The sequence below is a fragment of the Chitinibacter bivalviorum genome, from assembly GCF_013403565.1.
Taxonomy (GTDB): domain Bacteria; phylum Pseudomonadota; class Gammaproteobacteria; order Burkholderiales; family Chitinibacteraceae; genus Chitinibacter; species Chitinibacter bivalviorum.
Window position 1 is genome coordinate 1153432 of the sequence record NZ_CP058627.1, and the last position, 57671, is coordinate 1211102.

Below are 57671 nucleotides of genomic sequence, written 5' to 3' on the forward strand. Positions count from 1 at the left end.
GATGCTGGGCGAAATTCGCGACCAAGAAACCATGACCTATGCCATGCAATATGCGCAAGCAGGCCACCTTTGCATTTCAACCCTCCACGCTAACAATAGTTATCACTCACTCAGCCGGATTGTTAACTTCTATCCGCAAGAAGCCCGTGAATCACTACTGTACGACATGTCGACGTCACTCAAAGCCATTGTGTCACAACGACTCGTCCGCGCAAAAAATGGCAAACTCAAACCCGCTGTCGAAATCATGCTCAACACCAACCGTATTTCGGAGCTGATTCGCACCGGCGAGCTCACCGAAATCAAAGAGGCGATGGAACAAACCCTCGCCGAAGGCTCGCAAACTTTCGAGCAATCGCTCTATCGCATGTATCGGGCAGGTGAAATTGAGTTGGACGAAGCACTACGTAATGCGGACTCGGCCACCAACCTATCTTGGATGGTGAACAATGCACAATCCATTCAAGAACAAGAAGCAGCCCGCAATCGAGTCGTTCAACAAGAAAATGACGATCTCAGCTTCGATATGCCCCTCCACTAAACCCTAAGCCCCTTACACTCAGGCGCGACTATTTTTAGCCGCGCCTTATTATTTGCACGAGAACATCATGAAATTATTTGGTATTCCAAACTGCGACACCGTAAAAAAGGCGCGCACATGGCTTAGTGACAATGGCTTTGAGTACGAATGGCACGACTTCAAAAAACAAGGGCTCAAGGAAAGCCAGACCAAGGAATGGATTACTGCTGTTGGTTGGGAAATTTTGATCAATAAGCAAGGCACAACTTGGCGCAAACTAGACGATGAAACCAAAGCTAGCGTAGTCGATGAAGCCAGCGCAATACAGCTAATGCTGACCCACCACTCGCTGATTAAGCGCCCAGTTCTCATGAGCGGCACTCAAGTTATCGTAGGTTTCAAACCAGAAAACTATCATGCTCAACTATTAAAGTAACACAGGTATATCGCTAAAAATATTTTAAATAAAAGCATTCAAAGCCATACCCATAGCGTATAGCAAATCCAACAAAACAATCGACAAAATAAAAGCCGACTTGAAGTCGGCTTTTATTTTTGCTTAACAAGATCGCTTATTTCAAATGACCTCGAATCAATGACAGCATCTGGCCGAATACACGTGGCGTACCACACAGCACGTCACCAGACTCGAGGAATTTCTCCTCGCCGTTCATATCTGTCACCAAGCCGCCCGCTTCTTGCACGAGCAAAGTACCAGCCGCAATATCAACCAGCTTCAAATCGAACTCAAAGAAACCATCAAAACGACCGCAGGCCACATAAGCCAGATCCAAAGCAGCAGCGCCCGGACGACGTACGCCAGCCGACTTTTGCGCCATATCGCGGAAGATATTGAGATAAGTTTCGAGGTTTTCAAATTTGGTATAAGGGAAACCGGTCCCCACCAACGCATCTGACAATTCGCGCACTTTTGACACACGAATACGACGATCATTCAGGAAAGCGCCAACACCACGCGTCGCAGTGAACAAATCATTGCGATTTGGGTCATACACGACGGCCTGAGTAATCACACCTTTGTGTTCTAGCGCGATTGAAATTGCATACTGAGGAAAACCATGCAAGAAATTGGTTGTGCCATCGAGCGGGTCAATAATCCAAACGTATTCAGAGTTGCCGCGCGCGCCCGACTCCTCTGCTAGAATCGCGTGATTCGGATACGCCTCAAGAATGGTATCGATGATGGCTTGTTCAGCCGCACGGTCGACTTCGGACACAAAATCATTGTGACCTTTCTTTTCAGGGGTAATCAAATCCAGGTTATTGGACGCACGTTGAATAACGGTCGCCGCACGGCGCGCTGCGCGCACCGCGGTGTTTAGCATCGGATGCATGGTTTCTCAATTTGAAAGAACGTAATTAAGGACGTATTCTACCCGCCTCTGGCGTCGGAATAAACCAAGAATGAATAAAGAAATCAATAAAAATTTATATCAAGGCGATGAAACCGCCTGTTTACCGCAAATTCGTGTTGTTTTATCGCACACCAGCCACCCCGGCAATATCGGCTCGACCGCTCGCGCGATGAAAACGATGGGTCTCACTGAGCTTTATCTGATCAACCCAAAAGAATTCCCCTCCGAAGTCGCTACCGCACTCGCATCCAGCGCCGACGATATTTTACAAAATGCCAAAGTCGTGAGCAGCATGGCTGAAGCCTTGGCCGGCACCACCATGCAAGTTGCACTCACCGCTCGTCGCCGCGAGCTATCACAGCCACTGCAAACCCCGCGTCAAATCGCCCCGAGCATCATCCGCAGTGCCCGTGCTGGCCAGGAAATCGCACTGGTATTTGGCGCCGAAACCAGCGGCTTAACGATTGATGAACTTTCGATGTGCAGCGACCGGGTTACGATCCCAACCAATCCACACTATTCCAGCCTGAATCTATCGCAAGCGGTACAGGTACTGACCTACGAGCTGCGCACCAGTTGCTTTGAAGCGGATTGGGTTGATGTGCAACACCTCGAGGAAGAACGAGACCCAGCGACGCACGAAGCGATGGAACGCTTCTTTGAGCACCTCGAAGAAGTAATGCTCAAGATTGGTTTTTTACGCCCTCACGCGCCCAAACGCCTAATGCCGCGCCTGCGCCGACTCTTTATTCGTGCAGAGCTGGAGCGCGAAGAAGTGGATATTTTGCGTGGTATTTTGAAGGCCACCACCGAGTTCGATCGCAAACCTTGATGTTTACATTGAATCAACAAAAAAGAGGGGCCTAGCCCCTCTTTTTTACATACCCCAGCAAAGTATTGCCAGGTAGGCCTCAAACAGCAGCTTTTTCGCCGCCATACTCCTCATAAGCCAACAAAGCCTCTGCGCCCGTCATCATACTGGGGCCGCCACCCATATACACGGCAACCTGAATCATTTCTAAAAATTCAGCCCGTGTCACGCCTAACTTCACACACGCTTGCGCATGAAAACCCAAGCAACCTTGGCAGCGCGCCGCAATCGCAATAGACATGGCCATCAGCTCTTTATTTTTCTTGCTGATCGCTCCCTCCGTGTGCGTTGCCTTGGTCAAAGCGCCGAAGGCCTGTGCAGTATCGGGAATTTCTTTATTAAACTCGCGCAATTTGCCAGTAATTTCCCGCACGAGTTGATGGTATTGTTCGCTCATAATTCACTCCTAAACTCAGACCCCGCATAAACATCAGGGTTCACATACAATATATATAATAATAAATTGTTTGTGCATTTGATCATTGCGCAAAAACAAAGCCGCGCCGAAATTCGACGCGGCTTGGTAAAAAACACCAAGTCTAACTACAGCACCTCAGCCGCATAATCAGCCAGACGTGAACGCTCTCCACGAGTCAAGGTAATGTGCCCAGAATGATCCCACCCTTTAAATCGATCAACCACATACGTTAAGCCTGACGAGCCCTCAGTCAAATAAGGTGTATCGATCTGACTGATATTCCCCAAACACACCACCTTGGTACCGGGGCCCGCGCGCGTAATCAGCGTTTTCATTTGCTTGGACGTTAAGTTCTGCGCCTCGTCGATAATCAGAAATTTATTCAGGAAAGTGCGGCCACGCATAAAGTTGAGCGATTTAACTTTAATCCGACTACGGATCAAATCGCGCGTCGCCGCCCGCCCCCAATCGCCCGCCTCGGCATCAGTTTGGTTGAGCACATCGAGGTTATCCTCTAGCGCCCCCATCCACGGCAGCATTTTTTCTTCTTCAGTCCCCGGTAAGAAACCAATATCCTCTCCCACAGGCACCGTCACCCGGGTCATAATGATCTCTGTATAGATTTTTGATTCCAGCGTTTGCGCTAGGCAGGCCGCCAGCGTCAGCAGCGTTTTGCCGGTACCGGCCTGCCCGAGCAAAGAAACGAAGTCCACATCAGGATTCATCAATAGATTAAGCGCAAAGTTTTGCTCGCGATTGCGCGCCGTAATGCCCCAAATGGCATTTTTGGTGTGGCTATAATCTTTCAGGCTTTCAATTACAGCTGATTTCCCATCAATACTGAGCACTCGCGCCTGCAGCGGTGTATCGCCAGTTTGATACAACATCTGGTTAATATACAACTCGGCCACGTCTGGGCCTTTGATGCGCCAGTAGCTACGGCCACCCTCTTGCCAGCTTTCCAGATCTTTGGAATTACGCTCCCAGAACTTCTGATCAATTTCGCGCATGCCGTTATAAAGCAGATCGGTATCTTCAAGCACTTTGTCATTGAAGTAATCCTCAGCCGCCAAACCCAAAGTGCGCGCTTTAATCCGCATATTGATGTCTTTAGACACCAAAATGACTTCGCGTTTGGGCTGCATCGCTTGCAGGTGATGAACAACGCCTAAAATCTGATTGTCTGCCTTACCCATCGGCAATTGCGACGGCAGCACGCTGGTAATCGCTTCGGTTTGCAAGAACAAGCGCCCTGTCGCCTGCCCTTTACTTGCATCCTCCAGCGAAACGCCATCGTACAAATTATGCTCCATCCCCGCGACTAGCTCCTCCATAAAACGGCTGGCTTGGCGGGCATTGCGTGCAACCTCGGTCATACCCTTTTTATTGGAATCGAGCTCTTCGAGCGTCATCATCGGCACAAATAAATCATGCTCCTGAAAACGATACAAAGAGGTGGGGTCATGCATCAAAACATTAGTATCAAGTACAAATAGCTTGCTGATTTTCTGTGCTTTTTTGGCAGCCATGATGCGTTCCTCCATTCGATTAGACAACAAAAAAGCGGCTTAATTGCCGCTTTGGTTTACTTCAAACTCACAACAAAATTGAGCACTTCTGCCACATGGTTTGGCACTTTCACCCCGCGCCACTCTTTGAGTATCTCGCCAGAAGCGCTGATCACAAAAGTGCTGCGCTCAATACCCCGCACTTGTTTGCCATACATGTTTTTGAGTTTCATCACACCAAACGCTTCACAAGCAACTTCTTCGGGATCGGAAATCAACTCAAAATCCAAGCCCAATTTGGCTTTGAAATTTTCATGACTTTTGATGCTGTCACGTGAAACTCCATACACCGTCGCGCCTGCGGCGATAAATTGAGTGTAATGATCACGAAAATCCGCCGTTTCGGTTGTGCAGCCCGGCGTATTGTCTTTGGGGTAAAAATAAATCACTGCATAAGGAGTGGCCAGTTGAGACAAGTCGAATTGGCCAGCATTGGTGGTTGGAAGTTGAAGTGCCGAACAAATGGCAGAGGACATGAATTCTCCAGAATCTTACAAGGTTGAAGCATTACTTCATTGTCGGCAATTGTGTGCGGCTAATCAAGTTTCATGACGCGCTCGCAACTTGATTTAGCCAAACTGCGCTTTACTAGTACAATACGGGAAAAATATTTACAGGCGTGTGACAGCATGAGTATTAAGTCAGATAAGTGGATTCGCCGTATGGCGCAAGAACACGGCATGATCGAGCCGTTTATTCCTGGGCAGGTCAAAGAAGTCAATGGTGAGCGCATCGTGTCTTACGGCACTTCCAGCTACGGCTACGACATTCGCTGTGCCGATGAATTCAAAGTATTTACCAATCTGAATTCGACCATCGTTGACCCGAAAAACTTCGATGAAAATAGCTTTGTCGATGTTTCTGGCAAAGGCTACTGCATTATCCCACCCAATTCATTCGCACTGGCACGCACGGTGGAATATTTCCGCATTCCTCGTAATGCCCTAACCGTTTGCTTGGGTAAATCAACCTACGCGCGCTGCGGCATTATCGTGAACGTCACTCCGTTTGAGCCTGAATGGGAAGGATATGTGACGCTGGAGTTTTCCAATACCACGCCACTGCCAGCGAAAATCTACGCCAACGAAGGCGTGGCACAGGTATTGTTCTTCGAAGCCGATGTCGATGATGTATGTGAAACCAGCTACCGTGATCGCGGCGGCAAATACCAAGGTCAGCACGGCGTAACACTACCGAAAACCTAAATTGCTGCGAATTTTTGAGCTTAAGCGGACGTCGGAGACAAGCAATGCGCATGTATCCCAAGCGTACGGCACGATTTATTCGTGCCATCTGTAAGCACAGAAAGAGCTTCCAACAGCATTGCGTACTTTTAGGCTTTGTATTCCGCTATTACTCATTCACTTGATACACCATGCGCATCTACTGTTATAATGTGCGCTCTGCGGGCGTCGTATAATGGCAATACCCGTGCTTCCCAAGCACGAGCCGAGGGTTCGATTCCCTTCGCCCGCTCATAAATACAAAGGCCAGAAGTCTGAAGACTTCTGGCCTTTTTTCATGAAAGTGCTGTTTATGGATTCGATTTGCTTATATGCAGCAATGAGAAATTAGTCGCGTCACCATTCACACCACAAGCTAATTTCAAGCAAATAAATCGACTTATAAATTAGTAAAAATGAGCGCTTAACTGATACCCGTGAATACCACTACAACTGCAACCAATGCTACACGCTAGGGTTCGATCCCTTTCTCCGAACTGTAATCCGCTCATTACTGTCATGGTTATCTCAATTTCTCGACTATTTTTTCAAGACCTACCAATGCGCTATCTGCGAGGCAAGATCAAAACCGCACGTCAAAATTCAGTCCAGCTCTCCTCATCCTGCTGATTCAGTAATTTGCCAACCGACTGAGCACCACCTGCAGTCGCAGCACGCGCCACCAATGCCTTAGCACCGTCCACATTTTTGGCTACAGAAGGCTTGGCTATAGTCTGCGTCACCTTTGGCAAGAGAGTTTTTCGCTCATTATGCGCAAGCTTAAACACACTAATTGCATCGCCAAGCGTCTGAGCCTGCTCTTCCAAAGACTCTGCGGCAGCAGAAGCTTCTTCAACCAGAGCGGCATTTTGCTGCGTTACCTCATCCATCTGGATGATGGCCTGATTGACTTGGCCAATACCTGCGCTTTGCTCGCTAGACGCACTGGAGATTTCACTCATGATATCTGTGACCCGCTTAATACTGCTTTCGATTTCCAGCATTGTGCTTCCAGCCTCAGCAACCAGTTTGGCGCCCCCTTCGACCTTGCTGACTGAATCGCTAATGAGTACTTTGATCTCTTTTGCCGCCAATGAGGAGCGTTGGGCAAGATTACGAACTTCTGATGCGACAACTGCAAATCCGCGCCCCTGTTCACCCGCTCTTGCCGCTTCAACTGCGGCATTTAGCGCCAAAATATTGGTCTGAAATGCGATACCGTCAATGACGCTGATAATGTCTACAATTTTGCGCGATGACTCATTAATCATACTCATTGTATCGACTACTTTATTTACTACTACCCCTCCCTTGGTTGCCACCTCTGAGGAGCTATGAGCCAACTGCCTAGCCACAATTGCATTATCTGCATTTTGCTTAACGGTACTAGTAAGCTCTTCCATGCTCGACGCCGTTTCCTCAAGACTAGCAGCCTGAGCCTCAGTCCGACGGGATAAGTCGGAGTTACCTTGTGATATTTCTTTTGCGGCTGTAGTTATCGAGGATCCGCAATATTGAATTTCGCCAACGAGACGCTGCAAATTTTCAACGGTGGAATTCACAGCGAGGCGAGTTTCACCAAAGAGACCTGGATATTCTTGCTTGATGGTTTGAGTCAGATCGCCTTCCGATAATGCCTGAGAAACCCGCATCACATCACGTAAACCGTTATCAGTAACTGAAGACAATTGATTGAGCAGCTCTGATAAACGTCGTGTAAAGCCTTGCTTTTCAGATAGGTCAATTTTGACGCTAAAATCACCACGATCTGCAGCGGCTTCTACAACAAGTTCAATTTCAGATACGATTTTTCTCAACGACTCTACCGTGGCATTGACACCTTCTTTGGTTTGCCCAAATAAACCTGGATAGTTTTTATTTATGGATTGGGTCAAATCTCCAGCAGCCAAAGCATTAGCAACGCGAAGCACATCATTAAAGCCAACATCGCAGGTTTCAACCAGCAAATTGAGATCTTTAATCATGTCTCGGAACAAAAACGCATATTTATCCGCTTGGGCCCGCTTGCTGAAATCTCCTTGAGAGCCCGCTTCCGCCAGCATCTTCACGTCATTACTGATCGTCACCAATGCCGTTTTAACGTCATCAATTGCTGCGGTAATTTTAGCTTTATCCCCGGGCAATCGATCCATATCAGGCTGGAAGTTGCCTTTGGAATATTCGCTAATCACTTCAACTATTTTCATCTTCACAGCAATGTGCGAATTAACCAACGCATTAACATCATTTGCCATCTTGGCAAAGCTGCCCGAGAATTTATTTGAATCCATCTGCACCTTAATCCAGCCTAGTGCATGCTGTTCAGCCATTTTATTTTGCTCATCGGCAAAAGTAGTAATTGCGCCCTGCATCTGCTTCATGGCGGCCATCACACTGGATGTATCTCCAGGCTGCAAATGGATGGTGTTATTCATATTTCCTTTGGCTACAGCTAGGGCGATCGCAGCTGCCTGAGAAGGCTCGCCACCGAGTTGCTTCATCAAGGCGCGAACAATTAGCCATGCGATGAGCAGACCAAGACTGAGCGCTGAAAAACCGATGATTAAAATCAGTTTTTTAGCCGACTCAACCGTAGCTGCCGCCTTAACACCTTCGTTTTCCATTAATTTGGACTGGAAGTCGATCACATCATCGATCGATTTCATATAAGCAAGCTGAGCATCACGCATTGGTCCCAAGAGTAATGTCAAAGCGGCTTCTTTTTGGCCTGATTTGATAAGCACCAAAAAGTCTTCCAGATTTTTGACGTAGTCTTTGCGGGCCTCAGTGACAACTTTGAATTTAGCCCGAGCGTCTTCGTTTTTAATTGTCTGATCTAATTTCTCTAAACTTTCCGAAATACGTTTACGTGCGTCAGCAATGCTATCGATTTCTGAGTTTATTTTATTAATATCAGAGAACAGTAGAATATTTCGCGTAGAACGTGCGACCTGATTAACCTGACTAATGACATTATTGGCATATACCGTTTTTGGGTATCGATCTTTGACCAGCAGATTTACCGACTCATCGAGCGTTGCCATTCTGGAAAAAGCCAGAAAACTAATAATCAACAAAAGGAGCAATATAATTCCAAAGCCAAGCCCCATCTGAGTACGAACTTTTAGAGAACTAAGAAATGACATTTTATTACTCCACCCATGGCAAGCCAGAGAACATTTAATTAATTACAATTCACCGCTCGATAATTTACTTTCCAGCACCTACCTTACGCTCAGTTTGAATTGCAATTCCTATTAAACCCCATAAATTTATTTTCTACCCTTAACGACAGTGGCTTAATTTGCATAGCATTTAATTTAATTACATCTACCATAGCGTGCACGGCCACCCCGCGAGATATAACACAAGAGACAAGAGCATAAACAGCTAGCATTCAGGTACAGGCCGCAAGTCGAAATAAATACATCATCTTTAATCAGCGCGTTTGCGACCTGCTAATTCAAAACGCTCTAATGTATTAAGGCAAATTTGCCAATTTTGTAACCTTTTCACTCACGAATTTATTGATTTTAATCAACTATTTCTGAGATGCCCCGATACTTGCGGGGTATAAATATTTGCAACCCGTCATGTCAAGCCACCTCAAACTTTGAATAACTCTCGTTTGACTCAATCATTCACATTGCTCGTGCGGTTACGCTTAACCTATTTGCAACACATACTCACTTCACATGCTGCGGTGCACAATTATTGATACACGGAAAAAGCATGGAATTCAAGCTGATTAATAGCATCTAATACGAAGTGGCGTAAAAACGATCATGTTAGATCGTAAGTCAATAGCCACATTGGTTCTAAATTGTCAACAAAAAAAGCCCGCTCAAATGAGCGGGCTGTAGAATTACCTATATAGGCGAAGCTATTGCACGCCTGCAATATCATCCGATACCGCAGAAGCAGCACTGCTATTGAGTGAATGCGGGTGCATTACTTCAGGCGCAACACCCTCTTTGCCTGAGTCGCCAACATATTGCTCCACATTTGGCAGATGATGCGCAATACCCTTATGGCAATCAATACACGTCATGCCAGTGCTTAAGCCTTTTTGGTGCGCATTGGCTGAACGACGATTTTGCTCCATATAATCGAAGTATTCGTAATTGTGGCAATTACGGCAGGCCTTCGAATCATTGGCCTTCATCCTGTCCCACTCGTGCTGCGCCAGCTCGATCCGCTTGTCGAGGAACTTCTCACGCGTATTGATCGTGCCGGTCAGCTTGCCCCAGACTTCTTTGGAAGCCTGAATCTTGCGGATCATTTTCGGGCCCCATTCATGCGGCACATGACAATCCGGGCAAGTTGCGCGCACACCGGAACGATTGGTGTAATGCACGGTTTCCTGATACTCGGGAAAGACGTTGTCGCGCATTTCGTGACACGACAGGCAAAATTTCTCGGTATTGGTCATTTCCAGCGCAGTATTAAAGCCGCCCCAGAAAATAATACCGAGGATAAACATCCCGACCAAGCCCCAAAATCCGAGCCTAACCGCTCGGATTTTGTGCCAGCGATTCATAATCCAATTCATACGCTACCCCTTATTTCACCAGGCCATCAGCGGATTTAAAGGTATTGCCAACCAGTGGTTTGGCATCTGTTTGCGGAACATGGCACTGAACACAGAAATAACGACGTGGCGACAGGCCGGCCAGCTCTTTGCCATCACGGGTTTTGAAGTGAGTCACGGAGACGCGGGGTGCACCGGCTTCGGTCGCACGATTCCAGCTATGGCAATCGAGACATTTATTGAATTCCTTGGTAATCAAATAGCCCTTGGTCGTATGCGGAATAATCGGTGGTTGCTGTACCCACTGGCGCTGCTGAGCCGGTTTATCACGTTCATAACGATAGTTTTCCGACGGCACATCACCTTTCACCGCTTCGGTGCCGCGCAATGAGCGCAGTTCTTCGGCGATCACGCCACCACTTAATACGCTCAAGCCCAAGGCCAAAATCAAGCCAAACAAGCAGGCTAACTTTTTCATTTTTTACTCCTCTGAATCCTATTATGCATGCAACCAAAATCAATGGGGTATTGCCAGCAAGATCAATATTTAATTGGCTTTGACAGCAATACCCAACAATCAAACTTTGACTACTTTAACGGCACACTTTTTAAAGTCAGTCTGTTTCGAAATCGGGCAAGTCGCATCCAGCGTGACTTTATTGATCAGACGTCCCTCGTCAAAGAAAGGCACGAAAATCAGCCCCATCGGCGGTTTGTTGCGGCCGCGCGTTTCCAGTCGCGCCGTAATCTCGCCGCGACGCGAAATCACTTTCACGACCATGCCGCGCTGCAGGCCGCGCTGCTTGGCTTCATCGGGGTGCATAAAGACGACGGCTTCGGGAACGGCTTTGTGCAATTCGGGTACGCGATTGGTCATCGTGCCGGTATGCCAGTGTTCCAGTACGCGCCCGGTACACAGCCACAGATTGTATTCCTTGTCCGGGGCTTCGGCGGCAGGCTGGTAAGGCAGCGCAAAGATATTGGCTTTGCCGTCTTTATTGCCGTAGAACTTCAGGCCCTCGCCTTTTTGCACATAAGGATCGTAGCCCTCACGGTAGCGCCATTTGGTTTCCTTGCCGTTCACCACCGGCCAGCGCAAACCGCGCACTTGGTGGTACATATCGTACGGTGCCAGATCGTGGCCATGGCCACGGCCAAATTCGGCATACTCTTCAAACAGGCCTTTTTGCAAATAGAAACCAAAAGCTTTGGCTTCCTGGTTTTCAAAACCTTTTTGCAATTGATCATTTTTGAATTTATTGACCTTGCCATTCGCGTAAAGCACATCAAACAAGGTTTTACCCTTGTATTGCGGCTTTTTGGCGAGTAAATCAGCAGGCCAGACTTCTTCCATTTTGAAACGTTTTGAAAACTCAACGATCTGCCACAAATCCGATTTGGCTTCGCCCGGCGCATTGACCTGCTGACGCCAAACTTGGGTGCGGCGCTCCGCATTACCAAATCCACCTTCTTTTTCCACCCACATCGCGGTTGGCAAAACGAGGTCGGCAGCCAGTGTCGAGACGGTTGGATAAGGGTCAGACACAATGACAAACGTGTCAGGACGACGCCAGCCTGGGTACAGCTCCTGATTGATATTCGGGCCGGCCTGCATATTGTTATTGGCCATTTGCCAATACACCTTGACCTTGCCATCCTTGATCGCTCGCGCCATCGCCACGGCATGCAGACCGATTTTGTCTGGAATGGTGCCGTCGGGCAGTTGCCAGATTTCTTCGGCATGTTTGCGATGCTCAGGATTGGTCACTACCATATCTGCAGGCAAGCGGTGGGCAAACGTACCGACTTCACGCGCCGTACCACAAGCGGATGGCTGGCCAGTCAACGAGAATGGGCTATTGCCGGGCTCTGCGATTTTGCCAACGAGCAAATGCACGTTGTAAATCATATTATTGGCCCATGTGCCACGCGTATGCTGGTTAAAACCCATCGTCCAGAATGACGTTACTTTGATTTTCGGGTCGGCATACAATTCGGCCAAGGCGATGAGTTTTTCTTCGGATACACCGGAAATCTTGCTGACTTTTTCGGCCGTGTATTCGGAAACATATTTGGCAAACTCTTCAAAGCTAATCGCTTTGGCATCATTCGGGTTGGTTTTGGGCTTGCCATCGGCACCGGGGTAGCCATTGGCTTTGGCGTCTTTTTCGAGCGCATGGTTGGGGCGCAAACCATAACCAATATCGCTTTCACCCATTTTGAAATTCACATGCTTTTTAACAAAATCTTTGTTAACGCGCCCCGTGCTGATGATGTGATGACAAATAAAATTCATCATTGCCAAATCAGTTTGCGGGTTAAAAATGACACTCTGATCGGCCAACTCAAATGAGCGATGCTCAAACGTCGATAAGACTGCAACTTTGACTTTCGGGTTAGACAGGCGACGATCAGCGATGCGGCTCCACAAAATCGGGTGCATCTCGGCCATATTTGAGCCCCACAATACAAAAGCGTCAGCCACTTCAATATCGTCATAGCAACCCATAGGCTCATCCATACCAAAGGTACGCATAAAGCCCGTTACTGCAGACGCCATACAGTGACGTGCATTGGGGTCGATGTTGTTGCTGCGAAAGCCGGCCTTCATTAATTTGCTCGCCGCGTAGCCTTCATGGATCGTCCATTGGCCGGAACCAAACATCGCAATCGATGTCGGGCCGGAAGCTTTAAGTGCTTCCTTGTATTTTTTCTCCATGATAGAGAACGCTTCATCCCAGCTAATGGGGGTAAATTCACCATTTTTGTCGTACTGGCCATTTTTCTTGCGCAGCAATGGCTGCGTGAGGCGGTCTTCCCCGTACATGATTTTGGAAAGGAAATAACCTTTGATGCAATTGAGCCCGCGATTAACTTCCGCCTCAGGATCACCTTGCGTCGCGACTACACGACCATTTTGCGTTCCCACTTGTACCGTACAGCCAGTACCGCAGAAGCGGCAAGGTGCTTTATCCCAGCGAATCGCATTATCTACCGCTGTGCTTGCAGGCGTAGGCGCTGTTTTTTTCGGTGCAGCTTCGGCGATTAGTGGGATGCCAATCCCGGCTGCCGCAGCACTCACTGCGGTAGCCTTAATAAAATCACGACGATCAATGCTCATGGGTAATCCTCCTCACCTGCTATACGGATTGGTTTTCTATGGTGTTACTGGTTTTCTGGGAATTGCTATCGGGCTCATCATCACAATATTCATAAGCCAATGTGGTGGAGATGATTCCTTCAAATGACTGAATGAGGGTCAATGCTTCGCTGGTTCGAAATCCCGGCACATCCTCGACGGTCACAATGAGGCGGCCTTCATGTTCCTGATGCAACTCCACACCGGGAACACTTAATAATTGCTTGCGCACATCGGGCATTTTTCCCGGCATGGCGCGTACTACGAGGCTATACATATTCATTAATTAGGCTTCCATTGTTTGAGCTTGCCGCTGCACCATCTTGATCGCAGCGCTCGGACAGGGGGCAACACAAGCCCCACATCCGGTGCAAAGATCACTTTCAATGATCGGCTGCGCCACTCGCCCTAAACTCAGTTGAAAATGAATGGCCTTGGCATCGCACATTTCACCGCACACACGGCAATCGACACCTTGCTGCGCCATACAATCGCTTGCTATTTCAATGTGTTGTGCCCATGCCATTTCGGCAATCAAACTCAGTGCTTTGGGCTGACAAGCGTCGCGGCACTCGCCACAAAAAGTGCACTCCCCACGACTAAAATCGATCTCGGGAAAGCCACCATCACCAGCCACAATAATCTGACTCGGGCAAGCAGACAGGCATTCGCCACAACGCGTACATTGCTCGGTAAATTGCTCAATCGCCCAAGGCGGACGAAATATCGGTGCTGTTTTAACTGCAGGCTTTCGACCAAACAGTAAACTTCGGCGTGACTGATCAACAGGCATAGATGACTCTCTTTTAGGCGAAGACTAGGCCTTCAGCCGTGTTGCGACAATGACTCTGAAGGGGTAGATGCGCTTGAGATACCCACTCCTAGGTATATAGTGGTCACGCAAGGGGCAGGAAAATACGCCTTTTACCTAACCCTAACTGCTGTGTGTTAAAGATAGGTTAATTTTGGAGTTGTTGTGGCATTTCGATTTACATCTCTTGTAAACCTCACCATCGTCGCTCGCCTATCGCTGGCGCTCTTGCTATTAGTATTGCCTGGTGTTTTCAGCTTGGTGTTAAGCGGCTGGACGGCCAATCTGTCAGCTGGCGGCGGCGAAGCGATCAATATGGCGGGCTCATTGCGCAAACAATCTTATTTAATCGCCGCCACGGCGCTTGCCCCGCCCGCCCCGATTCCGGGCTCGCACCCCAATTTAAGTCAGGTTGTCGCCGAGTTTGAGCATCGCCTCTATCACAGCAATATTCAAAACGCACTACCTAGTGATGCGCAAGACCCGATCCGCATACAGTTCAATCAAATCGAAAGCCGCTGGCGCAATGAAATCCGCCCCAGCCTAGAACGCGACGATTCGCTCTATGCCAGCGTGCTGCTGCCATCGATACATCAGTATGTCAGTGAGATTGATGAATTTGTATCAGAGCTAGAAAAGGCTCACGAAACACGTTTGAAACTATTGATTCACATTCAATGGGTCACGCTTGCTATCGTATGTGGGGTATTTATCTGGACGCTTTACTGGGCTTATCGTTATATCTCATACCCCCTCTACAACATGGCAAACGTGGCAGACCAGGTCAAAAAAGGACAATACGCCACGCGCATTAACACCCCCGCCAGTGGTGAAATCGGCACGCTAAAAACTGCCCTTAATCGCATGCTCGACGAGCTTGAAGCTAGCCACAGCCAGCTTGAGTTACGCGTCGCCGAGAAAACGTCCGAATTAGAGCAAAACCAAATTGCCCTGCAATTGCGCTATCGGATTAAAGCCCTGCTAGCCGATCATGAGCCAGATCAGGCGATCTTTGATCAGGTACTCAAGGCCTTAGGGGAATTCATTCCATTAAGCAACGCAGCCGTTTGCCTCACGGACATTAACCCCAAACAACACCACATTCCGATCAAGTCAGCTTTTAAGTTGGCCAACAATCAGCAAGAAGGCATGCGGTTGGGCTGCCTAGAGCAAGATTGCGCCAGTTGTATCGACCATAGCCATCACGACAACAACGCGATCAACAGCGATACGGGCGGCAATGAGATGGTGTTCCGCTTACTTGATAGCGGTATCACCTACGGCATTATGCCGATCACCATTGCCAATGGAGTTCAATTGGCGCCGTGGCAAATCGCGGTACTCGAAGACGTCAGTCGCAATCTGGGCGCAGCATTGGCGGGCTCACGCCGCAAGCAATCATTGCACCGTCTTGCCTTATTTGAAGAGCGCTCGGTCATTGCCCGTGAATTGCATGATTCGCTCGCGCAGGCTTTGTCTTACCTAAAAATCCAAGTCGTACGCCTGCAAAGCCAGATCAACGACAAACCCGACGCAGCACAAGCCACCTTGCAAGAGCTGCGTGAGGGGCTTAATGCTGCGTACCGGCAATTACGAGAATTACTCACCACCTTTCGTCTGCAAATTAACCAAGGTGGGCTCAATGCCGCGCTCATGGCAACCGTCGGGGAATTTACCGAACGCTCGCAACTCGACATCCAGCTTAGTAACCATCTGCTTGGCATCGAATTGGCCGCAGAAGAAGAAATCCACGTTTTACAAATTGTGCGCGAGGCATTGGCCAATGTGCACCACCACGCACAAGCCCAAAGCGCGCAAGTACAGCTGGCGTGGATAGGCAATGAAATAGTCGTGAGTATTAGCGATGACGGCAAAGGACTCAGCCCCAACCCCGATCGGCCGCAGCATTACGGCCTATCAATCATGCGAGATCGGGCGCAAAGCTTAGGTGGCACCATTACCATGCAAAGTCGCGCACCCACAGGCACACAAGTCACCCTGAGGTTTGTCCCAACGACACCTTTCGCCCAAAATGAAAGCACATTGGCGATCGACCCTGTACCAAACACACAAAACCGCCCCACTCAACCCAATCAGGACACCACCTTATGAATACGCCAACTGAAAGCTACCGCATTGTCGTGATTGACGATCACCCCCTCTTTCGCAAAGGGGTCGTGCAACTGCTGGGGCTCAATCCGCAATTTGAAGTCGTCGGCGAAGCTGCGGGGGGCGTTGAGGGCGTAAAAATTGTTGCCGACACCCAGCCTGATCTGGTCATTCTTGATTTGAATATGAAAGACATGGACGGCATCGCCACACTCAAAGAAATCAAGCTACTTGATCTTGATAGCAAAGTGGTGATGCTTACCGTATCTGATGACAGCCGCGACCTCGTCGCCGCAGTCCGCGCCGGCGCTGATGGCTACCTGCTCAAAGACATGGAGCCCGAAGACATCGTAGCGCGTCTTAGCGAAGCACTCGACGGGCAAATGGCCATCCCCGAGCGCCTCGGTCGCGCGTTAGCGGTTGCGCTGCGCGAAGATGACACCAGCGATCGTAATCAACAAATATCGCACCTCACCGAGCGCGAGCAGGAAATCTTGCAATGCCTAGCGCAAGGTCTATCGAATAAACTCATCGGCCGCCAACTGGGTATTGCAGAGGGCACAGTCAAAGTGCATGTCAAAAGCCTGCTGCGCAAACTTAGCTTCCGCTCGCGGCTTGAAGCGGCGGTATGGGCTGTTGAAAATGGTATTAAATATTAAGTACTATTTTGTGGTGAATGCCTGTGATCGGCTGAATCTACAGCCAAGAGCAGCCTCTCGTAGTTGCTTTATTCAGAATCAAAGGAACGAAACTTTATCATTTTAACTTGGTGCTAAATGAACTTAACCATCCGAGATTACATGGCTTTCTTTACTGCTTTTGCTGTAATGTTTATTTATTATTTAACTTGGTATTTATTTAGATACATGAGTTGGCCATGGCATAACTCATACAACATCCCAGGTTTTTTCCTTCTTCTGCTTTCTTGGCCGTGGTCAGGATTTTTGTTTTCTGCTCAAAGCTACTTCGAAGGACTTAATATTTTTGGAAAATATAGTTCACAAATTTTTTTGAATTTACTTACTTCAATTGGGTTTGGGTTAAACGTAGTCATCGTCAAAAAAGTGTTTGTTGGCATAAAGTTAATGCTGAAATGACTTCCGCGTTGGGTAGAGATGCAAATCTCGCTCACAAAAATATAATACACAATGTGCCTAAACCATTTAAATGAGAATCGTTGATTTACTCCTGCAGCCGGCTTGACCCCGCACAACCTAAACCACTTACAGCTCCTTTCGATCGGAGGTTTAAATGGATACACTGCACGCCACAGCACGACAATTAGCCGCCGAAGCAATCAATGACGGGCGGCCACTGGATTGGTTTGAAACGCTCTACGCCAAGGCGCAACGCTATGAGGCGATCGTTCCTTGGGCTGACCTGATACCAAATCCAAATTTAACCGCATTATTCGACGAGCAACGCCATCGATTTACAAACATGAAGAGCGCCTTGAAAGTCGGTTGCGGCCTTGGGGACGATGCGGAATGGTTGGCTCAGCAAGGCCTCGATGTAACTGCTATTGATATCGCCAAAACCGCCATTGCCCAGTGCCTACAGCGCTTTCCTCAATCGCCCGTTCGCTATTGCGTGGCAAATCTATTTGAAGCCCCAACAGACTGGTGCAATGCGTTTGATCTCGTGGTTGAAGCCTATACTTTGCAGGTTTTACCCGCCCAATTACGCCCAGCTGCGCTAAGCCATATTGCGCAATGCGTAGCCAGCAATGGCTATTTACTAATCGTCGCCAGATTGAGAGAGCCCGTCGAAGCAATCGGCGCAATGCCGTGGCCACTCACTCGTGCAGAAATCGATGAAATTAAAGCGTTAGGTTTTACAGAAATCGTGGCTAACGACTTTTTCGACCAAGAAACACCGCCCGTGCGTCGCTTCAGAGGGATTTATCAAAAAATCGACATGCAGCGCATGAGTCCGTAGTGCAACTGACCCCCTCAATTTCAAATATTCGAGCAAAATTGGGCGCGGATTTCGATGGCCACTTGGCCGGCAAACCAACAAATAAAAAGCCCACTTTGCAGTGGGCTTTTATACATACAAGATGTATTTCTATCTAGACCAATACAATGAATGGTCGCATTTAAATACCCCAATTATTTCTTTTCTACTGGTGCTGAAGCGGTCTGCTCCTTCACGATACGAATTTCTTCAATCAGCCATTTTTCATCTTCCGAACCAGGCTCAAGCAAGTCCAGCAGCTTATTCCACCATGTCAACGCCGCTTCGCGATCACCCCGTTGTAGTGCTGCACTGCCAGCCAACATCAAGGCGTCGGGTTCGCTGGCGTTCATTTCCAGCGCTCTGGCCAATAATTGAGTAGGACGGCCAGCAAAGGTATTGTCTTTGACCGCGAGCGAGCCAGCGAAACGGGCAATTTCACCAGAGTCCTTTTGCACCAGCGGCCAAGCCTGCTCATAGGCTTTCACAGCGTCGTCATAACGCGCCAGCGTACGATAGCTACGCGCGAGCATTAGCCAGCCTTGAGTGTTATCGGGTTCAAGCGCCAACTTGGCCTCGAGACTTTTCACCATGCCTTCGATTTTAGCGGCATCCATGACGGCTGCGGGCGCTGCGGCCTGTCGATTCATCGGTTCGAGCGCAGCGGGGTTGCCCAGCTTGAAATACAGTAATCCCGCCATCAAGGGCAGCAACAGTCCGATAGCCACAATGGTGGCGGCACGACTGCGCGGTGCAATCTCGGCAACGGGTTTAGCGAGCCCCACTTCAGCCACTAAACGCGCCTCAGCTTCGGCAATACTGGCCTGATATTCGTTTTGGCTGAGGCGGCCGTTAGCGACATCGCTAGCCAACTCGGCCAAAATACTGTCGTGCAATTCATAACGCGCACGACGTAAATCATCGTTCTGAACGCGCTGCGCACGAAAGAGCGGAAACAACAAAACAAGTAAACTAAGGGCCACCAAGACGGCGCAAATCAGCGCAAAGTTATTCATCTTTTTTATCCTCAAACTCGCGCTGTAATTGTGCCAAGGTTGGCAATGCTGCATCTGGCGGCGTAGAAGAACCAGATACATCAGCATGTATATCGCCACGATCCTTTTTGCGCAAGTTATGCAACAATATACCCACACCAAGCAACATCAACAGCAAAGGCCCTAGCCACAACAATAGAGTCCGCGCATTCCACGGCGGGCGATAAGTCACAAAGTCGCCATAACGATCGGTGAGGTACTGAATAATCTGACGATCAGTTTTCCCGGCACTAATTTGCTCGCGCACCTCGCGACGCAAATCCTCTGCCAATGGCGCACGCGAGCTGGCGAGGCTTTCGTTTTGGCAAACCAGGCAACGCAATTCGGCGGATAAGGCCACTAGGCGCGCTTCGACAGCGACATTACTGGCCGCTGGCGAGGTTTTGGCCTGCGCCACGGGCAGACACATCAACAGCAGCGCAAAAATCGGAGCAAGGTAATTGCGCATCACTTCACCCCCGCCTGATTTCGACGAGCCTGCTGCAAAGCGGGCATGATTTTGTCGGCAAAAACGTCGTCACTCACTGGCCCAGTATGTTTCAAAACAATCGTGCCTTGAGCATCAATCACAAAGGTTTCCGGCACGCCATACACGCCAAAATCGATCCCCACTCGACCATCGCGATCAGCGATCACAACCGTATAAGGGTTGCCGCGCGCCGCCAGCCATTTTTGGCTATCGTCATCGCTATCCTTGTAGGCCATACCGACCAGAGGTACACCTAGCTTACTTTGCCAGCGGTTCAATACCGGATGCTCAACCACACATGCGGAGCACCATGATGCCCAGACATTGAGCACCCACGGTTGCCCCAATAGCGATTTGGCGTGAAATTTTTCCCCACGTTTGCTCGCTTCAAGGCGATCGAGCGTAAACACAGGGGCTGGTTTTCCAATCAAAGGCGATGGAATATCACGCGGATTTAAGCGCAAACCGTAGGACAATAAGCCTGCGAGCGCGACAAAAATAATCAGAGGCAAGTAGCGTTTCATACTGCCACCTCTGCCTGTTTTTGTTGGCGCGACAATCGATAGCGTCGATCACTCAGCGCCAGCGTGCCCCCCAAAGCCATCAAAATACAGCCGTACCAAATCCAGCCCACCAAGGGTTTGTAATGCGCACGAATCACCCACGCACCGGTAAATGGGTTCGCCTCGATTGGCTCGCCCAGCGAGACATACACATCGTAAAACGGCGAATGGTGAATCGCGGCCTCAGTCATCGGCATATTGCTGGAGAAATACTGGCGTTTTTCAGGATGCAAAACACTTACCGCTTGGCCATCTTTGAGCAAACTAAGATTACCTTTAAGCGCAGCAAAATTGCTTGCCCGTTCAGGCGTTATGCCATCAAAGCGTAAGGTATAGCCACCTACTGCCAAGGTATCGCCATGATTCATTTTGACGTCGTCTTCGTGCTCATAGCTCGACACCACGGTCACACCGGCGACAAACACGGCCACACCCAAATGCGCCAGATGCATGCCGGTAAACGAGGCAGGCAAGGCAAACGGCGCACGCCAAAACGCAAGGCCTTTACTCATCACCAAACGCAATCGGCTCAACCAATCGAGCGCCGCAGTCAACGCCACCCAGATCGCAATACCCAAGGCCACGGCCACACCCCAGCGCCAACTGCTGCTCCATAAAAATGGTGCAACTATCCCAAGCGCGATTGCGGCCACCGCTGGCCAGCGTAAAGCAGTCACAATTTCGCTCGGCGCGTGTTGCTTCCAACGTATCGTGCCAGCCATACCCACCATAATCAGCATCGGTAACATCAGCGGTACAAACACCGAGTTAAAGTACGGTGGGCCTACCGATAATTTGCCCAAACCCAGCGCATCAATCAGCAGCGGATATAAAGTCCCCAGCATGACCGTCGCACATGCCACGGTGAATAACACATTATTGGCCAGCAACAATGTTTCGCGCGAACACCAGCCAAACGCGCCACCACCTTCCATCTTGGGCGCGCGCCAGGCGTACAAGGCCAGCGATGAGCCGATCACAATGCACAAGAAAATCAGAATAAACATGCCGCGCGTTGGATCTGTCGCAAACGCATGCACGGAGGTCAGCACGCCAGATCGCACCAGGAATGTGCCGAGCAAAGATAAGGAAAAGGTCGTAATCGCTAACAGTACCGTCCAATGCTTAAACGCATTGCGTTTCTCGGCGACCGCCAGCGAGTGAATCAGGGCCGTACCGGCCAGCCACGGCATAAATGATGCATTTTCAACTGGATCCCAAAACCACCAGCCGCCCCAACCGAGCTCGTAATACGCCCATGCGCTACCGAGCATAATCCCCAAGGTCAGCGACACCCACGCCGCCGCCGTCCACGGCCGACTCCAACGCGCCCACGCGGCATCCAGTCGCCCGGTCAATAACGCGGCAATGGCAAAAGCAAACGCCACCGAAAAGCCGACATAGCCCATATACAGCAGCGGCGGATGAAACACCAAACCTGGATCTTGTAGTAGCGGATTGAGGTCATTGCCATCGGGTGCGGCAGGCAGTAAGCGGGTAAACGGACTGGAGGTCAGTAAAATAAATAAGTGCAAACCCAGCGAAACAAAGCCCAACACGCCCAGCACCAAAGCACGTACAGTCAGTGGCAAACTCCGCCCCAGCACCGCCACCGCAGCGGTCCAACCCGATAGCATCAGCACCCACAGCAACAGCGAGCCTTCATGCCCGCCCCATACGGCGGCAAATTTATATAAATCGGGGAGCAGTCGATTCGATTGCTTGGCGATATAGATCAGCGAAAAGTCATCCTGCAAAAATGCGGTCGCCAACAGGCCAAACGACGCCAGTAGCAACAATAATTGCAGCACCGCGGCAGGCCGAGTAATCCGCATCAAGGCGCTATTTTGCATTTGCCCGCCAGCAATACCGCAAGCTGCCAACACCAGAGCCACCAAGGCGGAGAGAATCAACGTAAATAAACCGAGTTCACCAATCATTACTTACCCTTCTGCAACACCATTTTTACCAGCGCTCGCACTGCACTGGCCTTCGGTGTGAGGCTAAAACCAAAATTACCAACGTCGCAGTGCGCCCAATTTAGGATCGGCACTGCCCAGACTTGCCCAGAGCTATTTGGCCGCAGACTTCTCCGCCGCTCGCTGATGCGCCTTATTCACGGCGTCTTGGGCTTCGGGCGGCATGTAATTTTCATCATGCTTGGCCAGCACTTCGCTGGCGGTAAACACTTGCCCATCCCAACTACCCTGCGCCACGACGCCTTTGCCTTCTTTAAATAAATCCGGCAATAAGCCTTTATATTTCACGGCAATGGTTTTATCGGTGTCGGTCACGGCAAACTGCATCGTCACCCCATCATCCCCGCGCAGCAGCGTATTTTTGGCGACCATGCCACCAATCCGGAAAGCGCGCCCTTGAGGGGCTTCACCGGCCAAAACTTGCGTGGGGCTATAAAAGAAAACCAAATTTTCGCGAAATGCATTAACGACAAAAAAAGCCACCAGCGCTAACGTCATCAGCGCACCACCGACCCAGAGCATACGTTTACGACGAGGGGTCATGATTGGCCGTCCTTCGCTTTCAGTGCTTGCAGCATCTGGGTGCGACACAATTGTTGCAATACGCTTTGTCGCGCACTGCGCAGTAATACCCCCTCAATGCATAGACTCAGAAAGCATACAAAAAAAGAACCCCAGACATATACCCCATAGCCGCCCATTGCAAAAAACTGCGACCAGCTCTGCCAATAAATAGCCCAATCCATCATGACTCCTTCGCCGCTACTTCGGTCAATTCCTGCACCCAACGGGTATTGGCCTCACGCTGCAAGATCAAAACGCGCACGCGTCGCAAGGTCATCGCGATCGCATACATCCACGCCGCCAAACCCATTAACAACATCGCCAACAACATGACACTAGCCATACTGCTGCCTCGGCTACTCACCGAAGCACCTTGGTGCAGCGTATTCCACCAGTAAACCGAAAAATAAATCACGGGCACATTAAACACCCCGACCAGAGACAAAATCGAACCCGCTTGATCGGCGCGATCAGGGTCATCAATGCTGCGCGTGAGGGCAATAAAACCCAAATAAAGAAAAAACAGCAGCAACATCGACGTTAAACGCGCATCCCACACCCACCATGTACCCCACATGGGTTTGCCCCACAGCGAACCAGTGAGCAGTGACATCAGTGCCATCCACGCGCCCGTAGGCGCAAGCGCCTGCGCCATCAGTGCCGAGAGCCGTGTTTTCCACACCAAATGAATCACCGACCAAAATGCCATCACGACATAAATAAACATCGCCATCCAGCTCGTGGGCACGTGCAGATAAATAATCCGATACCCATCGCCTTGCTGTGCATCACTCGGCGCAATGGCAAAACCTATCCATAAACCAGCCAGCGCCAAAACCAGCGCCAATGCGCTAAACCATGGAATAGCTCGCCCTGCGAGCGGGTAAAACGTACTCGGTGCGGAAAAATGAAACCAGTGCCGACTCGATCGGGCACTTGTTGGTGTCTGCATACCTAATATCCCAAATTACTCAATGGCCAAGCGCAAAGCACGCGCTGCCAGCCAAGGCGAACAAAACACGGATGCGCACATCATCGCAGCCAACAATGACAACTCTGCCATTCCTGATTGCCCCGCCGCCACTGCGGCCACCGCACCACTACCAAAAATCAACACGGGCGCAAGCAATGGCAAAACGAGCAAAGCCAGCAACACTTCACCCTGGCGCAAACCCAAAGTGAGCGCAGCACCAACGCCACCCAATGTGGTAATAATCGGCGTACCCAGCAACAAACTGGCGAGCAACATCAGCCATTGCGCACTGGGCAAACCATATTGAATCCCGAGTAGCGGCGCAGCCAAAGCCAGCGGCACACTACTGGCCAACCAGTGCGCGGCAAATTTGCCTGCGACCATGACGCTGACTGGAAACGGGTTTAACAGTAGCTGCTCGAGCGAGCCATCTTGCCAATCGCTTTGAAAAAGTCGCGGCAAAGCCAGCAAATTGGCCAGCAAAGCCGCCACCCACAAAACGCCTGGGCCAATTCGCAATAACCAAGCGGGCTCAGGGCCAATCGCCAAGGGAAATAAAGTCGCAACCAGCACAAAAAACATCAGCCCAACCAGCACATCGCCGCGTTGACGCCAAGCTAGCAATAAATCGCGTACGACGATGCTGCCAAAGAAGCGAATCACACTCACATCGCCTCCAGCAATAAAATACGTGGTGCGGGTATCAGCTCGGGAATCTCTTGATGCGAGGTTAGCAAAGCAATACCCCCACCAGACAAATGTTCCGCCAGCCATTGCCCCAGCTCCGCCTGCGCAGCAATATCGAGTGCGACCAAGGGCTCATCCATAATCCACAATGGTCGCGGCAATGCCAAAAATCGTGCCAAAGCGGCGCGGCGTTTTTGGCCTTGCGATAATTGCCGTACAGGCAAATCAATGCACGCGGCCAAACCAACTTTCAACAAGGCTTGCAGCGCCGCATTTTCCGACAAACCCACCCCTTGCAAACGCGCAAGCGTTAGCAAATTTTCCAGCGGGCTTAGGGTGTCTTTCAAAGCATCGCGGTGCCCCAGGTAATGCAGGTTCGCAGCAAAATCATCGCCCCAATCGGACTGACTTTTCCCCTGCCAAGACACCACGCCGCAGTGAGTGTTGGTCAATCCGGCCAAGGCTTTAAGCAGGGTGGTTTTACCTACACCATTTGGCCCCTGCACATGCAAGCACTCGCCCGCATTTAAGGCAAAAGTCAGCTCAGTAAAGAGTTGTCGCCCTCCCCGCTCCGCGGTCAGGCCCTGCACTTGCAGCATAAAATCCTAGCAATAGATGGTGATTTTGCGGAAATGCAAGTGTACCTTGCTCAGCTTAAATTCAGTTGGGGATTAACGGATACCCCTTCCGAGGTAATCCTATCTACAACAGATGTAAGCATTGATGTTTTTCTCGCATTTCGAAATACGCAAATATAAAGATCGAACAACCATAATCGCGCCATTGCCAAGCTCCGTGATATTGCTCTTTGCCTATCCCTTTTGCCCGTCTATTCGCGCCTGCCAATACATCGGCATATAGACTTTCCCCCAAGAGAGCAACGCCACAATCGCCGACAGCGCCGCAAGCAGATACAAACCACTTTGCCATACAGGAATCATTTCCCCCAATACTCGTGCCAGCGCCACACCATGCATTGCCCAATAGGCAACCCAAGCCACTCCACCAGCCATCAAAGGACGCCCCGAATGCCCCAGCGTCACCCGAGTCACAAAGCCCAGTAACATGGTGCAAAAGAAACCCAGCGTGAGTGCATGCAGAGGGGCAAAACCTAGCGAGGGCAGATCAAACATCTGCAACACATCACCAATGGTAAACAAAGCCAGCGCAATCCCGGCCCAGAAAAACGCCGCATGCAACATGGCAAGCAACTTCACCTGAAACGATCGCAACAACTGCCAGCGCCAGCTGGTATACATCAAACCTGCAGCCAGCAATGCATCCACAGCAAGGGTATTCACTTGAAAGCCTTTTATTACAATACGTACAAGCAATAAGCCCCCCATGGTATACAGCAAACCCATCGGCCGCCACGGGCTATATGGTGCAATGGCATTGCCAGAAAAAAACGGAATCATGCGATGGGAAACCACCAAAAACACCGGCAACAGAAAACCCCAAATACCGATATTAATCGCCCACGCCCAAGCGCCGATTTGTGCGGTAGCGATCCAGTACAATGCGGCGCCCATCCCTACGCTGCCCATGCAAAATGCCAATCCAACCGCAATAGCATGCTGCTTATCCAATACCTTACTGCGACTAATCGCGAGCCACCACAGACTAATGGCCAGCAACCAAGCTAGAAAATGCAATGCGATGCCAAAAATCATTAATCCCGAAAACCACCTTCCTGCCAAGCACGCTACACCGCCGCATGCATAGACCAGCAATACCGGAGCGTACTGCTTCAGAGTTGGACTTTGAACGTTTAACCAGCGCGGACCTGCCGTATAAATAAAGCCCAGCATAAAGAGCGGAAAAAACGCATAAGTCATTACATATCCATGCCAAAACATCGCAGGGATTTCAGCCTGAATATTCAACCAGCCGCGAGCGGCGATTTCGACCCCCCAAAATAAAAAACTAAGCAGCAATAATATTGAACCCGCCAAAAATCCCAGCCGGTGCGGGGCAGAAGTGAGAGTGCGTAAATATACGGCGGGCTGTGCTGACATTTTTAATCCCCAACAGACAATTCATCTACCTATATTATCCAGCCAAACAGCGCCAAAACTTGTGCAAGATCAGCTAAAAACGAGGCTCAGCCCGACCATTAAGAGGTAGGCCGCAGCATCCGCTCACCGTCGAGTCGTCTTTTTGCTTGATTCAGCCTCATTTGATTTCGCTACAGCCAAGCCACAGGCTGATTGATATACTTCTTGATTCTCGGCATTTGCCCTTGTAGAAACATTGACGATACACCCAGGCAGCATGAACTACTCACCGCCCACTTTTGAAATGGCCACTGCATGAACGAAAAAACTCGCCGCCCGACTATGCAGGATGTAGCCGATCTCGTCGGCACGTCCAAAATGACGATTAGTCGTTATTTACGCGCGCCCGAGCTGGTTGCACCCGCAACTGCAATACGCATTGCCAAAGTCATGAGCCAGCTGGGCTATGTACCAAGCCGAGTACCTGAAATGCTGGCCAATGATCGCAGCCGAGCGATTGGCGTTTTGCTACCATCGATGTCCAATCAGGTGTTCTCTGCTGTTGCGCAGGGAATTGAAGAGATTACCGTCCCTGCTGGCTACCATGTGCTGTACGGGCATTATGGCTACGACGCCGAACGCGAAGCACAGCAAGTAGCGCAGTTATTGTCATTTCATATTGATGGCTTGATGCTATCGGAGTCGCAACACACCGAGCGCACGCTAAAAATGCTGGCGGCCGCCGATATTCCCGTCGTAGAAATGATGGATTTACCTGCCTCGCCCATCGATCAAGCGGTCGGACTCGATCACACGGCTGCGGCGGCAGCGATGGTCAATACCATGATCCAACGTGGCAAGCGCCACATCGTGTATCTGGCAGCGCGTTTAGATCAACGCACCCAGATGCGTGAGATCGGGTATCGGCAAGCAATGAATGCTGCGGGGCTAGAGTGCAAAGTCATTCACACCAATGTGTCGTCAACCTTTAGCCTCGGCGGGCAATTGCTTGCGCAAGCTCAGCAACAAATCCCACAACTCGACGGTATTTTCTGCACGAACGATGACATTGCGGCTGGCGCTTTATTGGCTGCCCAAGCGCAAGGGCTGCGCGTTCCCGACGACATCAGCATCGCGGGCGTAAATCACCTCGATATTGGCTTGGCACTGCAGCCACAACTGGCCAGTATTGTGACGCCACGCCATGCCATTGGGCGCTGCGCTGCCGAGCGCTTGATTGCTCGTATCAATGGCGAGCAATTTACCAATCCGGTGCAAGATCTGGGTTTTGAGCTCTTTTTGGGTGGCAGCATTTAAATACACCTTAATAGCCCCTTATACCCTGCAATGTATATCGCTCCAATCCATTCAAATAAATATCCTCATTCACATACCCTGTAAAACAAAACTCAACCCGCCTTGTAAGTAGTATCCCTATTCTGATTTTAATCAAATATGTAGCGAAATCGATTGCCACTACAAAGACGATGCAGGCAAAATGTTACCCATAACATGTTACGCATAACAATTTGTACATTAACGGAGTCGAACTATGAACAAAGCAAAGATCTACGTACTGATGGGGGTGTCGGGCTGCGGCAAATCAGCGCTTGCTACCCAGCTCGCTCACGAACTGAACGCCGCACTACTCGATGGTGATTTTCTACATCCACGTGCCAATATTGCCAAAATGGCATCCGGCCAGCCGCTCAACGACGACGATCGCGCGCCGTGGCTTGCAGCGCTCAATGATGCTGCCTTTGCAATGCAACGTACTAATCCTGTTTCGCTAATCGTTTGCTCTGCGCTCAAAAAGGCTTATCGCGATCGCCTGAGAGCAGGCAACCCAAATTTGGAGTTTTTATTTCTCGATGGTGAGTACGAGCTGATTGCCGAACGCATTCGCCAACGCCAAGGGCACTTTCAAAAAGCAGGCATGTTGGATTCACAATTTGCCACGCTAGAGCGCCCAGCAGCGGATGAAACCGACGTGCATTACATCGACATCGCGCCAGCACTCGCTGAAGTAGTCGGCAGTGCGAAAGCCATTATTTTGACGCAGGAGTAAGGCGATGGAAACGTTCAACCTCATTTTCACGGCAGTTGGCTCGGTCCTGTTGCTCTTATTTCTGGTCATGAAAGCGCGCCTGCACGCCTTCGTCGCACTGATGCTGGTATCAATTGGCGCAGGGATATTCTCGGGCATGCCGGTCGACAAAATTGCCGACACCATGCAAAAAGGTATGGGGGGCACGCTTGGGTTTCTGGCCATTGTGGTGGCGCTAGGCGCGATGTTTGGCAAAATCTTGCATGAAACCGGCGCACTGGATCAAATTGCGGTGAAATTGCTTGAGAAATTTGGCCATAGTCGCGCCAACTACGCATTGGGGATCGCGGGCTTAATCTGTACCTTGCCGCTGTTTTTTGACGTCGCCATTGTCTTACTGATCGGCGTGGTATTTGCAGTTGCCCGCCGCACTGGCGGCAATGTAATTAAGCTGGCTATTCCACTATTTGCTGGCGTCGCCGCTTCGGCTGCTTTTTTACTGCCTGGCCCGACCGCCATGTTGCTGGCTTCGCAAATGAAAGCGGACTTTGGCTGGATGATTGTGCTGGGCTTGGCTGCGGCGATTCCGGGCATGTTGCTGGCAGGGCCGATTTACGGCAACTTCATTAGCAAATACGTGACACTATCGCTGCCCGCCGATGTTAGCGAGCCAACGCTGGGCAAAGGCCAGATGCCCTCTTTTGGCTTTAGCATCAGCTTGGTATTGTTTCCGCTACTCTTAGTAGGCTTAAAAACCATTGTGGCGCGCTTTGTGAGCCCAGAAAGCAGCATTTATCCTTGGTTACAATTAATCGGCCACCCTTTCACGGCAATCTTGCTCGCCTGCTTATTGGCAATCTACGGCCTGGCATTACGTCGCGGCATGAGTAGCGACAAAGTCATGGAAATCTGCAGCACTGCTTTGCAACCAGCGGGGATTATTTTGCTCGTTACCGGTGCGGGTGGCGTATTTAAGCAAGTATTAGTGGATTCGGGCGTTGGCCCTGCGTTGGGCAATGCGCTGATCGGTGCAGGTCTGCCGATCGCACTGGCTTGTTTTGTATTGGCTGCAGCGGTGCGGGTGATTCAAGGCTCAGCCACCGTAGCCTGCCTCACGACCGTTGGCTTGGTATTGCCAGTCATTGAGCTTGCAGGTTATTCAGGGGCGCAATTAGCCGCGCTGTCGATTTGTATCGCTGGCGGCTCTATCGTACTGAGCCATGTGAATGATTCGGGCTTTTGGTTATTCGGGAAATTCACTGGTGCCAATGAAGCGCAAACACTCAAAACCTGGAGCGCCATGGAAACCATCCTCGGCACAACAGGTGCGACAGTGGGAATGATTGCTTTTAGTGTTCTTTAATCGATTCATCGTGCTTAAAGCAAAAAAGCCGCCAATATTTTGGCGGCTTTTTCATTTGCGGCAGCAAGAAATAGAAAAAGCCGTTAGATTTTTAAGTCTAACGGCTTTTAGCATTTGGTGCCCAGGGTCGGACTCGAACCGACACACCTTGCGGCGGGGGATTTTGAGTCCCCTGCGTCTACCATTTCGCCACCTGGGCAGGTAACTGGTTTAGAGGCCGCATTATTCATGAACTTACGCGTCTTGGCAAGCCACTACGCGAACAAATCTGATACCACTTTGAATTTCCTAATATTTTTTCAAACCTAATTATCTGACTACGTACTCAGCTTAAATGGTAAATGACTGGCCATTGCAAGTTGATATTCGTCAGTGGACTGCTCTTCTTGCGCAAAATAACGCGCCACGCTATCGCGCATGCCGTCATGAGCGATCCAATACGCCGACCAGGTCTCTACAGGCTCAAATCCACGCGCGAGTTTGTGCTCCCCCTGTGCGCCGGGCTCAAATCGTTGCAGCCCGTGCGCTATGCCGTATTCAATCCCCTGGTAATAACACAACTCGAAATGTAGGCCTGGGCAGTCAATATCAGCCCCCCAATGACGCCCAAATAGGGTTGTATCATTGCGATAACAAATCGCCGAAGCGACCAACTCCTCCCCCGCTAGCGCGGCAAAGATCACCATTTGCTCGCCCAATTGTGCAGCGATTTGCTGGAAAAACGCCCGAGAAAAAGCGGGATGGTTGCCGTAGCGGCGAAAGGTATTGCTATATTGGCGATAAATGGCCGGCCAATATTGAGATTGAACTTCGTGACCATGCCATGTTTCCAGACGCAATTGCGCATCACTCACATAGCGCCGTTCACGCTTTAGCTTCTTGCGCTTATCGGCGGTAAAGGTCGCCAGATAATCATCGAAATCACGATACTGCCGATTTAACCAATGAAATTGCACCCCTTTACGCAGCAGCAAACCTGCATCCAACAAAACATGTCGCTCGTGCTGCGGCACAAACAGGCATTGCCAAGATGAAACCTCTAGCTCAGTGGCCAATTCAATACAGGAAGCGATAAGTTGAGAACGTAAGTGGGGACTGGCCGATTGAGATAAAACACAGCGCGACCCTGGCGACGGGGTAAAGGGGACCGCGGAGACGAGCTTGGGGTAGTAATTGAGCCCTGCGGCTTGCCAGGCTTGCGCCCATTGCCAATCACGAGAAAAATCGCCAAAGGAATGGTGACGTAAATACAAAGGCAAAAATGCGGCAATGCTATTTTGCGAATCGCGCAGCGCCAGATGCATGGCTTGCCAACCCAGTCGAGCACTGGCTGCGCCCGTACTTTCTGCCAAACCCAAAAATGCCCGACTCAAAAAGGGGTCGCCCGCTACAGCCAATTGCGACCAACTGGCTTGATCCATTTCGTCTGCGCTGCGCAGGATGGAAAGCGAATAATCAGCAAGGGATGACATAAGGCCGCTCATTTTGGATAAGTCGCTACCTTAGCATCGAGGGGCTTTATTTGCTGTTGCGAATTTATTGCCCGCGCAAGGCTTCGCGCAGCTCATCAATGGTCAGACCACTTTGCGCGATCATGGCCTGCAAATCAGTGGCTAATTCGCGTTTTTTCTTTAAGCGCTGAATTTTATCGCCTATCGTAGGCGCGGCTTTGGCAACTTCTGGTTTTGTTTGAGCTGCTTCACGCTCTGCAGCGCTAATAAATAGACTTTCAGGATGAGGTAAGGCGGTGGCCATAGTAGTTTGATTTGCTCCTGGTTGCGACACATTAAGCTTACAACATAAAGATGGCGGCAAAAGCTTACAAAATCAAGCCCGTTTAGCGGAAAAATACATACCCAATGGCAGTATGCAAACAGATGCCTTATGAAAAATTACCTGCAAGCATATACCGTCAAGATCAGCTGTAAGTAATGTGACTAATTGCCTGCATATGAGCGAATTGCCTGCTGCAATTGGCTACGTTGCCACTTCAGCGTAGTCTGCACTGGCGACTGTAGCCAGCCACTTAGGTTTTCACGCCGATAATTGATTTCCTCTGCCCCCAAACCCACCATTTCCAGCACCAAAATGGCCGCATCAAAACACACCATTTCATCAGCTATCGGTGCCCAGGCGAGGTAGTTTTGCCCATCACGCTGCCAGACCCAATAAGCGTCCTCACCTTGATCGGCAATGGCGATTGTACCGGCCGGAAAAGTTTGCAAATGCCCTAGTGCCAACTCGGCCACCGCAAGGTAAAACTGCCACGCCAACTGGCTTGCTTCATCCATATCATCTTGCGGGTCGTATCCTGCGTACATATCCTAGGCTTCCAATTCGAGGTACTATTTCCAAGCCGCAATATTAGCGGCTTTCATCGAATCGCGGAGCAAGGATTAGGCATGGCAATTTGTAGCGTCTTAAAAATGGGTGATGAACGACTATTGCGACAAGCTCAAAAAGTTACTGAATTTGATCAGCCGCAATTACACCAACTGATCACCGATTTATTTGACACCATGGCCGCAACGGGCGGCGTCGGCATTGCCGCACCTCAAATTGGCGTCGATCTACAGGTCGTCGTATTCGGCTTTAGCCACAGCGAGCGTTATCCAGATGCCAAAGCGGTACCGCAAACGATATTGATCAACCCTGTCATTACCGTGCTGGACGATCAGGAAGAGCTAGGCTGGGAAGGTTGTTTATCAGTGCCAGGGCTACGCGGCGAAGTAGCGCGCGCAGCGAAAATCCGCTATCAAGGCTTTGATCAATTTGGCCAAGTCATCGATCGAACTGTGGAAGGGTTTCATGCACGCGTGGTGCAACATGAGTGCGATCATTTATGGGGTATATTGTATCCGCAACGCATACGTGACATGTCACGTTTTGGCTATACCGAAGTAATGTTTCCTAATTTAGCCTCTGCGGATTAAGCCTCACTCGTTTAGAGTAATGTTCCCTCGCCTCAATAGCACCAGGGAACAATTCTGCATCACTGATTTGTTGGCCTTGTTTTCACAGATCAATGCACCGTGATTAAACGAGCAAGCGCCAAGATCATTCAATCCCATCAATCAAACGACGATGTATCGCACTACATAGCTTATTAATACTTAGTTGTAGCGATATACATCCCTTTATTTTGTAAAAAGAATACATCAGTAGTCGGGTATCGCAGACGCCAGCGCAATTCACGCTTCGCACGCTGATTGGCAATTTGGCGCGATTCATTTAAGTAAGACAGCATCACGGGCGAGAGCTGTTGCTGTGCCTGAGCTCGACTAATTCGGCCCACTCGCGGCAGACCCGTAAAGTCGGCTACTTGATCAAACCAGGTACTCATAGCGTGTGGCTCATCATCGACGATGTTATAAGCGCGCTGCGGCAAACCGCGAAACAGCGCCAAGCACACTGCGCGAGCCAAATCATCCGCGTGGATATGATTGCTAACACTGTCTTCCGTGACAATCAGCCCCGGGTCGCCACGCTCGATGCGCGCAGTGGGCAGGCGATCTAGCGCATAAATCCCCGGCGCACGCACAATGCTAATTTGCGTGGCTGACGCTTGTAGAGACTGGCTAATACTCCAATGGCGCAATTGCCTTTCAGCCGAAATCCGCCGCAAAGCGCGTGCGGTCGTCGCGCACTGCGGGCTGGTTTCATCAATCCACACGCCTTGGTGATCTCCATAAATGCCACTAGTACTGATGTAGACGGCGCGACGCGGAGGCTGTGATAAAATTGCGCGATGCTGTTGAGCACCTCTTGGCCTTGAAATGGCAGCAAGTAGTTTTTTAGTTCGTGCATCACCCTGCCCCTCGCCGGGCGGCGCGCTGTGAATGAGGTAATCTGCGATGCCCGCAATCCTCTTCAAACTACCACGCTGATCGAGATCGGCAATAATAGGATGCACCCCCAGGGTAAGCAACTGAATTGCTTTCTCTGCACTGCGTACAGTGGCATACACCGTAAAGCGTTGCGTCAACCAAGGCAAAGCCCGCTGCACAACATCGCCACAACCAATAATTAACAAGCGTTTTTTTCGCACAAGCCGGAAATCCAAAAGAATGAGCAAGCAACTTATCATCGAACCTTCAGGTCAGCAACTGAGTGTCTTTGACGACGAAACCCTGCTGGATGCCGCCATGCGCGAAGGCTTTAACATGCCTTATGGCTGCAAAAACGGCTCATGCGGCGCATGCAAGGGCAAAGTTTTGCAAGGTGAGGTTAGCCATGGCGATCACTCGGAAACCGCGCTGACGCACGCCGAAATGGAAAAAGGCATGGCGCTTTTTTGCTGCGCCAAACCCATCAGCGACAGCGTCAGCATCGAATGCCGCGAAATCGCTGCCACCAAAGACATTCAAATCAAAACGCTGCCCACGCGCATCGAAAAAATCGACAAGGTTTCGCACGATGTCGCGATTTTGACCCTCAAACTGCCGTCGACCGAGAAGCTAGCCTTTTTGGCGGGTCAATATATCGATATTCACACTAAAACCGGCAAAAAACGCAGCTTCTCCATCGCCAATGCCCCACATCAGGAAGGATTTATCGAGCTGCATATTCGTCATGTCCCGGGCGGCGAGTTTTCAGGCTACGTATGGGAAACCATGAAAGAGCGCGAAATATTCCGCTTCACCGGCCCGCTCGGCTCATTTTTCTTGCGCGAAGACAGTGACAAACCGATTATCCTGCTCGCGACAGGCACCGGCTTTGCCCCGATCAAAGGCATTGTCGAGCACGCTCTGAAAAACAATATTCAGCGAGAAATCGTGCTCTATTGGGGATGTCGCTCGCTTGAAGATCTATACCTGCCACACATTCCATCGCAATGGCAGCAACAACACCCCAATATCAGCTTTATACCGGTGCTCTCTGAACCGAAAGTGCAAGATCAATGGCAAGGCCGAACTGGCCTCGTTCATGAAGCGGTAATGGCGGATTTTAGTAGTCTAAAACATTACCAAGTCTACGCCTGCGGCGCCCCCGTGATGGTCGAAGCGGCCTTCAAACACTTTGTAAGCCGCGGACTACCCGAAGAAGAATTCTTTTCAGACGCTTTTTTTAGCAGTAAAGACTTAAAATAAACGACCCAATGCTTGCGCATTTCAAAAAATGGTGTAGAATGCGCATCTCTTAGCCGATGTAGCTCAGTTGGTAGAGCACCTGACTTGTAATCAGGGGGTCGCGAGTTCGATTCCTGCCGTCGGCACCAAGAATATAAGGGTTCCAGCTTTTTAGCTGGAACCCTTTTTTTCGTTCCTACCCCAAAACATCATTTTTTGGTTACATTTTTGGCCACAGTTGCCGCTGCCTAGCGGGTACGTTTCACAATCTCGCCACCATTCGCCTCCTCAGATGCACTTTAATGAGCTTAAGCCTCGGAGGAGTACATCATGCACACTGGTTTTCATCGCGCGGCACTTGAGAGTATTCTTGCCAAGGTATTGTATTTGTTGAGCCGCCTTGCCATACCCCCAATGGTTTTAACACAGGTGGGCCTACCAGAATATGGTCTCTGGTCGATTGCTTTTGTTTTGGTTGGTTATTTGGGTTTATCGGTATCCGGCCTGGCTACGGTGTATGTGCGTGAAATTGCGCGTGCCTACGAGCGACAAGATGCTTTATATGCAAGCGGAATGCTCAGCACAGGCGTTGCTCTAGCGTTATTTTTGGGTGGCGGATTTTGCCTTGGTCTGAGTCTTTGCACGCCTTGGATCTTGAAATCATTTGCCGTCTCACCCGCTTTGTATCAATTAGCCACGCTCCTCATTGGCGTGACGACCTTGGTTTTTCTCGCCGATTTAACACTCGGGGCGTGGGGCTATGTGCTGCACGGCTTAAATCGGGTCAATGAACAGCAGCGAATTTGGGTTGCGAGTTTTATGCTCGAATGGGTCATTATTGCCAGCATGCTGTATCTGGGCTTGGGCATGACCGCGCTGCTTGGTGGGTTTTTATTGCGCTATATCTTCTCAATTTGCTGCGCTTGGTGGCGAGTAAAGAGCATCTGGCCCGAATTGAAGATGCACCCTCGCCATATCAATCAACTATATCTCAAGCCTTTTCTTCACTTTGGCCTCAAAAGCCAACTCAGCGATGGCTTGGCCATGATTTTGCATTCGGCCGACCGTATCTTGGCGGGGATCAGCTTTGGCAGCGCATCGACTGCGATACTCGATTTGGGCAGTAAATTACCTGCGACCGCGATTTCGATTTCATCAGGCATTAGTTTGGTGGTGTTACCCCGCTCAGCCTGCATGAATGAAGCACAGTTGGCCGAGTTTTACCCCAAAGCCTTACGACTATCGGTGTTTTCTTTACTATTCATTATGCCCCTACTGGTCGCTTGCGCTCCAGCGATTAGCTTAGCTTGGCTGGGCCTGCGCCCAGAATCTCACCTAATTGTGCAAACGTTGCTCTGGGTTACACCCGCTTGGCATTTGCATACGCTGACGGGTTGTGCCTCTAGCGCTTTACGCGGTCAAGGTCAGTTAAGGCTTGAGTTTGTTTATCACGGCTTACGTGCTATCGCGCTAGGCTTGGTTTTTTATCTCAGTACCAGCCTTGCCCATTTTATTGCGCTATTTGCGATCGGAAGCGCTTGTTCGGCGCTGTGTTATTTATTCCTAGCCAGCCACCGACTGTCGATGTCATCTGGGCAGATTTTCAAGCAAGCCCTATTCCCACTTGGGCTTTGCTACAGCGCCGCATATTCTCTGGTTTTGTTATGGCCTTGGCACCTCATTAATAATCGCCATATGGCCCTACTGGAGCTACTGCAAATGAGCAGTCTATTCACCCTGCTGCTTGCTGGCTTAAGCTGGTTGATCATCCTAAAACCTCACGAAAAAACTTGGCTCTCCAACCTAGCCGCCAAGCTTTTCAAACACGAGGTGAGCCATGCTTAAATCCATTTTTTGCCTGCTGTTGTGCTGTTGCTGTTTGGGCTGCAGTCATATGCCAGACAATATCCCCAGCAACACTAGCGCGTTCCAGCCAGCCCAGAAATCGGAACAAATCGATTATGCCAGCCCCGAAGCTTTGGCCGAGCTCGAGCGTGGCGGAGACATGGTTTATCGTCTCGCGGAAGGCGATACGCTGCAAATCACGGTGTGGAATCGACCCGAATTATCTGGCAAACAATTGCTCGGCCCGGATGGGCGCTTGACCATACCACTAGCGGGCACCATGAAACTCAATGGTGAAACCCGTGAAACCGCCGCGCAACAAATCGGTACAGCCCTCACCCCGTATATCCGTAAACCCGCCGTTTTTGTTGGCGTTGATCAATATACTGGCAATAGAGTCACGGTACTAGGTCGGGTACAAAACCCAGGCGTGCAACAATTTGACAAGCCCCCCACCCTGCTCGAAGCATTAGCGCGCGCGGGGTCATTACCTGTGATCGACAAGCAAGCGACGCTAACGAGGGTAGCCGTCTTTCGTGGCCGTGACCGCATTATTTGGGTCGATTTGAAAAAGCTACTCAACCGAGGTGAGCTGGCCTACAACATCCGTCTCAAACCTAATGATCTGGTTTATATCCCCGACTCATTTGACACTTTGGTGTATGTATTGGGCGCAGTTCATAAGCCTGGCGCTTATCGCCTTACACCGGATATGTCCTTAATGGATGCGCTGTCGCAGGCGGGCGGACCCAATGACGACGCAGCACCCGAGAAAATCGCCATCTACCGCCCCAGCAAGCAAGCCAATGAAAGTACGCCGCTGCACACTTTGCTCAACCGCGACAGAATGGTGAATTTCGCCCTCGAAGAAGGCGACGTGGTTTTTGTACCCAAAAGTGGTGTAGCCGAAGCGGGTTATGTTATTCGGCAACTGATCCCGGGATTGTCCATACTAACTTTAGGATTGAGCGCGCTCTAAGGAGGCAATATGTACGGCGTCGTCAATAAAACACTGCAGGAAATGGTTTGCGCCAAGTATGGTGAGAGTAGCTGGCAACAAATATTGCATCACATCGGCATGGCAGATGAAATATTTTTATCGAGTGAAGCCTACCCTGACGCGACCACTTACGCCCTCGTTGGAGCAACATCCGCCATTACCGATTTACCAGCCGAGCAGCTGCTAGAGCAATTTGGCCGTTACTGGGTCATGGAAACAGGGCAACGCAGCTACGGCCATTTACTCAAAGCAGGCGGCGACAATTTGCAAGATTTCTTGGTTAACTTGCCCAATTTTCATGCGCGAATATTCCTGATTTACCCCAATCTACAGCCTCCAGAGTTTTTATGTATGCCCGAAGGCAATCATAAAGTAATCGTAAAATATTACTCGCACCGCCCAGGTCTAGCGCCTTTTGTAATTGGCCTACTCAAAGGCGTTGGGGAATTATTTGAAACAACAGTGACGGTGGTGCAAACCCAAGCACGTCAAACACAAAGTGATTTTGATGAGTTTTTGGTGGAATGGGGCTAAGCATGTCCAGCGAGTTATTACAGCTACCGGCAAGCGCTTTCCCTTTTTATTTTCGACTCGACCGCGCCCTAACAATTCATTCTTATGGCGTCACTTTGCCTCGTACCATTCCAAATATTGCTATTGGACAAAATTGGAACGAAGTTCTGAGTCAAGTGCGCCCCAGCACCGCCATCGAACAGGTGTGGAGCACCCCTTCAGAAATACAATCGCGCACCTTGTATGTTTTTCGTGCGCTGAGTAATGGGCTATTATTTCGCGGCCAACTGTTATTTGATGAACTGACCGACACACTGCTATTTCTAGGCTCACCATGGCTCAATGATCCAGCGCAATTACCTAAATTTGGTTTATCACTGAATGATTTTGCCATTCATGATGCGAGTACCGATTTATTGCAGGTTATTCAAGACTTGAAAAACTCCCTGCACGAAAGCCGCGACATTGCCGCTCAATTTCAAAAACAACGCGCCCTACTCCACAACATTTTAAAAACAGCCCCCGACGCAATTATCACGACGGATGCCAACGGCAATATCGAAAGCTTCAATCCTGCGGCGCAAATCATGTTTGGCTGGGAAGAATACGAAGTGCATGGGCAAAATGTTTCGCTGTTAACCGCAGCAGACTATACGGCCGCCCACCAAGCCCACATGGAAACAGCGGCTGAACGCGTTTTTACGCCCAATTTTAATCGTCGACGAGAAGTCATGGCACGGCGACGCAATCTCGAAGAATTTCCGGCTGAAATATCATTAAGTAGTTTACAAGTCAGCACTGAGCTGCATTTCACTGGCATTATTCGTGATATCAGTGAGCGTAAAGCGCAGCAGATTGCCCTCGCCGCGGCACGCGAACGAGAGCTCCAACTGGGGCACGACATTCAACAATCGCTGTTGTTTGGTACGCCATTGAGCCTAAGGGGCCTTGAAATTTCGGCATTTACACAGCCATCGCAGGGCATCGATGGTGATTTTTTCGATTTCTTCACCCTCGGCGATCAATGTTTGGATGTGTTTACTGGTGACGTGATGGGTAAAGGCGTCGTGGCGGCGATGATCGGCGCAGCCTTAAAAAGCCAATATAACCGCACCATGGCTGAGTTATTGGGCGCAAGTCTTGGACAACCGCCCGACACCGATCAAATTATCAATCGTGTCCACACTCGCGTCACACCCGAGTTACAGCGCCTGGAGTCTTTTGTAACCTTGATTTTTGCGCGGGTTGAATTGGCGCTAAATCGCATTCGCTATATCAATGCAGGTCACCCAGAAGGCCTCATCTTTACCAAAGACGGAAATATTCTTTCATTAACTGGCGATTATTTACCCCTTGGCGTTGACGACAAAGAGCAATATTCAGCGATCGATGTCCCGTTTTATCCTGGCGATTTTTTGTTGTTGTTTTCTGATGGAGTCAGCGAAGCGCGTAATGCGCATTTTGAATTACTGGGTGTTGAGCCTGTTATACAGCTAGTACAACAACTCAAAGCGGCACACATCCCACCTGCGATCATTTTGCAACGATTGCGTCAGCTTGTTGACGCGCATGAATCTTCACATCGTCGCTCAGACGATTTCACCGCTATTGGTATTTATCGTCATGACACGACATTACCGAGTAGCCGAGAGTTTATGCGCAAAATGAGTGTATTAAGCCCATTGCGGCACTGGTTGAGGGAGCAAATTAAGCTGAGCGAGCCTCAATTAGCCGCCATCGAATTGGCCGCAGTCGAGGTAGCCACCAATATCATTCGTCACGTGGCCATCACGCTGGCTGACACCCCATTTGTCGTGCATATCATTGAGCATACAGACCAGCTTCTCATTGATTTTTATTATGTTGGGCAAGCTTTTGACCCAACTTTGGTACCCATGCCAGATTTTAGTGGCGGTCGTGAAGGTGGTTTTGGTCTTTACATCATTCGCCAATGCGTTGATGACGTGCACTACAGCACGCCAGCGGAAGACGTTAATCGCATTCGGCTGCATATTAAAAAAGAAAATACCGCAGCAGTGTCAATACCCAACATCTATAAATGAACTATTCATAGCCAACTATCCTAATCAATATGTTCATTGCCATCGTTGAAGACGACCCGATTCAGGCCGAGATGCTGGCGCTAACCTTAACAAGCGGTGGGCACGAATCACGCGTGTTTCATACCAGCCTCGCCTTCTTTGACGAGCTTAAAGGCACCCATTTTGACCTGTTATTGCTGGACTGGAATCTACCTGATTACTCGGGCGGCATGATTATTAAATGGGTGCGTGAAAATATCGGCTGGCAAATCCCCATTATGGTTGCTACCGCCGTCGAAGAAGAGAGCAATGTCGTCGCCGCGCTCAAAGCGGGGGCCGACGATTATTTGATTAAACCCATTAAACCGCTAGAAATTCTGGCTCGAATTGACGTATTGGGGCGGCGCTTTAAATCGATCGCGCCGCAAATACTTCATCTTGGCGATTATGAAATCGACACTAGCCAACGCGCGATTCGAAAAATGGGCAATGAAATTGAATTAACGCAAAAAGAATTTGATCTGGCTCTGTATTTATTTCAGCACCCGGGCAAGCTCTTTTCTCGGATGAATTTACTGGAGAAAATCTGGGGTTTGCAAGTGGAAATTGACACTCGCACCGTGGATACCCACATCAGCCGCCTGCGCCGAAAGCTAGCGCTCGATGGCCAACTCAAATGGCAACTCACCTCGGTGTATGGCTATGGCTATCGCCTTGAAAGTGTTGAGATGGTTACGCCCTAGACCGATTCAATCCATGGCTGCAATGGGGCAAACCAATCATCTGGCAGCGGCTCGCCCACGGGTAATTGCTTGAGTTGCAGCTCAACGGACCGCGCCGCCGTTGCCAGCCCATCAAAACCCAAAGAACCGGCCGCCCCCGCAAGACGATGCAACTCATCCATGACCTCATCCATCATTTGCGCATCATAGTGCCAGCCCGAGACCGAGTTGGCATTGGCACGCAAGATCAGCGCTATACGCTCAGGCAGGCCATGATAAAATTTAACCTTTAAGTCTTGCAGACCAGCAGCGAATGCAGCCTCATCAAACTGCGCCATGGTGCACCTCCCAATATTGCTGCAGTAATTGCGGCAAGAGCATGGGATCAAACGGTTTTTGCGCTACAAAATCGGCACCTGTTGCCATCAAGCTGGCCAATTCATCCTGCGATACTTTTGCAGTGAGCATCACAATACACACATCGGCCCCACCCTTAATTTTGCGCAGTAGCGGAATAAACTCCGGCCCACTCATTTCGGGCATCATCACATCCAACAAAATCATTTGCGGCAGGGTATCTTTAGCTAAATCTTTAATTGCAATGCTTGCCAGTGGATACTCCTTAACTTCAAAAGCCCCCAAGGTACTCAGGCATAGCAAAAGCAAGTGGCGAATATCTGCATCATCTTCAATCACCACTATACGCTGCAATACATTCATCGTGGCACCTCCCATGGCAGTGAAACGGTAAACTCACTACCCCCTCCTGGTGCGGGTTGATATTCAATTGAGCCTGCAAAGGCCTGACACAACTGCCGTGTAATCGCCAAACCCAAACCCGTCCCTCCACGCAGCCTAGAGTCACTCGCATCCGCTTGTGTGAAAGGCTCGAAGAGGCTGGGTACAAAATGCGCCGCTACCCCACAACCTTGATCTCGCACCGCTAGCTGCACCCCAAATGTATTCACTCGCACACTGATCACCACTTCGCTTTGGCGTGGCGAATATTTGCACGCATTTGAGATTAAATTACCCATAATCTGCAGAAAGCGCATTTTATCGGTACACAAAGTACGTGCGGTTTCAAACTGAGCATCCAGTCGCAATTGCACCTCATGCTGGGCGGCATAACCTTGATTGGACTGCAGCACTTCCTCTAGCAATTCATGCAATTTATAGTGGTGCAACTCCAGCTGCAAAGCCCCAGCTGCGGCCTTATTCAAATCGAGTAGCTCATTGACCATATGCAGCAATCGACCCGCATTGCGATCAGCCATTTCAAGCAAAGACATTGCCCGCTGATCGACCCCGGCAAATTGTGGGCTCTGCAGCATTTTCAAAGAACCAATAATCGAGGTTAATGGAGTTCGCAACTCATGACTCAATGTGGCAATAAATTGCTGCTTGAGCCGGTCAACCCGTTCACGCTCGCGAATATCATGCAAAATCAGCAGCCAGAAGCGCTGCCCTCCTTCATAAAAGAAAGTCAGCCCAACTTCCACCGGAATCGGCTCGCCCCGTAGCGGCATAATCGCCACTTGTTGCAACTGACCTTGCTGCAAATCTGTCGGCGCCAGTTGTAATTGAATATTGGGCAAAATCTCGCGCACAGCACGCCCAAGCAGTACATCGCGGTCAGCCAGAATGAGTCGTTCTGCCGCGCAATTAACACCGTGAATTTCGCCCTCATCCGTCGTCACGACAATCGCATCAAAGCTATTTTCACTAATCGCTAAGGATTTATTAAGCAGGGCTGCGTGCTGTTGCTGCAGCTCAATGACTCGAGCTAGATTTTTTAATTTGCTCGCCAAAATGGACGGCTGCGCGGGTTTATGCAAAAAGTCATCGGCGCCCGCATCGAGCGCGGCCAATAGATGCTGTTCACCATCCAGCCCAGAGAGCACCACAACGGGCACCCATTTGACACCCGACATCGCCTTAATTTGCCGCGTTACGGCAAAGCCATCTATCCCAGGCATGAGTAGATCCAGCAAGACCATATCGGGCTGCTGCGCGCTAAACATCGCCAATGCCTGCTCACCATCAGCGGCCATCTGCACTTGATAACCCATATTCCGCACTAAACCCGCCAACATCAGGCGTGTCGTCGCAATATCGTCGACGACCAATACTGTTAATGCTGGCGAGGGAAATGTCTGAAAAGGCATGCAAAGACTCAAATTTACAAGTTGATCACAATTGGCGTGAGGGGCAGTGCTTCAATGTCAGCATAGACCAAGCCTCATCGAGGAGAGACAAAATGATCTCCAAAATCAACACCCCCAATTTGCGTGAATTAGAGCAGCGATTCAGCAACCCCGCACGACGCAGGCTGATGGTTTTACTGGTTAGGGCCAATTTACGCTTAAAACACAGTTTCGAATTTGGTGTGCGACGAACGTGGGATGTTTTGGCGGCCAGCTTGGCCTTGGTTTTGGGCTGGCCACTGTGGCTACTCCTTGCGCTGTGCATCAAGCTGAGTGACGGCGGCCCGATTTTATATTGGCAACAGCGGGTCGGTTATCGCGGCCAGCTATTTGCCTTTCCTAAATTTCGCAGCATGCGTATCGACGCCGATCAATGCAAAAGCAGACTCCTCAATCAGCATGCCGATCAGCGCACCTTTAAATCTAGGAATGATCCACGCATCACCCGAATTGGTCGCTGGCTTCGTCGCTTTAGTCTAGATGAAGTACCGCAACTCTGGTGTGTACTCAAAGGCGAAATGACGCTGGTTGGCCCACGTCCGCCACTCCCGAATGAAGTCAGCCTGTATGGGCTGCATGCCCGACAGCGCCTTGAAATTACGCCGGGGCTAACGTGCATCTGGCAAATCAGCGGCCGCTCTAATATCGCTTTTGATGGGCAGCTGGCACTGGATCTGAAATACATACGCGAGCGCAATATTGCATTGGATCTGCGTATTTTACTGCTCACCTTGCCTGCGGTTTTTCGCGGCCATGGCGCTTACTAATCAGGAGCGGAATCATGCAATCATTATCATCGGTCAGTTATCGTCATTTTGCCCACCCCCTGGCCAGAATAATGGCGGGATTTTTATCTGCCCTATTGTGGCTGCCCGCCCAACTTGGCTTTGGCCGTCAGGCACGCAACACCATGAATCGCATAGCCAGTGCAAGAGAGCACTGGATAGGCCCAGTCTCGGGCGACAATCCAGGTCTGGTATCGAGCTATCGCTTGCATTTACGCATGGCGATGGCGCTGGATGACGAGCAATATTGGGATCAGCATGATGCACAATCGCGGAGTTGGCGCTTTGATTTGGCCTTATTGATGCGCTTTGGCTGGAGCCTGCTGATTGGCCATAAAAAGCCCAACCAGCTCGAAAACCGCTGGCCGCTGCTTGGCTTGTGGCTCGACAATCTGCGTCATGCTGAAATCGAGTCACACATTGCAGGCTGGCGTACTCAAGGTCATCTGCGCCGCATTGCTTTTGTGAATCCGCATTGCGCTAATGTCGCGAGCAAAGACCCTCTCTATCGCGGCGTATTAAATTCAGCCGATTTGCTTTTGCCCGATGGTAGCGGTGTATTACTAGCCAGTCGCTTGCTGGGTACGCCATTACAAGAAAACACCAATGGCACCGATTTATTCCCGATTTTATGTCAGCAATGGCAACAAGCAGGTGCACGCTTGTATTTGCTAGGGGGCAAGGAAGGCGTCGCCGAAGCCGTCGCAAGACACCTACTGCAAAAATACCCCGGGCTGCATATTGCTGGAACGCATCATGGATATAGCTCTACGGCAGATACCCCGCTTTTGATTGAGGACATCAAACAGAGCAATGCTGATGTATTGGTCGTCGCCATGGGCGTACCGCTACAGGATGTTTGGATTGCCCGTCATCAACATGCCACCGGTATTCCTCTGGCCATTGGCGTGGGCGGGTTGTTTGATTTTCTATCCGGCCGGATTCCCCGTGCGCCAGTATGGCTGCGTGAGCTGGGTCTGGAATGGTGCTGGCGACTCCTACAAGAGCCATCCCGGATGTGGCGCCGATATTTAGTGGGTAATTTCAGCTTCCTCGCTCGGGTACTCAAACAAAAATATCAGCGACAGCAAGCTAGCCTGCGCCTCATAACACCCAGCGTTCGTACACCAAATCTACCCGATCAGCGTAAACAGGCCGTCGTGTTAAACGATTACACACTTTGGCAAGGCGATGACCCCATCGGCACTTTATTGGCGCCATTAGTCGGCCACAGTCTACTCGAGCTCAGCATCATCCGCTTAGTCGAGCAAGGGGTGCAGTTAATCCATGTTTTCGCCGATCAAGGCTATTCAGCGATTGTCGCTCAACTCGGCAACGGTGATCGTTGGGGTATTGAGATTCGCTACTATTTGACGGGGCAACACCTACAAACGCGGACTCGACTGGCCGCCCTCCCCCTACCCGAAGACATCTGGCTGCTGGCACCCGGCTGCCTGCCTCATTCAATACTTTCAGAAGCACATCAATGCCAATGGCGCTTAGCAGATGGCTGCTGGTCGGGATGGGCTTACATCAAATCCACACGACTCAAGCTGGCAATGGATAAAGCGGATCTGCCACTACCACTGTACGATCAAATATTTGATGGCTTTAGCCTGCGCAACGCGCATGAACTCAATGTCGCTTTACCTCTCTTACTGAGCAAAGCGCCTCCCTATATCCCCGACTACCAAGAAACCCAAGATCGGGTCTGGCTTGCTTCAGGCGTGATTTGTGAAAAAGGCGTCACTTTAGAAGGTCCAGTCTTAATCGGTCGCAACAGCCTAATCCGCAAAGGCAGTCATATCGGCCCTCATGTCATCATTGGCGAAGGTTGCGTACTTGATCGGCAAGTCGATGTTCACAACAGCATATTAAAGCCCTACAGCTATATCGCATCGCAAATGAGTCTGTCGCATTGTTTGGTGGGCAACCGACAACTGCACTTGGTGCGCGACAACACCATACTGCGCTTTAAAGCGGAAGAATGTCTGATCGACGATATGAATCACCCCGTAAGCAGCCCCAATCTGATGGAGCGGCTACACGCCATACTGGCCTTAAGTTGGCTAGGCTGGCAGCAAAATTCGCTGGATCACGCCCGCTGGCAAAACCTCGCTGACCGTTTACATAAAGTCATTCGCGGCGAATGCCATCTGATTGGCTTACCCAGCTTACCGAGCAAAATGGATAACACCATTGATCGAAAAACGCTGCGTATTGGGGCGCTGCGTTTATCTGAATTACAAGCTGAAATGCTCCCAGCCCAAGGATTAAGTCGTGCCGAACAAGATTGGCTGACCGATTTATACGGTGCAGCCGTGCCGCAATATTTAAGCTGGAGCAAGCTGCGTCATCTCGCACTATCGTTGCAACAAAACAAACATCATTTTGCAATCCGGACATGATTGCCGCCAACAATCAGCTGTAATGAATATAACAACGACGGGGAAAATCCAATGAAAACCCTTTTGTATATTCTGCACAGTGGCCAGCGCTATGGCACAGAAAGAATGGCGCTGGCAACGCTGGCCCAATTGAGCCCCTATGCTGAAACAGTCTTGTTTGCCCCTACGGGGCCAGTGCAACAACTCGCCGCCGAGCAACAAACTACCTGTCTCAGTTTTAACAATAAACGCCAACTCGCCAGTCAGCTGTGGCGCTATTTAGGCCGAAATGAGCTCAGTATTTGCACGACAGGTGTGAGCCAAGCTTTGATCGTGAGTCTACTTTCACTATTGCGTGGCAAATGGCCAGCGCAAATCCATGTCGTGCATGGCGGCACCGATGAAACATTAAGCTACGGGCGTAAACACTGGCTGCAGTGCTTAGGTATTGAGCTGGTGGCCGTTTCTGCATTTGTAAAATCGCGCCTGCTCGCCCACGGCTGCAAGCCACGGCACATCACCACCATTGAGAATTTTCTAATTTCGCACCAAGACCAACGTGCGGCATTTACGCACTCAGGCATTGGCCGTATTTGCATGATGACTCGCATTGACCCCATCAAGCAGGTGGGCGTGGCAATCACAGCGTGGGAAATGCACAGCGCATTACCTGAATTACTTATTTGCGGCACGGGTTGGCAAAGTGAAGAGCTCCAAGCAAAAAGCGCTCATTTGCCGCAAATAAAATGGCTAGGCTTTGTAGAGTATCCGTCTCAAATCCTTTTGGGATGTGACTTATACATACATACCTGCGATAACGAGCCATTTGGCTTGGCTATTTTAGAGGCCATGGATGCAGGAGTACCCGTCCTCGTTCCCGACCAAGGTGGCGCAGCCGCTTTAGTGCAAAACGGGGTAACAGGCTTTCATTACCGAGCCGGGGATAGTGCCGATTTAGCCTGGCAAATCACCCGAATTGCGCAGCTACCCGCGAGCAAGCTCAATCAAATAGTGGCCGCCGCTCACGATCAATTGAAGCAACGATTTTCTGCCTCCGCCCGGATTGCGGATTACGCCCAACTTTGCGGCATTAACGGAGGTGGTCTATGAATACCAACTCCTTAATCAGCGTCGTGGTGATCGGACATAACGAAGGTGCGCGCCTTAGTCGATGTCTGCAGTCCGTCCGCGCCAGCACCTATCAGCCAATTGAATTAATTTATGTCGATTCATTTTCTAGCGACGATAGCATCGCGCGGGCACAAACGATTGCAGACCAGATTTTTTCAGCCCATACCCGTGGCGCGGCGGCGGCGCGCAATACAGGCTTAATGCACGCTCAAGGCCATTGGGTGATGTTTTTGGACGGCGACACCGAGCTGGACCCCGACTTTTTATTGATTGCCTTGCAGCAACTCAAACACCAGTCCACTTTGGCTTGCGTGTGGGGGCATCGCGTTGAGCGAGCACCTGAGCAATCGATCTATGTGCAGGTACTCGATTTGGATTGGCGCTATCGGCCTGGAGAAACCGAGTTTTGCGGTGGTGATGCCTTATTTCGTCGTGCAGCGCTAAGCGAAGTGAATGGTTTTAATCCACTGCTGCTAGCAGGTGAAGAGCCTGAAATGTGTCATCGCTTGCGTCAAAATGGCTGGCGAATATTGCACCTTGATACGCCGATGACCCGGCATGATCTGGCGATCACCCAATTTACTCAATATTGGCAACGCACTAGCCGCGCAGGCTATGCCTATGCAGCCGTCAGCGCCAGCAGTAGAAGCTTTTGGGCCAACGAGGTGAGGCATAACTTAAGGCAAAGCGCCATTTTAATCGCCTTACTGACTCTGCTCGCAGCCGGCGTATTGATGCACGCTTGGCTGGCGCTGGCCGCGGTTAGCTTGCTGGCTGCACTGGCCTTACGCAGCAGTTGGCGCGCACGCTGGCGTAGTGCGCACCTTCCTACATTGCTGATGTATGGGCTACATAGTTGGTTCGCACAAATACCGATTAGCGTCGGTATCTACCGATATTACCGAGATCAATCGGCGCAAAAACCGGCGAGTTTTGGCAACTATAAGGAAGCCAAAAAATGAAAGCGTTACTTTCTTTCTTCTGTACGCCTTGGCTAGGGCTATTACTCGATGGACTTGATCGCTGTCAGCGGGGCTGTGCGTGGTTGGCACTCGCCAGCCGTATTCCTTTATCGAGCAGCAATATCATTCTCGGGCAGGTCGAGCTGCATGGCACGCGGGAAATTCATTTTGGCGAAGGCGCATATATTTATCCGGGGCTCTATCTCGAAACCCAGGAAACGGGGCACATCACCCTCGGCGATCAAGTCGTTATTTCACGCGGCGTGCATTTGGTTTCTCATTGCAAAATAGAAATCGGAGCTGGCTCGATGCTGGGCGAATACAGCAGTGTGCGCGACGCAAATCATCAGCGCGACCCCAAGCTATCTTTACGTCACGCAGGCTTTAGCAAAGCACCGATCATTATCGGCAAAGAAGTCTGGATCGGTCGCGGCGCAATCATTTTGCCGGGCGTACGCATCGGCGATGGCGCCACCATTGCAGCCAATGCCGTCGTCACCCGCGATGTAGCGGCGGGCGCCACCGTAGCAGGCGTGCCCGCCAAACCACTCAAAACCGCCGAAAGGAGTCCATCATGAAAAGCTCGCTGCTGATGGTTGCCTATCAATGCGGCCCAAACATGGGCTCGGTGTCACAAATTGGCTGGGAATGGTATCAACGGATGGCCAAGCGACGCCCGATTACGCTGATTACACATAGCCGCAATCGGGCGGCACTGGAAACAGCAGGCGCACCGCTGCCTGACAGTCACATTGAATACATCGATACCGAATGGCTGGCGGGCCCTCTTTATCGCACCGCTTCGCGGCTTTTTCCCGGCAAAGAACATGCCATTTTCCTACTCAGCTCGCTCGACTATTATTTATTTGATTTTCTAGCCTTACGCCGTGCTCGGCAACGACAAGCACAGGGGCAGCATTGGGGTGTAGTCCATGTTCCAACGCCAGTTAGCTCAGCGGCTGGCACCCGCCTGCATAACTTGGGGCTACCATTGGTGCGAGGGCCACTCAATTGTGGTCTTGGCAATCCAGCGGGGTTTGGTGATGTATTACAACAAGAATCGCAATGGCTGAATCAGGGGCGCAAACTAGGGCAATGGATTGCGGCACGCCTTGAAAAAACCAGTCAGCGACAAATCACGCTCACCGCCACAGCGGCGACCCGCTCAGCGATACCCAAGCAACAGCAACAAATGCCGATGCTGGAAAATGGCATCGACCATCTGAACTTCACGCCCAGCCTAGTTCCTCATCGCCGGCCCACCGAGCCATTGAATATTCTCTTTGTGGGTCGCATGCTTCCCGTCAAAGGGGTGAATTTCCTACTACAAGCCGCAGCACGACTGATAAAGCAAGGTTATCCAATTGAGCTGACCTTGGTGGGTGAAGGCGGAAAACGCTTGGATTGGCAGGCGCTTAGTGTGGCGCTGGGGATCGCGCAATTTTGTCATTTCACAGGCAATTTACCCCTCGCTCAGATCCCTGACTTGATGCGGCAATGCCATGTATTTTGCCTGCCTTCGGTGCGCGAGTCAGGCGGAGCGGTGATTTTAGAAGCCATGGCCTGCGCCCGCCCAGTGATTGCCTACCGTTTTGGCGGCCCAGCCGAGTTAGTCACCCCCGACACCGGGGTATTACTCGACGCAAATAGCCCAAGCGAGTTAATCGAAGCGCTCTATCACTGCTTACTCGACTGCCATCAAAACCCCGAGCGTTGGGCCCAACGTGGCGCTGCAGCAGCAAAACTACTGCATCAACCGCACCCGATGGGCTTTGATTGGGAATACAAAATGGATCTGGCCGAGCAACTGTACGAGCAGATGCAACTGAACGAAGTTTTACCTTCTTGCCACAATGCCCGCACCCTGCACGCATAAAATAAGCTAAATACGCTACGGGGGAATCATGCTAAAAATCTTAATTTTATTGGCATTGAGCATCATACCCCCCAGCTATTGCATCGCTGCCAATCTAAACCTGACCTCCGAGCGTCTCATTGATGCGCAGAACGTGCCGCGTTACGGCCTCAATTTAGGTGGGCCTTCTTACTGGGGTGCTGAGCAACTGCGCGCCAATATTGTCCGTAATCCCGGCTTTATGCCGCTGCTTGATCGCAGCATCGTCATCGTAGAGCAAAAAGAAGGTTGGCAGATTAAAGACAAAGACAGTTGGGTTGGCCGCAGCGACGGGTTTTGGACCGGTGGCAATTATCAAGTACTCAGTGGCGAGCAGGCTGGCGAACAGGGCCGGATACGGGACTATCGCCGTAAAGGGCAAGAAAACGGTTATTTTTGGCTGGATAAAGCGCTGCCCGCCTTAATCATGGGCGATGCGCTTAGCGTTGAAAAAATAAGCTCAACCCAAGCCATCCCGCAATGGTGGAGCAATGGCCGCGTCAATCTTGTGCCCTATGCGGCTTCTGCCTATGCCGCGCGACTACAACCGAGCGCCAATTACCCGGCGCAATTGGCGAGCTACTTTGACACTTTAGGCGGCGAAGCTGGGCGTTTACTGCCAATCAACGGTGAATGGCAACTGCGTTTTAAGGTACGCAGCGAACGCAGTGGCGCCAAGCTGAGCGTGCGTTTTGCCCGCGATAAAATGCCCGCCTTTGTGCAAGAAAATATCGAGCCCAAGAGCGAGTGGCAGAGCGTCAATTTGACCTGGAAAGGGCTAGAGGGGCTTTCCACTGTTGCAGCCCCGCTCTCGCTGACATTTCAAGCCGAGGGTGATGGTGAAATCTGGCTAGATGAGGTGTATTTGGGCGAGAAAGACCCCTTGCCCGGCGGTTTTCGCCGCGCAGTGGTGGATACAGTTAAAACGCTTCGCCCCGGCTATTTGCGCGACTGGCAAGGCCAACTGGGCGACAATGTCAGCAACCGATTTATAGGCGAATTTGAACGTCACCCCATTCGTTATCGCCCCGGCGATAATGAAAGTTTCTTTGCGTATAGCATTCCTGATCTATTTGCCCTGTGCACCCAAGTACAAGCCCAGCCTTGGGTCATTGGCCCGCCCACTTTATCGAGTAGCGAGTGGTTTAGCTTTGGCCAACGTTTGCGAATTGAAGCAGACAAAGCTCAGTTGCGCGAAGTGGTACTCGAGTTTGGCAATGAAAACTGGAATGCCCTATTTCGCCCAGCCGGCCTCAGCGATGTGAAGCAGCACCAGCAGGTCGCAGATAGCGCTTTGGCGGCGGCCAAACGCGGATTTGGCAGCGGCCGTCAGCTTATTACCGTGGTGAATGCACCTTTTTTATGGGGCGACAGCCCTGGCGCCATCGTTAATAGTACTCAAGCCGATCGCGTCGCCGTCGCACCTTATTTTCTGTATGAAATCAGCGGCAATGACAATGAGAAAACCCTGCGCCAGCGTGCTTTAAGCAGCCAGTTGCCCCTTTTGCTCAAGCAACAACAATTGAGCAAAGCCAAAAACAAACAATTAGCCATTTATGAAATCAATTTTCATAGCACCCTGGGCAATGCACCTGCCGCCTTGCGCAATTCGATTTTAAAAAATGCCATTTCCGGTGTTGCCCTCGCACGGCAACTCATTGACGCGAGCTTGGCAGGCTTACGCGAACAGGCGGTGTATAGCTTGGCAGGGTTTAGCGTCAAATTAGATAAAAATCTCGGTGATATCGCCTTATTTGGTATTACACGCGATCTGGCACAAGCCAATCGTTTCCGCCCTACAGGGGTGGCTTTGGCCATGCTCAATGAAATCGCGGGCGGCCAGGCCCATAGTCTGCGTTGCAATGGGGAGCTGGCCGCCTGCAGTCAAATCTCTGCGATCTTGTTTAAAGATGCCGCTCGCATGCGTTTTGCCATAGTTAACGCGGCTGAGACAGCCCACACGATGAATTTGCCATGCGCCAGCAAAGCCATCACTTGGGCCTTATTGGATGGCAGCCAAAGCGCCAACCATGAATTAGAAAGCACGCGTTTGATACGCCGCGGCAAAGTCAATTGCGCCCAAAATCAAGCCAGCATAGTGCTCCCCCCTCAAAGCCTGCTGATCGCCAAAGAGGAGTGATGAGCATGCAATTTATCATCTACCTTGCGCCACTTTTTACCATCTACCTGCTGATGCAGCGCGATACGCGTGAGGCACTGATTCGTGGCTATTTACCAATCTTATTGCTTCTTCCCGACTGTTATCACGCCATGACTCCTGGTTTGCCCGACCCCAGTTTTAATCAGGCGGCGATACTGCCGGTGTTTTTGGCTGCGATCTGGACGCAAAGACAAAATTGGCAGCCTTCTTTGACCGATTTATTGGTCATCGGCTTTGCCAGTTGCGTGGCTTATTCGGAATACAGCAACACCGGCTATGCCGAGGCGCAAAACTTGATGTTTGCGATGCTGGCCTCGGTACTTGCACCGTATTTATGTGCACGTTGGTGTTTACGCTCACTCAATGACGATATTGCTTGTGCTCGCGTCTTTGTGATTTGCTGCGTGATTGTCTCGGCCCTATCGGTGTATCAATTTCGCTTTGGCATCAATTTATGGCATTTATTGCTGGGTCCATTTTTTCCCGGCCAAGGTGATGGCTGGGTTACGACATTTCGCTATGGGGTCGCTCGGATTGCAGGCCCATATTCGCATGCCATTTTGGCGGGCATTATGCTGGCCATGGCTTGGCGGCTTGCTCGCTGGCTACAATGGGGTGCTTGCTGGGAAGATAAAATCCGTCACTTTCGTCTTCCCGGCAGTAAAACACAGTGGGTGAATGGCCTGTTATTGCTCGGCATGATCATGACGATTGCGCGAGGACCTTGGCTCGGCAGCGTCGTTGGCGGCATTTTACTCTGGGTGTCGCACGCGACTGACCGCTCCAAACGCCTGAAATGGGTGCTGGCGATTTTCGTGGTGGGCGGCGTCATCGGCCAGCTAACGCTGGATGCGTACCTCGACATCAAGCCTGGCACGGTGATGACGCAATCACAGGAATCTGCCTTTTATCGCAAAGAGCTCATGGATAAATACCAAGCGATTGCGCTGGAACACGCGACATTTGGCTGGGGACGCAACACTTGGCCCAAAGTCGGCGGCATGGAGTCCATTGACAACTACTACCTGCTGCTCGCCTTAATGCATGGCATCGTGGCGCTCACGATTTTATTGTTTGTCATGGCTTGGATGACTACGCGTTTGATTAAACGCGGTTTAAATGAGCCAGCCGGCCCAGCTTCTTTACCCTTTACCTTTGCCGGCATTATTGCGATGGTTTTTGTCTCGCTTGGCACGGTGTATTTGGGTGAGCAACCCATGCCGGCTTTTTTCTTCATCATCGGGTGGGCCGAAGCCTATCTGCAACGACAACACGCTCCGGTACTGGTGAAAAATACTACGCAGAAGCCAAGCACAACTACGTCATTTCGCCATGTGATGAGCTAATAAATTATAGTTTTACAGTTGCGCCACAATTGACTCGCCTGCTTTCGCAATAATGATTTAACGCGCTAAGGAGGTGCATGATGAAACGACATCACAAACTCATTTTATTGATGGGAACACAATTACTTGCCGGGTATACCGTCGTAAACAATGTAATCCCTTGGTCTTACTACGGTACCCCCATCTCTGGTCAGTTTTTCAATAGCAGCGGCAAGCCCACCATCACCGAATTTACCACCACCATTCCCAACACATTACCCAGCCTGCCCAGCGATTTGGTGAGCAAAGTCAATTACACCCTACCCGAAGGCAAAGACATTCGCCTTAATCCGCAGGGCCTCATGCCCGATTCGGATGACAAAACCAATATCCATTTCAGTCAAACCGCAGAAGTCTGGGTGACTTTTTTGACTGAAGGTGCGGGATATTTGAATTCGGTGGGTTATTTCAGCTATGACACGGCTAATCCACCCCAAACCCGCGCTCAAGTGCAAGAAAAAATGATCCTGCCGAATGCCTCGATGCCTTCGCCCTTAACTGCGGCGACAACAACGGGCAACACGGTCTATCTGGGCACATTTCAGCCAGGCCAGTCTTTAGGCTTTATGATTGTTGCCAATGGCTGGTCAAGCACGGGCCGCACAGTCAATGGTGTTCGCGTACCTGGGGTTAAAGATTATGCCGACCCGAAAGCGATTTTTTACACGCTACGCCAGCTCAATCCAGAGGCCTCTGACGCGCGCAATTTGAATACGCACACCCTCATCCTGAAAGATCTGAGCAATAGCGGGCCGAGCTATCAGCGCCTCGTAATCGGCTTTGAAGACATCAATCGCGAAGTCGGTGGCGACAATGATTTTAATGATGTCGTACTGGCCATTCATGTCACCCCCAAAGTATCAATCAGCAATATTGATACGATCAGCACTTTGGTGTCCAACACTGACCCCGATACCGATGGCGATGGCGTTAAAGATTCACTCGATGAATTTCCAAACGACGCCAGCAAAGCTTTTAGCCATTGGTATCCAAGCCAGAATGGCTGGGGCACCTTGGCCTACGAAGACAGTTGGCCCGCTAAAGGCGATTTTGACCTAAATGATTTGGTGATGCGCTATCGCACACGGGAAATCATGAATGCCTCACGGCAAGTGGTTGGGCTTGAAATGGATTATCGCTTAGACGCTCACGGCGGCGTACTTTCAACTGGATTTGGCGTTCACTTACCAGGGGTTGCGGCCAATAAAATCAGCAGTGCGAGTCTTCAAATTAATCAGGCCACGGCGCAAGCAGTCAGCCCCGAAAGCGGCCAGAGCGACGCGGTTTTGCTGCTGTATAACGACATTCTGCCGTATGCAATGCAAACTAAGTCTGGCTGCGGCTTTTTTAATACCGAAATCGGCTGCCCACGCCTCCCCGGCACAACCTTTCATATGAGCGTCAATTTCACGACGCCACTGGCCAGTAGTTTATTTACCTCACCTTATAACCCATTTATTTTCCGCACCGACAATCGCGGGCAAGAAACCCATCTACCCGGTAAAGCACCAACGGCAAAAGCAAACACAGCGTTTTTTGGCACCGTTAGCGATCGCAGCGTCGTGGGTACAACTTACACCTATATGGATGCCAATCGCTTGCCATGGGCACTCGATATTCCCAGCGAATGGGACTACCCCAAAGAGAAAACCGACATAGTGCTCAGTCACCCGGGCATCAGTGCATGGGCCAGCTCAGGCGGCAGCAGCAATACCGACTGGTACTTTAATAATTTAGTCCGCAGCCTACTGTACCTCGGCCAATAAAAGGAGCAGATCATGTCGAACCTAACTCATGCTTCAATTGCGAGCACCTGTACTTTGTTGCTGCTGACCGCCTGCGGTGGTGGCGGTGGCGGCAGCCCTGCGCCCGCACCGACCGCGGCGCCCACAGCCAGCCCCAGCCCAACGACGGCCACAAGCTACAACTCGCTCAGCGAGGTCAAAGTGGCCGCAAATATGAATTGGCAATTAAGCGCCACAAAAAGCATCCCCATGGCGGTGAAGTACGCCGATAACAGCGTGGCTGCCGGGGTGGTGATTAAATTATTTACTTACAGCACCAGCGACCCCCATGCGAGCACAGCACCAACTGATGTGACATCAACACCGACCGAGCCCGTGCCTGTGTCGTTGATTGATAGTGTCATGACGGATGCCAATGGTCTCGCCACTTGGCAAGTATCCTTGCCCGGCCAACAAACCAGCGTGCTCGCGATCATCAATGACGGCACGCATACCAACACCCAAATTATTCAACTTAATCAAACTGGCCAAATTGCTTTAACTTTATAAACAAAACAGGTGGAAAGCTGGAGGAGATAATTTGCTGTATTCAAATGAAGGCGACCCTGTGCGGTCGCCTTTTTATATCGAATGAAATCGTATTTATCGCGCCGAATTCAAAATGATTTTGCAATCTCGACACAAGTTAATCCGCACGCAGGGCTTAAATAAACGCATAGCTTGCGCAAGGAGTACATCATGCCCACCCAGCACCGGATCGCTTATCTGGTTAGTCAATATCCAGCGGCATCGCATGTCTTTATCTTGCGCGAAATTCTTGGCCTGCGCGCTCGCGGCTTTGAAATCCACACGGCCAGCGTCAACCCTGATACTCGCGCACTTGAGAGTTTGCCCGCAAACGAGCAAATCGAACAACACAACACACTGGTCATCAAAAACTGGCCTCGTTTGCAGCTGGGTTTGGATTTACTACTCGCCATCTTTCAATTCAAATCACGTACATGGCGCGCCCTCGCTCAAAGTTGGCGCTTAGCTAAACCGGGCTGGCGAGGCCATGGTCTAGCTATGGCCTATTTCATTGAGGCCTTATTGCTAGCTCGCTGGCTCAAAGCACGCGATTTGGACCATCTGCATGTTCATTTTGGCAATGAAGCAGCCTTAGTTGGCGTACTGTGCAAAACCCTGAGTCATTGCCAACTCAGTTTCACCATTCACGGCCCAGATGAATTTTATGATGTGCGTGGTCAGCAGTTGCAGGCCAAAATTAGCCATGCCGATTTGATTATTTGTATCAGTCAATTTGCTCGCAGCCAGTTGATGCTGATTTCGAGCGTCGCAGACTGGGCCAAAATGCAGGTGGTTCGCTTGGGCATTAATCCCGAATACCAAGCTGGTGCTGTCACTTTGCCAGCAGAAAACACCCTGCTTTGTGTTGGCAGGCTAGTACCCGCGAAAGGGCAACGCGTCTTGCTTCAGGCGCTGGCTGAGTTGGCTCGCGAAGGGCTGCGCCCACAATTGACCTTAGCTGGTGGCGGCGCAGATCAAGCCGAGCTAGAGCAACTCGCTGCGCAATTAGGCGTTGCTGAACAGGTATGCCTAACCGG

56 protein-coding genes and 3 tRNA genes (2 of these 59 only partly in view) are annotated in these 57671 nt (G+C 50.5%); 31 read left to right on the forward strand and 28 right to left on the reverse strand.

The features are described from left to right. Window positions 1-541, forward strand: partial view of a PilT/PilU family type 4a pilus ATPase gene (locus tag HQ393_RS05410; RefSeq protein ID WP_179357818.1) — the end only. It extends 599 nt beyond the left edge of the window; 541 of the gene's 1140 nt are visible here — the last part of the coding sequence; its start codon lies off the left edge, out of view; the stop codon is at window positions 539-541. Between the two features lie 64 nt (window positions 542-605). After that, window positions 606-956 (forward strand): ArsC family reductase, encoded by a 351-nt coding sequence (locus HQ393_RS05415; RefSeq protein WP_218871392.1) that lies wholly within the window; start codon window positions 606-608, stop codon window positions 954-956. Between the two features lie 136 nt (window positions 957-1092). Here the strand turns inward: HQ393_RS05415 and HQ393_RS05420 are convergent, their stop codons facing one another. Continuing rightward, window positions 1093-1875 (reverse strand): inositol monophosphatase family protein, encoded by a 783-nt coding sequence (locus HQ393_RS05420; RefSeq protein ID WP_179357820.1) that lies wholly within the window; start codon window positions 1873-1875, stop codon window positions 1093-1095. 70 nt (window positions 1876-1945) lie between these two features. On the opposite strand from HQ393_RS05420, the gene HQ393_RS05425 reads away from it, so the two are divergent. Further along, complete coding sequence (locus tag HQ393_RS05425; protein ID WP_179357821.1) at window positions 1946-2728, forward strand: RNA methyltransferase; 783 nt, start codon at window positions 1946-1948, stop codon at window positions 2726-2728. Between the two features lie 79 nt (window positions 2729-2807). Here the strand turns inward: HQ393_RS05425 and HQ393_RS05430 are convergent, their stop codons facing one another. From HQ393_RS05430 to HQ393_RS05440, 3 genes are all read right to left on the reverse strand, one after another. After that, window positions 2808-3164, reverse strand: a complete 357-nt coding sequence (locus HQ393_RS05430) for a carboxymuconolactone decarboxylase family protein (RefSeq protein ID WP_179357822.1) — start codon at window positions 3162-3164, stop codon at window positions 2808-2810. A 146-nt stretch (window positions 3165-3310) separates the two neighbouring features. Next, a complete protein-coding gene (locus HQ393_RS05435) occupies window positions 3311-4714 on the reverse strand; it encodes a PhoH family protein (RefSeq protein ID WP_179357823.1) in 1404 nt (467 codons plus the stop codon). A gap of 56 nt (window positions 4715-4770) precedes the next feature. Beyond that, window positions 4771-5229 (reverse strand): peroxiredoxin, encoded by a 459-nt coding sequence (locus tag HQ393_RS05440; protein ID WP_179357824.1) that lies wholly within the window; start codon window positions 5227-5229, stop codon window positions 4771-4773. A gap of 153 nt (window positions 5230-5382) precedes the next feature. On the opposite strand from HQ393_RS05440, the gene dcd reads away from it, so the two are divergent. Beyond that, entirely contained in the window at window positions 5383-5958 is a 576-nt protein-coding gene (dcd, locus tag HQ393_RS05445; RefSeq protein ID WP_179357825.1) for a dCTP deaminase, read from the forward strand. A gap of 200 nt (window positions 5959-6158) precedes the next feature. Then, a tRNA-Gly gene (locus HQ393_RS05450) sits at window positions 6159-6229 on the forward strand. A 343-nt stretch (window positions 6230-6572) separates the two neighbouring features. Here the strand turns inward: HQ393_RS05450 and HQ393_RS18025 are convergent. The 6 genes from HQ393_RS18025 to napF all read right to left on the reverse strand — a co-directional run bounded on the left by HQ393_RS18025 (window position 6573) and on the right by napF (window position 14439). Further along, window positions 6573-9122: a methyl-accepting chemotaxis protein gene (locus HQ393_RS18025; RefSeq protein WP_179357826.1), complete on the reverse strand. Its 2550-nt coding sequence runs from the start codon at window positions 9120-9122 to the stop codon at window positions 6573-6575. Between the two features lie 737 nt (window positions 9123-9859). Then, window positions 9860-10528 (reverse strand): NapC/NirT family cytochrome c, encoded by a 669-nt coding sequence (locus HQ393_RS05460; protein WP_179357827.1) that lies wholly within the window; start codon window positions 10526-10528, stop codon window positions 9860-9862. A 10-nt stretch (window positions 10529-10538) separates the two neighbouring features. Beyond that, window positions 10539-10985 (reverse strand): nitrate reductase cytochrome c-type subunit, encoded by a 447-nt coding sequence (locus HQ393_RS05465; RefSeq protein WP_179357828.1) that lies wholly within the window; start codon window positions 10983-10985, stop codon window positions 10539-10541. A 99-nt stretch (window positions 10986-11084) separates the two neighbouring features. After that, window positions 11085-13628, reverse strand: coding sequence for a nitrate reductase catalytic subunit NapA (gene napA, locus HQ393_RS05470; protein WP_179357829.1), 2544 nt, complete (start codon window positions 13626-13628; stop codon window positions 11085-11087). A gap of 19 nt (window positions 13629-13647) precedes the next feature. After that, window positions 13648-13929 (reverse strand): chaperone NapD, encoded by a 282-nt coding sequence (locus tag HQ393_RS05475; RefSeq protein WP_179357830.1) that lies wholly within the window; start codon window positions 13927-13929, stop codon window positions 13648-13650. Window positions 13930-13932: 3 nt separating this feature from the next. Further along, on the reverse strand, window positions 13933-14439 hold the full coding sequence (gene napF, locus HQ393_RS05480) for a ferredoxin-type protein NapF (protein WP_179357831.1): 507 nt from the start codon (window positions 14437-14439) through the stop codon (window positions 13933-13935). Window positions 14440-14622: 183 nt separating this feature from the next. Between napF and HQ393_RS05485 the strand changes: the two genes are divergently transcribed. From HQ393_RS05485 to HQ393_RS05500, 4 genes are all read left to right on the forward strand, one after another. Beyond that, window positions 14623-16569: a histidine kinase gene (locus HQ393_RS05485; RefSeq protein WP_179357832.1), complete on the forward strand. Its 1947-nt coding sequence runs from the start codon at window positions 14623-14625 to the stop codon at window positions 16567-16569. Continuing rightward, window positions 16566-17225 carry a two-component system response regulator NarL gene (narL, locus tag HQ393_RS05490; protein WP_179357833.1) on the forward strand — a complete coding sequence of 220 codons (660 nt, stop codon included), beginning with the start codon at window positions 16566-16568 and terminating at the stop codon, window positions 17223-17225. Before HQ393_RS05485 ends, narL begins: the two co-directional genes overlap by 4 nt. 117 nt (window positions 17226-17342) lie before the next feature. Then, window positions 17343-17663 carry a hypothetical protein gene (locus tag HQ393_RS05495; protein ID WP_179357834.1) on the forward strand — a complete coding sequence of 107 codons (321 nt, stop codon included), beginning with the start codon at window positions 17343-17345 and terminating at the stop codon, window positions 17661-17663. Window positions 17664-17817: 154 nt separating this feature from the next. Further along, window positions 17818-18504: a class I SAM-dependent methyltransferase gene (locus tag HQ393_RS05500; protein WP_179357835.1), complete on the forward strand. Its 687-nt coding sequence runs from the start codon at window positions 17818-17820 to the stop codon at window positions 18502-18504. Between the two features lie 173 nt (window positions 18505-18677). Here HQ393_RS05500 and ccmI read toward each other — a convergent pair whose 3' ends face one another. The 10 genes from ccmI to HQ393_RS05550 form a co-directional block, all read right to left on the reverse strand. Next, on the reverse strand, window positions 18678-19538 hold the full coding sequence (ccmI, locus tag HQ393_RS05505) for a c-type cytochrome biogenesis protein CcmI (protein WP_179357836.1): 861 nt from the start codon (window positions 19536-19538) through the stop codon (window positions 18678-18680). Then, window positions 19531-20025, reverse strand: coding sequence for a cytochrome c-type biogenesis protein (locus tag HQ393_RS05510; RefSeq protein WP_218871305.1), 495 nt, complete (start codon window positions 20023-20025; stop codon window positions 19531-19533). The genes ccmI and HQ393_RS05510 overlap by 8 nt, the downstream gene beginning before the upstream one ends. Continuing rightward, complete coding sequence (locus tag HQ393_RS05515; protein ID WP_179357837.1) at window positions 20025-20570, reverse strand: DsbE family thiol:disulfide interchange protein; 546 nt, start codon at window positions 20568-20570, stop codon at window positions 20025-20027. Before HQ393_RS05515 ends, HQ393_RS05510 begins: the two co-directional genes overlap by 1 nt. Then, window positions 20567-22549 (reverse strand): heme lyase CcmF/NrfE family subunit, encoded by a 1983-nt coding sequence (locus HQ393_RS05520; protein WP_179357838.1) that lies wholly within the window; start codon window positions 22547-22549, stop codon window positions 20567-20569. Before HQ393_RS05520 ends, HQ393_RS05515 begins: the two co-directional genes overlap by 4 nt. A 132-nt stretch (window positions 22550-22681) precedes the next feature. Next, window positions 22682-23131 carry a cytochrome c maturation protein CcmE gene (gene ccmE, locus HQ393_RS05525; protein ID WP_179357839.1) on the reverse strand — a complete coding sequence of 150 codons (450 nt, stop codon included), beginning with the start codon at window positions 23129-23131 and terminating at the stop codon, window positions 22682-22684. Then, window positions 23128-23337 (reverse strand): heme exporter protein CcmD, encoded by a 210-nt coding sequence (ccmD, locus tag HQ393_RS18030; RefSeq protein WP_218871308.1) that lies wholly within the window; start codon window positions 23335-23337, stop codon window positions 23128-23130. Before ccmD ends, ccmE begins: the two co-directional genes overlap by 4 nt. Next, entirely contained in the window at window positions 23334-24104 is a 771-nt protein-coding gene (ccmC, locus tag HQ393_RS05535; protein ID WP_179357840.1) for a heme ABC transporter permease CcmC, read from the reverse strand. Before ccmC ends, ccmD begins: the two co-directional genes overlap by 4 nt. A gap of 15 nt (window positions 24105-24119) precedes the next feature. After that, window positions 24120-24794, reverse strand: a complete 675-nt coding sequence (gene ccmB / locus HQ393_RS05540) for a heme exporter protein CcmB (RefSeq protein ID WP_246307962.1) — start codon at window positions 24792-24794, stop codon at window positions 24120-24122. Next, window positions 24791-25411, reverse strand: a complete 621-nt coding sequence (gene ccmA, locus HQ393_RS05545; protein ID WP_179357842.1) for a cytochrome c biogenesis heme-transporting ATPase CcmA — start codon at window positions 25409-25411, stop codon at window positions 24791-24793. The genes ccmB and ccmA overlap by 4 nt, the downstream gene beginning before the upstream one ends. A 213-nt stretch (window positions 25412-25624) precedes the next feature. Continuing rightward, the gene (locus tag HQ393_RS05550; protein ID WP_179357843.1) at window positions 25625-26830 is read right to left on the reverse strand and encodes an NnrS family protein; all 1206 of its coding nucleotides are present in this window, start codon (window positions 26828-26830) and stop codon (window positions 25625-25627) included. A gap of 294 nt (window positions 26831-27124) precedes the next feature. Between HQ393_RS05550 and HQ393_RS05555 the strand changes: the two genes are divergently transcribed. The 3 genes from HQ393_RS05555 (at window position 27125) to gntU (ending at window position 30219) form a co-directional block, all read left to right on the forward strand. After that, window positions 27125-28126 carry a substrate-binding domain-containing protein gene (locus HQ393_RS05555; RefSeq protein ID WP_179357844.1) on the forward strand — a complete coding sequence of 334 codons (1002 nt, stop codon included), beginning with the start codon at window positions 27125-27127 and terminating at the stop codon, window positions 28124-28126. 235 nt (window positions 28127-28361) lie between these two features. Further along, entirely contained in the window at window positions 28362-28877 is a 516-nt protein-coding gene (gntK, locus tag HQ393_RS05560) for a gluconokinase (RefSeq protein ID WP_179357845.1), read from the forward strand. 4 nt (window positions 28878-28881) lie between these two features. Next, window positions 28882-30219, forward strand: coding sequence for a gluconate transporter (gntU, locus tag HQ393_RS05565; protein WP_179357846.1), 1338 nt, complete (start codon window positions 28882-28884; stop codon window positions 30217-30219). A 115-nt stretch (window positions 30220-30334) separates the two neighbouring features. Here the strand turns inward: gntU and HQ393_RS05570 are convergent. From HQ393_RS05570 to HQ393_RS05585, 4 genes are all read right to left on the reverse strand, one after another. Further along, window positions 30335-30418: transfer RNA gene (locus HQ393_RS05570), tRNA-Leu, on the reverse strand. Window positions 30419-30536: 118 nt separating this feature from the next. After that, entirely contained in the window at window positions 30537-31691 is a 1155-nt protein-coding gene (locus HQ393_RS05575; RefSeq protein ID WP_179357847.1) for a GNAT family N-acetyltransferase, read from the reverse strand. Between the two features lie 64 nt (window positions 31692-31755). Then, window positions 31756-31974 (reverse strand): hypothetical protein, encoded by a 219-nt coding sequence (locus HQ393_RS05580; RefSeq protein WP_179357848.1) that lies wholly within the window; start codon window positions 31972-31974, stop codon window positions 31756-31758. A 182-nt stretch (window positions 31975-32156) separates the two neighbouring features. Beyond that, window positions 32157-32540, reverse strand: a complete 384-nt coding sequence (locus HQ393_RS05585) for a hypothetical protein (RefSeq protein ID WP_179357849.1) — start codon at window positions 32538-32540, stop codon at window positions 32157-32159. Window positions 32541-32621: 81 nt separating this feature from the next. Here HQ393_RS05585 and def point away from each other — a divergent pair, with 81 nt between their 5' ends. Then, window positions 32622-33152, forward strand: a complete 531-nt coding sequence (gene def, locus HQ393_RS05590; RefSeq protein WP_179357850.1) for a peptide deformylase — start codon at window positions 32622-32624, stop codon at window positions 33150-33152. Between the two features lie 173 nt (window positions 33153-33325). On the opposite strand, the gene HQ393_RS05595 is transcribed toward def, so the two are convergent. Next, complete coding sequence (locus HQ393_RS05595; protein WP_246307963.1) at window positions 33326-34267, reverse strand: NAD-dependent epimerase/dehydratase family protein; 942 nt, start codon at window positions 34265-34267, stop codon at window positions 33326-33328. 19 nt (window positions 34268-34286) lie between these two features. On the opposite strand from HQ393_RS05595, the gene HQ393_RS05600 reads away from it, so the two are divergent. The 7 genes from HQ393_RS05600 (at window position 34287) to HQ393_RS05630 (ending at window position 41431) form a co-directional block, all read left to right on the forward strand. Continuing rightward, entirely contained in the window at window positions 34287-35309 is a 1023-nt protein-coding gene (locus tag HQ393_RS05600; RefSeq protein WP_179357852.1) for a CDP-6-deoxy-delta-3,4-glucoseen reductase, read from the forward strand. Between the two features lie 52 nt (window positions 35310-35361). Next, window positions 35362-35437 (forward strand) — tRNA-Thr (locus tag HQ393_RS05605). 181 nt (window positions 35438-35618) lie between these two features. Next, a complete protein-coding gene (locus HQ393_RS05610; protein WP_179357853.1) occupies window positions 35619-37133 on the forward strand; it encodes a lipopolysaccharide biosynthesis protein in 1515 nt (504 codons plus the stop codon). Window positions 37134-37182: 49 nt separating this feature from the next. Continuing rightward, on the forward strand, window positions 37183-38112 hold the full coding sequence (locus tag HQ393_RS05615; protein WP_218871310.1) for an SLBB domain-containing protein: 930 nt from the start codon (window positions 37183-37185) through the stop codon (window positions 38110-38112). 9 nt (window positions 38113-38121) lie between these two features. Beyond that, the gene (locus HQ393_RS05620; protein ID WP_179357855.1) at window positions 38122-38667 is read left to right on the forward strand and encodes a heme NO-binding domain-containing protein; all 546 of its coding nucleotides are present in this window, start codon (window positions 38122-38124) and stop codon (window positions 38665-38667) included. A gap of 2 nt (window positions 38668-38669) precedes the next feature. Further along, entirely contained in the window at window positions 38670-40709 is a 2040-nt protein-coding gene (locus HQ393_RS05625; protein WP_179357856.1) for a SpoIIE family protein phosphatase, read from the forward strand. Between the two features lie 29 nt (window positions 40710-40738). Beyond that, window positions 40739-41431 carry a response regulator transcription factor gene (locus HQ393_RS05630; RefSeq protein ID WP_179357857.1) on the forward strand — a complete coding sequence of 231 codons (693 nt, stop codon included), beginning with the start codon at window positions 40739-40741 and terminating at the stop codon, window positions 41429-41431. On the opposite strand, the gene HQ393_RS05635 is transcribed toward HQ393_RS05630, so the two are convergent. From HQ393_RS05635 to HQ393_RS05645, 3 genes are read right to left on the reverse strand one after another with little or no spacing between them, the layout of a single operon-like run. Beyond that, window positions 41428-41748, reverse strand: a complete 321-nt coding sequence (locus HQ393_RS05635; RefSeq protein WP_179357858.1) for an Hpt domain-containing protein — start codon at window positions 41746-41748, stop codon at window positions 41428-41430. The two genes, HQ393_RS05630 and HQ393_RS05635, sit on opposite strands and share 4 nt — an antisense overlap. Then, entirely contained in the window at window positions 41735-42130 is a 396-nt protein-coding gene (locus HQ393_RS05640) for a response regulator transcription factor (RefSeq protein ID WP_179357859.1), read from the reverse strand. The genes HQ393_RS05635 and HQ393_RS05640 overlap by 14 nt, the downstream gene beginning before the upstream one ends. Further along, the gene (locus HQ393_RS05645) at window positions 42127-43578 is read right to left on the reverse strand and encodes an ATP-binding response regulator (protein ID WP_179357860.1); all 1452 of its coding nucleotides are present in this window, start codon (window positions 43576-43578) and stop codon (window positions 42127-42129) included. Before HQ393_RS05645 ends, HQ393_RS05640 begins: the two co-directional genes overlap by 4 nt. A gap of 92 nt (window positions 43579-43670) precedes the next feature. Here HQ393_RS05645 and HQ393_RS05650 point away from each other — a divergent pair, with 92 nt between their 5' ends. The 11 genes from HQ393_RS05650 to HQ393_RS05700 all read left to right on the forward strand — a co-directional run. Continuing rightward, the gene (locus tag HQ393_RS05650) at window positions 43671-44384 is read left to right on the forward strand and encodes a sugar transferase (RefSeq protein ID WP_179357861.1); all 714 of its coding nucleotides are present in this window, start codon (window positions 43671-43673) and stop codon (window positions 44382-44384) included. A 14-nt stretch (window positions 44385-44398) separates the two neighbouring features. Beyond that, the gene (locus HQ393_RS05655; RefSeq protein ID WP_179357862.1) at window positions 44399-46810 is read left to right on the forward strand and encodes a WecB/TagA/CpsF family glycosyltransferase; all 2412 of its coding nucleotides are present in this window, start codon (window positions 44399-44401) and stop codon (window positions 46808-46810) included. Between the two features lie 51 nt (window positions 46811-46861). Then, window positions 46862-47899 (forward strand): glycosyltransferase family 4 protein, encoded by a 1038-nt coding sequence (locus HQ393_RS05660; RefSeq protein ID WP_179357863.1) that lies wholly within the window; start codon window positions 46862-46864, stop codon window positions 47897-47899. After that, window positions 47896-48882: a glycosyltransferase family 2 protein gene (locus HQ393_RS05665; protein WP_179357864.1), complete on the forward strand. Its 987-nt coding sequence runs from the start codon at window positions 47896-47898 to the stop codon at window positions 48880-48882. The genes HQ393_RS05660 and HQ393_RS05665 overlap by 4 nt, the downstream gene beginning before the upstream one ends. After that, entirely contained in the window at window positions 48879-49460 is a 582-nt protein-coding gene (locus HQ393_RS17900; protein ID WP_179357865.1) for an acyltransferase, read from the forward strand. The genes HQ393_RS05665 and HQ393_RS17900 overlap by 4 nt, the downstream gene beginning before the upstream one ends. After that, window positions 49457-50758, forward strand: a complete 1302-nt coding sequence (locus HQ393_RS05675; protein ID WP_179357866.1) for a glycosyltransferase — start codon at window positions 49457-49459, stop codon at window positions 50756-50758. Before HQ393_RS17900 ends, HQ393_RS05675 begins: the two co-directional genes overlap by 4 nt. Window positions 50759-50786: 28 nt before the next feature. Continuing rightward, window positions 50787-52916 (forward strand): hypothetical protein, encoded by a 2130-nt coding sequence (locus tag HQ393_RS05680; RefSeq protein ID WP_179357867.1) that lies wholly within the window; start codon window positions 50787-50789, stop codon window positions 52914-52916. Between the two features lie 5 nt (window positions 52917-52921). Continuing rightward, on the forward strand, window positions 52922-54283 hold the full coding sequence (locus tag HQ393_RS05685; RefSeq protein ID WP_179357868.1) for an O-antigen ligase family protein: 1362 nt from the start codon (window positions 52922-52924) through the stop codon (window positions 54281-54283). 77 nt (window positions 54284-54360) lie between these two features. After that, window positions 54361-56088, forward strand: coding sequence for an LruC domain-containing protein (locus HQ393_RS05690; protein WP_179357869.1), 1728 nt, complete (start codon window positions 54361-54363; stop codon window positions 56086-56088). 12 nt (window positions 56089-56100) lie between these two features. Beyond that, a complete protein-coding gene (locus tag HQ393_RS05695; protein WP_179357870.1) occupies window positions 56101-56616 on the forward strand; it encodes a hypothetical protein in 516 nt (171 codons plus the stop codon). Between the two features lie 189 nt (window positions 56617-56805). Beyond that, window positions 56806-57671, forward strand: the 5' portion of a protein-coding gene (locus tag HQ393_RS05700; RefSeq protein ID WP_179357871.1) for a glycosyltransferase family 4 protein. It continues 367 nt past the right edge of the window; only the first 866 of its 1233 coding nucleotides appear in the window; the start codon lies at window positions 56806-56808; the stop codon falls past the right edge of the window.

Excerpts from the sequence above, each read along its gene's own strand:
- HQ393_RS05420 (WP_179357820.1), bottom strand. The coding sequence starts at position 1,875 with ATGCATCCGATGCTAAACACCGCGGTGCGCGCAGCGCGCCGTGCGGCG.
- HQ393_RS05425 (WP_179357821.1), top strand. The coding sequence starts at position 1,946 with ATGAATAAAGAAATCAATAAAAATTTATATCAAGGCGATGAAACCGCC.
- HQ393_RS05430 (WP_179357822.1), bottom strand. The coding sequence starts at position 3,164 with ATGAGCGAACAATACCATCAACTCGTGCGGGAAATTACTGGCAAATTG.
- HQ393_RS05435 (WP_179357823.1), bottom strand. The coding sequence starts at position 4,714 with ATGGCTGCCAAAAAAGCACAGAAAATCAGCAAGCTATTTGTACTTGAT.
- HQ393_RS05440 (WP_179357824.1), bottom strand. The coding sequence starts at position 5,229 with ATGTCCTCTGCCATTTGTTCGGCACTTCAACTTCCAACCACCAATGCT.
- dcd (WP_179357825.1), top strand. The coding sequence starts at position 5,383 with ATGAGTATTAAGTCAGATAAGTGGATTCGCCGTATGGCGCAAGAACAC.
- HQ393_RS18025 (WP_179357826.1), bottom strand. The coding sequence starts at position 9,122 with ATGTCATTTCTTAGTTCTCTAAAAGTTCGTACTCAGATGGGGCTTGGC.
- HQ393_RS05460 (WP_179357827.1), bottom strand. The coding sequence starts at position 10,528 with ATGAATTGGATTATGAATCGCTGGCACAAAATCCGAGCGGTTAGGCTC.
- HQ393_RS05465 (WP_179357828.1), bottom strand. The coding sequence starts at position 10,985 with ATGAAAAAGTTAGCCTGCTTGTTTGGCTTGATTTTGGCCTTGGGCTTG.
- napA (WP_179357829.1), bottom strand. The coding sequence starts at position 13,628 with ATGAGCATTGATCGTCGTGATTTTATTAAGGCTACCGCAGTGAGTGCT.
- HQ393_RS05475 (WP_179357830.1), bottom strand. The coding sequence starts at position 13,929 with ATGAATATGTATAGCCTCGTAGTACGCGCCATGCCGGGAAAAATGCCC.
- napF (WP_179357831.1), bottom strand. The coding sequence starts at position 14,439 with ATGCCTGTTGATCAGTCACGCCGAAGTTTACTGTTTGGTCGAAAGCCT.
- narL (WP_179357833.1), top strand. The coding sequence starts at position 16,566 with ATGAATACGCCAACTGAAAGCTACCGCATTGTCGTGATTGACGATCAC.
- HQ393_RS05495 (WP_179357834.1), top strand. The coding sequence starts at position 17,343 with ATGAACTTAACCATCCGAGATTACATGGCTTTCTTTACTGCTTTTGCT.
- HQ393_RS05500 (WP_179357835.1), top strand. The coding sequence starts at position 17,818 with ATGGATACACTGCACGCCACAGCACGACAATTAGCCGCCGAAGCAATC.
- ccmI (WP_179357836.1), bottom strand. The coding sequence starts at position 19,538 with ATGAATAACTTTGCGCTGATTTGCGCCGTCTTGGTGGCCCTTAGTTTA.
- HQ393_RS05510 (WP_218871305.1), bottom strand. The coding sequence starts at position 20,025 with ATGCGCAATTACCTTGCTCCGATTTTTGCGCTGCTGTTGATGTGTCTG.
- HQ393_RS05515 (WP_179357837.1), bottom strand. The coding sequence starts at position 20,570 with ATGAAACGCTACTTGCCTCTGATTATTTTTGTCGCGCTCGCAGGCTTA.
- HQ393_RS05520 (WP_179357838.1), bottom strand. The coding sequence starts at position 22,549 with ATGATTGGTGAACTCGGTTTATTTACGTTGATTCTCTCCGCCTTGGTG.
- ccmE (WP_179357839.1), bottom strand. The coding sequence starts at position 23,131 with ATGACCCCTCGTCGTAAACGTATGCTCTGGGTCGGTGGTGCGCTGATG.
- ccmD (WP_218871308.1), bottom strand. The coding sequence starts at position 23,337 with ATGATGGATTGGGCTATTTATTGGCAGAGCTGGTCGCAGTTTTTTGCA.
- ccmC (WP_179357840.1), bottom strand. The coding sequence starts at position 24,104 with ATGCAGACACCAACAAGTGCCCGATCGAGTCGGCACTGGTTTCATTTT.
- ccmA (WP_179357842.1), bottom strand. The coding sequence starts at position 25,411 with ATGCTGCAAGTGCAGGGCCTGACCGCGGAGCGGGGAGGGCGACAACTC.
- HQ393_RS05550 (WP_179357843.1), bottom strand. The coding sequence starts at position 26,830 with ATGTCAGCACAGCCCGCCGTATATTTACGCACTCTCACTTCTGCCCCG.
- HQ393_RS05555 (WP_179357844.1), top strand. The coding sequence starts at position 27,125 with ATGAACGAAAAAACTCGCCGCCCGACTATGCAGGATGTAGCCGATCTC.
- gntK (WP_179357845.1), top strand. The coding sequence starts at position 28,362 with ATGAACAAAGCAAAGATCTACGTACTGATGGGGGTGTCGGGCTGCGGC.
- gntU (WP_179357846.1), top strand. The coding sequence starts at position 28,882 with ATGGAAACGTTCAACCTCATTTTCACGGCAGTTGGCTCGGTCCTGTTG.
- HQ393_RS05575 (WP_179357847.1), bottom strand. The coding sequence starts at position 31,691 with ATGTCATCCCTTGCTGATTATTCGCTTTCCATCCTGCGCAGCGCAGAC.
- HQ393_RS05580 (WP_179357848.1), bottom strand. The coding sequence starts at position 31,974 with ATGGCCACCGCCTTACCTCATCCTGAAAGTCTATTTATTAGCGCTGCA.
- HQ393_RS05585 (WP_179357849.1), bottom strand. The coding sequence starts at position 32,540 with ATGTACGCAGGATACGACCCGCAAGATGATATGGATGAAGCAAGCCAG.
- def (WP_179357850.1), top strand. The coding sequence starts at position 32,622 with ATGGCAATTTGTAGCGTCTTAAAAATGGGTGATGAACGACTATTGCGA.
- HQ393_RS05600 (WP_179357852.1), top strand. The coding sequence starts at position 34,287 with ATGAGCAAGCAACTTATCATCGAACCTTCAGGTCAGCAACTGAGTGTC.
- HQ393_RS05610 (WP_179357853.1), top strand. The coding sequence starts at position 35,619 with ATGCACACTGGTTTTCATCGCGCGGCACTTGAGAGTATTCTTGCCAAG.
- HQ393_RS05615 (WP_218871310.1), top strand. The coding sequence starts at position 37,183 with ATGCCAGACAATATCCCCAGCAACACTAGCGCGTTCCAGCCAGCCCAG.
- HQ393_RS05620 (WP_179357855.1), top strand. The coding sequence starts at position 38,122 with ATGTACGGCGTCGTCAATAAAACACTGCAGGAAATGGTTTGCGCCAAG.
- HQ393_RS05625 (WP_179357856.1), top strand. The coding sequence starts at position 38,670 with ATGTCCAGCGAGTTATTACAGCTACCGGCAAGCGCTTTCCCTTTTTAT.
- HQ393_RS05630 (WP_179357857.1), top strand. The coding sequence starts at position 40,739 with ATGTTCATTGCCATCGTTGAAGACGACCCGATTCAGGCCGAGATGCTG.
- HQ393_RS05635 (WP_179357858.1), bottom strand. The coding sequence starts at position 41,748 with ATGGCGCAGTTTGATGAGGCTGCATTCGCTGCTGGTCTGCAAGACTTA.
- HQ393_RS05640 (WP_179357859.1), bottom strand. The coding sequence starts at position 42,130 with ATGAATGTATTGCAGCGTATAGTGGTGATTGAAGATGATGCAGATATT.
- HQ393_RS05645 (WP_179357860.1), bottom strand. The coding sequence starts at position 43,578 with ATGCCTTTTCAGACATTTCCCTCGCCAGCATTAACAGTATTGGTCGTC.
- HQ393_RS05650 (WP_179357861.1), top strand. The coding sequence starts at position 43,671 with ATGATCTCCAAAATCAACACCCCCAATTTGCGTGAATTAGAGCAGCGA.
- HQ393_RS05655 (WP_179357862.1), top strand. The coding sequence starts at position 44,399 with ATGCAATCATTATCATCGGTCAGTTATCGTCATTTTGCCCACCCCCTG.
- HQ393_RS05660 (WP_179357863.1), top strand. The coding sequence starts at position 46,862 with ATGAAAACCCTTTTGTATATTCTGCACAGTGGCCAGCGCTATGGCACA.
- HQ393_RS05665 (WP_179357864.1), top strand. The coding sequence starts at position 47,896 with ATGAATACCAACTCCTTAATCAGCGTCGTGGTGATCGGACATAACGAA.
- HQ393_RS17900 (WP_179357865.1), top strand. The coding sequence starts at position 48,879 with ATGAAAGCGTTACTTTCTTTCTTCTGTACGCCTTGGCTAGGGCTATTA.
- HQ393_RS05675 (WP_179357866.1), top strand. The coding sequence starts at position 49,457 with ATGAAAAGCTCGCTGCTGATGGTTGCCTATCAATGCGGCCCAAACATG.
- HQ393_RS05680 (WP_179357867.1), top strand. The coding sequence starts at position 50,787 with ATGCTAAAAATCTTAATTTTATTGGCATTGAGCATCATACCCCCCAGC.
- HQ393_RS05685 (WP_179357868.1), top strand. The coding sequence starts at position 52,922 with ATGCAATTTATCATCTACCTTGCGCCACTTTTTACCATCTACCTGCTG.
- HQ393_RS05690 (WP_179357869.1), top strand. The coding sequence starts at position 54,361 with ATGATGAAACGACATCACAAACTCATTTTATTGATGGGAACACAATTA.
- HQ393_RS05695 (WP_179357870.1), top strand. The coding sequence starts at position 56,101 with ATGTCGAACCTAACTCATGCTTCAATTGCGAGCACCTGTACTTTGTTG.